The 57,283-nt window shown below is 61.6% G+C and carries 45 protein-coding genes and 6 pseudogenes (1 of these 51 running past the window's edge); 29 read left to right on the top strand and 22 right to left on the bottom strand.

Going from position 1 to position 57,283, the window contains the following annotated elements; translation table 11 throughout:
- Positions 1-571 precede the first annotated feature (571 nt).
- The 5 genes and pseudogenes from CQW49_RS22970 to tnpC all read left to right on the top strand — a co-directional run bounded on the left by CQW49_RS22970 (position 572) and on the right by tnpC (position 4,653).
- A complete protein-coding gene (locus CQW49_RS22970; RefSeq protein ID WP_099832033.1) occupies positions 572-940 on the top strand; it encodes a DUF488 domain-containing protein in 369 nt (122 codons plus the stop codon).
- Positions 941-1,239: 299 nt separating this feature from the next.
- Positions 1,240-2,160 (top strand): annotated as a pseudogene (locus CQW49_RS22960) (IS630 family transposase); the annotation flags it as partial.
- An 89-nt stretch (positions 2,161-2,249) separates the two neighbouring features.
- Positions 2,250-2,681 (top strand): IS66-like element accessory protein TnpA, encoded by a 432-nt coding sequence (gene tnpA / locus CQW49_RS22955; RefSeq protein WP_099832032.1) that lies wholly within the window; start codon positions 2,250-2,252, stop codon positions 2,679-2,681.
- Positions 2,678-3,031, top strand: a complete 354-nt coding sequence (tnpB, locus tag CQW49_RS22950; protein ID WP_099832031.1) for an IS66 family insertion sequence element accessory protein TnpB — start codon at positions 2,678-2,680, stop codon at positions 3,029-3,031. Before tnpA ends, tnpB begins: the two co-directional genes overlap by 4 nt.
- A 50-nt stretch (positions 3,032-3,081) precedes the next feature.
- On the top strand, positions 3,082-4,653 hold the full coding sequence (tnpC, locus tag CQW49_RS22945; RefSeq protein ID WP_099832030.1) for an IS66 family transposase: 1,572 nt from the start codon (positions 3,082-3,084) through the stop codon (positions 4,651-4,653).
- Between the two features lie 88 nt (positions 4,654-4,741).
- Here the strand turns inward: tnpC and CQW49_RS22940 are convergent, their stop codons facing one another.
- The 5 genes from CQW49_RS22940 to CQW49_RS22920 all read right to left on the bottom strand — a co-directional run bounded on the left by CQW49_RS22940 (position 4,742) and on the right by CQW49_RS22920 (position 7,859).
- On the bottom strand, positions 4,742-4,960 hold the full coding sequence (locus CQW49_RS22940) for a hypothetical protein (protein ID WP_099832029.1): 219 nt from the start codon (positions 4,958-4,960) through the stop codon (positions 4,742-4,744).
- 205 nt (positions 4,961-5,165) lie between these two features.
- Positions 5,166-5,453, bottom strand: coding sequence for a DUF6522 family protein (locus CQW49_RS22935; protein WP_099832111.1), 288 nt, complete (start codon positions 5,451-5,453; stop codon positions 5,166-5,168).
- Between the two features lie 183 nt (positions 5,454-5,636).
- Complete coding sequence (locus CQW49_RS22930) at positions 5,637-5,930, bottom strand: hypothetical protein (RefSeq protein ID WP_099832028.1); 294 nt, start codon at positions 5,928-5,930, stop codon at positions 5,637-5,639.
- A gap of 10 nt (positions 5,931-5,940) precedes the next feature.
- The gene (locus CQW49_RS22925) at positions 5,941-7,359 is read right to left on the bottom strand and encodes a chloride channel protein (RefSeq protein ID WP_099832027.1); all 1,419 of its coding nucleotides are present in this window, start codon (positions 7,357-7,359) and stop codon (positions 5,941-5,943) included.
- Positions 7,356-7,859: a MarR family winged helix-turn-helix transcriptional regulator gene (locus CQW49_RS22920; RefSeq protein ID WP_157926122.1), complete on the bottom strand. Its 504-nt coding sequence runs from the start codon at positions 7,857-7,859 to the stop codon at positions 7,356-7,358. The genes CQW49_RS22925 and CQW49_RS22920 overlap by 4 nt, the downstream gene beginning before the upstream one ends.
- A gap of 468 nt (positions 7,860-8,327) precedes the next feature.
- Between CQW49_RS22920 and CQW49_RS22915 the strand changes: the two genes are divergently transcribed.
- Together CQW49_RS22915 and CQW49_RS22910 are read left to right on the top strand one after the other, a co-directional pair.
- Positions 8,328-9,536, top strand: a complete 1,209-nt coding sequence (locus CQW49_RS22915) for an NnrS family protein (RefSeq protein WP_099832025.1) — start codon at positions 8,328-8,330, stop codon at positions 9,534-9,536.
- Positions 9,533-10,850, top strand: a pseudogene (locus CQW49_RS22910) (FAD-dependent oxidoreductase); the annotation flags it as partial. The gene CQW49_RS22915 and the pseudogene CQW49_RS22910, both read left to right, overlap by 4 nt.
- 10 nt (positions 10,851-10,860) lie before the next feature.
- On the opposite strand, the gene CQW49_RS22905 reads toward CQW49_RS22910, so the two are convergent.
- The 7 genes and pseudogenes from CQW49_RS22905 to CQW49_RS22875 form a co-directional block, all read right to left on the bottom strand.
- Positions 10,861-12,054: an HlyD family secretion protein gene (locus CQW49_RS22905; protein ID WP_099832024.1), complete on the bottom strand. Its 1,194-nt coding sequence runs from the start codon at positions 12,052-12,054 to the stop codon at positions 10,861-10,863.
- Positions 12,055-12,113: 59 nt separating this feature from the next.
- A complete protein-coding gene (locus tag CQW49_RS22900; protein ID WP_099832023.1) occupies positions 12,114-13,673 on the bottom strand; it encodes an efflux transporter outer membrane subunit in 1,560 nt (519 codons plus the stop codon).
- The gene (locus tag CQW49_RS22895; protein WP_244593448.1) at positions 13,670-15,220 is read right to left on the bottom strand and encodes an MFS transporter; all 1,551 of its coding nucleotides are present in this window, start codon (positions 15,218-15,220) and stop codon (positions 13,670-13,672) included. Before CQW49_RS22895 ends, CQW49_RS22900 begins: the two co-directional genes overlap by 4 nt.
- Positions 15,221-15,562: 342 nt before the next feature.
- Positions 15,563-16,075, bottom strand: a complete 513-nt coding sequence (locus CQW49_RS22890; protein WP_157926121.1) for a MarR family winged helix-turn-helix transcriptional regulator — start codon at positions 16,073-16,075, stop codon at positions 15,563-15,565.
- Positions 16,076-16,215: 140 nt separating this feature from the next.
- Positions 16,216-16,581, bottom strand: a pseudogene (locus tag CQW49_RS22885) (DDE-type integrase/transposase/recombinase); the annotation flags it as partial.
- Positions 16,582-16,622: 41 nt separating this feature from the next.
- Positions 16,623-16,751 (bottom strand): annotated as a pseudogene (locus CQW49_RS22880) (transposase domain-containing protein); the annotation flags it as partial.
- Positions 16,752-16,765: 14 nt separating this feature from the next.
- Positions 16,766-18,222 (bottom strand): annotated as a pseudogene (locus CQW49_RS22875) (ISKra4 family transposase).
- A 425-nt stretch (positions 18,223-18,647) separates the two neighbouring features.
- Here CQW49_RS22875 and CQW49_RS22865 point away from each other — a divergent pair.
- From CQW49_RS22865 to CQW49_RS22835, 7 genes are all read left to right on the top strand, one after another.
- Entirely contained in the window at positions 18,648-18,896 is a 249-nt protein-coding gene (locus tag CQW49_RS22865) for a type II toxin-antitoxin system Phd/YefM family antitoxin (protein WP_099832019.1), read from the top strand.
- Positions 18,896-19,321, top strand: coding sequence for a type II toxin-antitoxin system VapC family toxin (locus CQW49_RS22860; RefSeq protein WP_099832018.1), 426 nt, complete (start codon positions 18,896-18,898; stop codon positions 19,319-19,321). The genes CQW49_RS22865 and CQW49_RS22860 overlap by 1 nt, the downstream gene beginning before the upstream one ends.
- Positions 19,308-20,441, top strand: a complete 1,134-nt coding sequence (locus tag CQW49_RS22855) for a site-specific integrase (protein WP_099832017.1) — start codon at positions 19,308-19,310, stop codon at positions 20,439-20,441. Before CQW49_RS22860 ends, CQW49_RS22855 begins: the two co-directional genes overlap by 14 nt.
- Positions 20,442-20,530: 89 nt before the next feature.
- Positions 20,531-23,263 (top strand): class I SAM-dependent DNA methyltransferase, encoded by a 2,733-nt coding sequence (locus CQW49_RS22850; protein ID WP_099832016.1) that lies wholly within the window; start codon positions 20,531-20,533, stop codon positions 23,261-23,263.
- Positions 23,260-24,273: a hypothetical protein gene (locus CQW49_RS22845; protein WP_099832015.1), complete on the top strand. Its 1,014-nt coding sequence runs from the start codon at positions 23,260-23,262 to the stop codon at positions 24,271-24,273. Before CQW49_RS22850 ends, CQW49_RS22845 begins: the two co-directional genes overlap by 4 nt.
- A 3-nt stretch (positions 24,274-24,276) precedes the next feature.
- A complete protein-coding gene (locus CQW49_RS22840) occupies positions 24,277-26,322 on the top strand; it encodes a DEAD/DEAH box helicase (RefSeq protein ID WP_099832014.1) in 2,046 nt (681 codons plus the stop codon).
- A complete protein-coding gene (locus CQW49_RS22835; protein WP_099832013.1) occupies positions 26,315-27,523 on the top strand; it encodes a GIY-YIG nuclease family protein in 1,209 nt (402 codons plus the stop codon). The genes CQW49_RS22840 and CQW49_RS22835 overlap by 8 nt, the downstream gene beginning before the upstream one ends.
- Positions 27,524-27,569: 46 nt before the next feature.
- Here CQW49_RS22835 and CQW49_RS22830 read toward each other — a convergent pair whose 3' ends face one another.
- The 3 genes from CQW49_RS22830 to CQW49_RS22815 form a co-directional block, all read right to left on the bottom strand.
- Entirely contained in the window at positions 27,570-29,015 is a 1,446-nt protein-coding gene (locus CQW49_RS22830) for an argonaute/piwi family protein (RefSeq protein ID WP_099832012.1), read from the bottom strand.
- Positions 29,012-30,346 (bottom strand): DUF4365 domain-containing protein, encoded by a 1,335-nt coding sequence (locus CQW49_RS22825; protein WP_099832011.1) that lies wholly within the window; start codon positions 30,344-30,346, stop codon positions 29,012-29,014. Before CQW49_RS22825 ends, CQW49_RS22830 begins: the two co-directional genes overlap by 4 nt.
- Positions 30,347-30,661: 315 nt before the next feature.
- The gene (locus tag CQW49_RS22815) at positions 30,662-33,619 is read right to left on the bottom strand and encodes a TrlF family AAA-like ATPase (protein ID WP_099832009.1); all 2,958 of its coding nucleotides are present in this window, start codon (positions 33,617-33,619) and stop codon (positions 30,662-30,664) included.
- A 370-nt stretch (positions 33,620-33,989) separates the two neighbouring features.
- Here CQW49_RS22815 and CQW49_RS22810 point away from each other — a divergent pair, with 370 nt between their 5' ends.
- The 3 genes and pseudogenes from CQW49_RS22810 to CQW49_RS22800 all read left to right on the top strand — a co-directional run.
- Entirely contained in the window at positions 33,990-35,183 is a 1,194-nt protein-coding gene (locus CQW49_RS22810) for a DUF932 domain-containing protein (RefSeq protein ID WP_099832008.1), read from the top strand.
- 143 nt (positions 35,184-35,326) lie between these two features.
- A complete protein-coding gene (locus tag CQW49_RS22805; protein WP_099832007.1) occupies positions 35,327-37,465 on the top strand; it encodes a ParB/RepB/Spo0J family partition protein in 2,139 nt (712 codons plus the stop codon).
- Positions 37,466-37,655: 190 nt separating this feature from the next.
- A pseudogene (locus CQW49_RS22800) lies at positions 37,656-41,015 on the top strand (strawberry notch-like NTP hydrolase domain-containing protein); the annotation flags it as partial.
- Here CQW49_RS22800 and CQW49_RS22795 read toward each other — a convergent pair.
- The 4 genes from CQW49_RS22795 to CQW49_RS22785 all read right to left on the bottom strand — a co-directional run bounded on the left by CQW49_RS22795 (position 41,008) and on the right by CQW49_RS22785 (position 43,241).
- Positions 41,008-41,874: a CRISPR-associated endonuclease Cas3'' gene (locus CQW49_RS22795; protein WP_099832006.1), complete on the bottom strand. Its 867-nt coding sequence runs from the start codon at positions 41,872-41,874 to the stop codon at positions 41,008-41,010. The pseudogene CQW49_RS22800 and the gene CQW49_RS22795 overlap by 8 nt on opposite strands.
- 83 nt (positions 41,875-41,957) lie before the next feature.
- Positions 41,958-42,287, bottom strand: coding sequence for a hypothetical protein (locus CQW49_RS25865; RefSeq protein WP_244593447.1), 330 nt, complete (start codon positions 42,285-42,287; stop codon positions 41,958-41,960).
- Positions 42,278-42,895 (bottom strand): helix-hairpin-helix domain-containing protein, encoded by a 618-nt coding sequence (locus CQW49_RS25860; protein ID WP_283472122.1) that lies wholly within the window; start codon positions 42,893-42,895, stop codon positions 42,278-42,280. Before CQW49_RS25860 ends, CQW49_RS25865 begins: the two co-directional genes overlap by 10 nt.
- The gene (locus tag CQW49_RS22785) at positions 42,885-43,241 is read right to left on the bottom strand and encodes a WGR domain-containing protein (RefSeq protein ID WP_244593445.1); all 357 of its coding nucleotides are present in this window, start codon (positions 43,239-43,241) and stop codon (positions 42,885-42,887) included. Before CQW49_RS22785 ends, CQW49_RS25860 begins: the two co-directional genes overlap by 11 nt.
- Before the next feature lie 255 nt (positions 43,242-43,496).
- On the opposite strand from CQW49_RS22785, the gene CQW49_RS22780 reads away from it, so the two are divergent.
- The 4 genes from CQW49_RS22780 (at position 43,497) to CQW49_RS22765 (ending at position 48,337) form a co-directional block, all read left to right on the top strand.
- Complete coding sequence (locus tag CQW49_RS22780) at positions 43,497-44,441, top strand: DUF3991 and toprim domain-containing protein (protein WP_198586458.1); 945 nt, start codon at positions 43,497-43,499, stop codon at positions 44,439-44,441.
- Positions 44,438-45,367 (top strand): hypothetical protein, encoded by a 930-nt coding sequence (locus CQW49_RS25855; RefSeq protein WP_244593444.1) that lies wholly within the window; start codon positions 44,438-44,440, stop codon positions 45,365-45,367. The genes CQW49_RS22780 and CQW49_RS25855 overlap by 4 nt, the downstream gene beginning before the upstream one ends.
- A complete protein-coding gene (locus tag CQW49_RS22770; protein ID WP_244593443.1) occupies positions 45,351-47,462 on the top strand; it encodes an ATP-dependent helicase in 2,112 nt (703 codons plus the stop codon). Before CQW49_RS25855 ends, CQW49_RS22770 begins: the two co-directional genes overlap by 17 nt.
- 251 nt (positions 47,463-47,713) lie before the next feature.
- Positions 47,714-48,337 carry a hypothetical protein gene (locus CQW49_RS22765; protein ID WP_099832004.1) on the top strand — a complete coding sequence of 208 codons (624 nt, stop codon included), beginning with the start codon at positions 47,714-47,716 and terminating at the stop codon, positions 48,335-48,337.
- 29 nt (positions 48,338-48,366) lie between these two features.
- On the opposite strand, the gene CQW49_RS26230 is transcribed toward CQW49_RS22765, so the two are convergent.
- Positions 48,367-48,714, bottom strand: a complete 348-nt coding sequence (locus CQW49_RS26230; RefSeq protein WP_338065228.1) for a helix-turn-helix domain-containing protein — start codon at positions 48,712-48,714, stop codon at positions 48,367-48,369.
- Between the two features lie 136 nt (positions 48,715-48,850).
- On the opposite strand from CQW49_RS26230, the gene CQW49_RS22755 reads away from it, so the two are divergent.
- Entirely contained in the window at positions 48,851-49,057 is a 207-nt protein-coding gene (locus tag CQW49_RS22755) for a hypothetical protein (RefSeq protein ID WP_244593442.1), read from the top strand.
- 441 nt (positions 49,058-49,498) lie between these two features.
- Here CQW49_RS22755 and CQW49_RS22745 read toward each other — a convergent pair whose 3' ends face one another.
- Entirely contained in the window at positions 49,499-49,807 is a 309-nt protein-coding gene (locus CQW49_RS22745; RefSeq protein ID WP_099832002.1) for a hypothetical protein, read from the bottom strand.
- Positions 49,808-49,954: 147 nt separating this feature from the next.
- On the opposite strand from CQW49_RS22745, the gene CQW49_RS24870 reads away from it, so the two are divergent.
- Together CQW49_RS24870 and CQW49_RS22735 are read left to right on the top strand one after the other, a co-directional pair.
- Complete coding sequence (locus CQW49_RS24870) at positions 49,955-50,476, top strand: hypothetical protein (RefSeq protein WP_157926120.1); 522 nt, start codon at positions 49,955-49,957, stop codon at positions 50,474-50,476.
- Positions 50,477-51,040: 564 nt separating this feature from the next.
- Positions 51,041-51,898 (top strand): alpha/beta hydrolase, encoded by an 858-nt coding sequence (locus CQW49_RS22735; RefSeq protein WP_099832000.1) that lies wholly within the window; start codon positions 51,041-51,043, stop codon positions 51,896-51,898.
- A 499-nt stretch (positions 51,899-52,397) separates the two neighbouring features.
- Here CQW49_RS22735 and CQW49_RS22730 read toward each other — a convergent pair whose 3' ends face one another.
- The gene (locus CQW49_RS22730; RefSeq protein WP_099831999.1) at positions 52,398-52,883 is read right to left on the bottom strand and encodes a Ros/MucR family transcriptional regulator; all 486 of its coding nucleotides are present in this window, start codon (positions 52,881-52,883) and stop codon (positions 52,398-52,400) included.
- A 352-nt stretch (positions 52,884-53,235) separates the two neighbouring features.
- Between CQW49_RS22730 and CQW49_RS22725 the strand changes: the two genes are divergently transcribed.
- The 5 genes from CQW49_RS22725 to CQW49_RS22705 all read left to right on the top strand — a co-directional run.
- Positions 53,236-54,213, top strand: coding sequence for an ArdC family protein (locus CQW49_RS22725; RefSeq protein ID WP_099831998.1), 978 nt, complete (start codon positions 53,236-53,238; stop codon positions 54,211-54,213).
- Between the two features lie 5 nt (positions 54,214-54,218).
- Positions 54,219-55,271 carry a phosphoadenosine phosphosulfate reductase domain-containing protein gene (locus CQW49_RS22720; protein ID WP_420845634.1) on the top strand — a complete coding sequence of 351 codons (1,053 nt, stop codon included), beginning with the start codon at positions 54,219-54,221 and terminating at the stop codon, positions 55,269-55,271.
- A gap of 64 nt (positions 55,272-55,335) precedes the next feature.
- Positions 55,336-55,770 (top strand): hypothetical protein, encoded by a 435-nt coding sequence (locus CQW49_RS22715; RefSeq protein WP_099831997.1) that lies wholly within the window; start codon positions 55,336-55,338, stop codon positions 55,768-55,770.
- A gap of 219 nt (positions 55,771-55,989) precedes the next feature.
- The gene (locus CQW49_RS22710; RefSeq protein ID WP_024882391.1) at positions 55,990-56,316 is read left to right on the top strand and encodes a hypothetical protein; all 327 of its coding nucleotides are present in this window, start codon (positions 55,990-55,992) and stop codon (positions 56,314-56,316) included.
- Between the two features lie 102 nt (positions 56,317-56,418).
- Positions 56,419-57,283, top strand: partial view of an Eco57I restriction-modification methylase domain-containing protein gene (locus tag CQW49_RS22705; protein WP_099831996.1) — the 5' end (the start) only. Its footprint extends 4,193 nt past the window's final position; only the first 865 of its 5,058 coding nucleotides appear in the window; its start codon is at positions 56,419-56,421; its stop codon lies off the right edge, out of view.

The raw sequence follows: 57,283 nt of genomic DNA, 5'->3' as shown, positions 1-57,283 counted from the left end.
ACAGTATGGAATAACATTTCTCCGGGCGGCGTTTCCCCAATCGCCGCCCATAATGTTATTCACCGCTGGAACGGATATCAATAACGATTCTGGCTCATGCCGGGTTCCGGGTGAGGGGGCGATGATTGCTTCGACGAGCGCGGTCAGAGGCGCTTTTCGAGGTTTTCTAGCGTTGTGCGCGAACAGGGTTCCTTGGCTGGTGCGCGGGGCGTAAGCGCGCACCGTCAGAATTGTATTCAGGACGCCGCCGCGTGCTTCGAACGAACAGACGGTATGAGACGCTTCGCGAATCCTCGCGGAAGCGGTTTTTCGCGCGAGGGACGTTTCAACGTGTCATCATGTCGTCAAACCTGAACCCGTCGAAGTCTATACCGACCTGGCGCAGGCAACTCCTTGGAGAATTTGCCTGAGTCATCGTTTTCGTCGTAATGTTCACGTTCGTAGCGTGACAGGCCGGCTTCATGTGCCGATCGCAAGCTACCTAGCCATCGTGCCCGCGCGATCGGCGGTGATCCCGAATGCTCGCACGGAAAAGAACGCGGGAATGTGACTGCAATATGAGATTCCGACAATGCGCAAGATTGCGACAAAAAATGTTGCGCTCAAGCGCGCCTATGAACGCCCGGTGTCTGACGATGGCGTTCGTATTCTTGTCGACAGGCTTTGGCCGCGTGGGATCAAGAAGACCGATGCGAAGATTCATCGATGGCTCAAGGAGACTGCGCCAAGCACCGAGCTACGGCAGTGGTTTGGACACGATGTCGCGCGTTGGGAGGAGTTTCGGCGTCGATATGAGAAGGAGTTAGAAGGTCACCTTGATGAGATCGAGGAACTTCGAGCTCTGGCCCGAGAGGGACGGATTACGCTGGTCTTTGCAGCCCACGATGAGGCTCATAACGAGGCGATCGTCCTTCGCGACTTTCTGTTGCGTATCCATTGACTGAAAGGACAGGGCCGCTCGCGCTCACTTATCTCTTGACCGTCGGCGGTTCAGGGTACTACCGGATCGGCGCCGCGCAACCCTTCCTCGCTGATGGCCGATTGCGGCGAGTCGTCCAAGCGCCGGAGTTCTCTTATTCGGCTTACGTCGTCTATGCTACAGGACGAGAAGGGGATGTTATTAGAGCATAGTCCGAGCATGCGGATTCAGGAGAGGATTCAATATAATTCCCATGATTCCCATATCTGAAGGAGCGCCCGTCGAGCTGAAGGCGGGGCGAGGCTGCTGGAGGGGGGATCATGGCGCTTTCGATGGATATTCGCGAGAAGGTGATGAAGGCGATCACTGGCGGAATGTCGCGTCGTCAGGCCGCGGCGCGATTCGACATCGGTCCTGCGACCGCGGTCCGTTGGGCGAAGCGCGTTGAAACCTCGGGAAGCGTCGCGCCTTCGAAGATGGGCGGCGACCGCAGATCGCGGCGCATCGAGGCGCACGCCGAATTCATCCTCGCGCAGCTCGAGGAGCAGCCGGACCTGACGATTCTCGAACTGCGCGAGAAGATCAGGGAGCGCCACGGCGTCGGCTTCGGCCATGCGACGGTCTGGCGGTTCCTGGCGCGGCACAAAATCACGCGCAAGAAGAAGACCGGCCATGCATCGGAGCAAGAAAGAGAGGATGTCGCCGAGGCGCGCGAGGCGTGGTTTGAGGGACAGCTCGATCTCGATCCCTCGAAGCTCGTGTTTCTCGACGAGACGGCGGTTTCGACGAATATGGCGCGCCGCTTCGGCTGGGCGCCGCGCGGGGAGCGTTGCCGGATGTCCGTCCCGTTCGGATGGAAGACGAAGACGCTCGTCGCGGCGCTGCGGTGGGATCGCATCGACGCGCCGATGACGATCGACGGCGCGCTCGACGGCGCGTCGTTCCTGGCCTATGTCGAGCAGGTTCTGGCGCCGACGCTTTCCGCGGGCGAAACAGTGCTGATGGACAATGTGCGCACGCACAAAGTCGCCGGCGTTAAGGAAGCCATCGAGGCGAAGGGCGCGCGCCTGGTTTATCTTCCGCCCTATTCGCCCGACTTCGATCCGATCGAGGAGTCGTTCTCCAAGATCAAGTCGATCCTGCGGCGCATCGCGGCGCGGACGGCCGAGGCGCTGGAGGCGGCAGTCGGAGAGGCGTTGCAGAGCTTCACCCCGCAAGAGTGCATGAACTACTTCGCTTCAACCGTAACCGGCGCGACCGACCCACCTCGTAATTTGTCGTGGATGAGCGACACTCCCGCGCGAGATCAAAAACTCAACGGAGTGCTCGGATGGCTAATGCCATGGTTGATGCCATGCATGATGACAGGACTTATCGTCGGGTCGAGGTGATCACCGGACACCGCCGCCGACGGGATTGGACGCCGGAGGAAAAGGACCGGATCGTTGGGGAAAGCCTGCGACCCAAGGCGAATATTTCGGAGGTCGCGCGACGCAATGGCGTGAGTCGCGGCCTGCTAAACATCTGGCGACGACAGGCGCGAGCGTTGGCCGCCTCGCCCTCGACGAAACGCGAGCTGTTCGCCACGGTGCTCGTGGAAAGCGACGCGACGCATCGCGAAAAGAGCGCCGCTTCCGTCTCGAGGCCGGCGACTTCGGGCGCGATCAAAATCGAAATTGGCGGCGCGACGATCCGGGTTCCCAAGGGCGTTGACCGCGCCACGCTTGATGCGGTGATATCGGCGTTGCGTACGGCGCGATGATTTCGTTCGCCTCGGAGACGCGCGTGTTCGTGTCCACGCAGCCAATCGATTTCAGGCGAGGCGTGCATGGCCTCGTCGCCTTGGTCGCGGAGGGTTTGGGCAATCCGTATTGCGGCGATATTTTCGTGTTTCGCTCGAAGCGCCGCGATCGATTGAAGATTTTGATGTTCGACGGCACGGGCATGATTCTGGCGACGAAGTGGCTCGAGGAAGGGCATTTCGCCTGGCCTCCCGTCAAGGATGGCGTCATGCGCGTCAGCGCGACGCAGTTGGCCATGCTTGTCGAGGGGCTTTCGGAATGGTCGCGGGTGGTTCCAAAGGTCGTGAAGCGCCCGACAATTGTTGCGTGAAACGCCTTATTTTACTGGCATTTTAGAGTATTTTGCGCTAGCTTGAGCTTATGGCGCTGCGCCCTGAAAACCTTCCCTCTGACCCCGCCTTACTGGCCGAACTGGCGCTCGGGCTCGACGCGGAAAACGAGTCTTTGCGCGCGATGGTCGCCAATTTGAAAGGGCTTATTTTTGGTGCGCGGTCGGAGCGGTTGTCCGTCATCCTCGCCGAACAACTTCCCCTCGATCTGGAAGATGCTGCCAGCATTGCGCCGCCGCCCGCCAACGACGACGCGGCATCGACGAACGAGCGCGCGCGGCGTCCACGCGCAAAATCAAAACGAAACATCGGAGCCTTGCCCGCGAACCTGCCGCGCCACGAGGTGACGATCGAACCGGACACGACCGTCTGTCCCTGTTGCGCGGGCAAGCTGCATCGCATCGGCGAGGAGGCGAGCGAGGCGCTCGATCGGGTTCCAGCGGTGGTGCGGGTTCTGCGCACGATCCGTCCCAAATACGCCTGCCGGAATTGCGAGGAAAAGGTCGTTCAGGCGAAAGCCCCCGCGCGATTGATCGAGGGCGGCATGGTGACGACAGCGCTCGTCTGCCACATCGCCGTCGCCAAATACGGATGGCAATCGACGCTCTACCGGCAAATGCAAATCCTTGCCGGGCTCGGCGTTGATCTCGATCGCTCGACGCTGGCGCGCTGGATGAAGCAATTGGCGTGGATGCTGAAGGGTCTCTATCTCCTGCAACTCGCCCACATGCACACCTATCCCCGGCTGTTCTGCGACGAGACGCCCATGCCAGTCATCGAACCCGGGCGCAAACAAACGAAAACCTGCCAGTTCTGGGCCCATGCGACGGACGATCGCGCCTGGAAGGGGCCCGCGCCGCCTGCGGTCGTCTATGTGTTCGCGGAAGGACGCGGCAAGAAGGAGATCGCCGAACAGCTCCGCGGCTTCTCGGGCGTGCTGCAAGTCGACGGCTACGCCGCCTACAAGTCGTTGGCCGGCGGCAAGGGAAAGGCGACGAACGGCAAAATCCGCCTGGCGTTTTGTGTCGCGCACGCGCGGCGCAAGTTTGTCGCCATCCACAAATCGACGCAATCGCCGTTCGCGCGGGAGGTGATCGAGCGGCTGGCCGAGGTCTACGCCATCGAGAAGCGCGTTCGGGGAACCAGCGCCGACAATCGCCGCGCCGTGCGACAAGCTGAAACGAAGCCGATCATGGAAGCGTTGCACGCGCGGCTCGTCGCGGTGAAGGACGGCATATCGAGAATCTCTCCGTTACGCGAAACAATCGATTACACGCTTGGCCACTGGGCGGGCCTCACGCTTTTCCTTGAAGACGGGCGATTGGAGCCAGACTCCAACATTGTCGAGCGTTCGATCCGTCCGATTGCAATCGGAAAAAAGAATAGTCTGTTCTGCGGAGACGCGGGCGGCGGCGAGACATGGGCAATCATATCGTCGCTACTTAACACGGCAAAATTAAACGACGTCGATCCCGAGACATGGCTGACGGATGTCGTCGAACGCATTGTCTCCGGCGTCACGAAGAGCAACCAGCTTCATGAACTCTTCGCATGGAACTGGAAAGCCGCGCGCGAAGCCGAGGTTCAAAAAGCCGCCGCATGAGTGGTGCATCTGTCGCACCGGTTACCTTCGCTTCAACCGGCTACGATGCAGCTTGATCGGATAATGCTCTAATCGCGTCCGTGAAGGTTTACGAGTAGTGGCCGCCGGTCATGAAAAGCCGGGTCTTGCGCCCGCCATTGGATCGAGGAAGGTTGTTCGTGATCGACCAGCGCCCCCAGCCGCCGAGGAATGAGCAAGCATCAATTTTTGCTCTTATTTGCGTAAGCGCCGTGATCTTGATCCCGTAAGATTTGTCGAAATCGCTCTCGCACAGGCCTTTCTGAAATTGGACGTGATTGCGCCCCATCGTCGATCCTTCCCCAAAACAATGGGTTTGTTCTCACACAAAACGCGGGCTGTGCAAGCGCCCAATCGGGACACAATTTGGAGCGAGAGCTATTTCGATCCTGGGTCGCGACAATCTGGATGAAAATTTCTCATCCAGATTGTCGCCGCCTAACGTGATGCGAGTCTGGACGCTTGGAGGACGCTCGAGCAGAGCAAAGCGATCATCAGCCGGGCTTGCGCGCCGAGGCTGGAAGCGGCAGCTGACCAAAATCAATAGTCGAGCGTTGGATTATGATCCCGCTCTCGTCGACAGTGAGGCTGAAGCGGCGGTTCTCGGAAAAGAAAGTTAATCGATACCGGCCGCTGTCCGCGTCAATTCCTCGTTCGCACAGACTGGTGATCTTACCTTCGCGCAAGCGCTCCAGAAGGAGCGTTGGCTCGATACCGAGTCCATTTGCGACAATCGTCGCATCGACTTGAATGGCGCCATCTTCGAATTCAAGCGGTTTCATTTTCTGCACCGTGTTGCTGGCGTGTCCAGTGTCCTGCTTCTCACGTGATGATCGAAGCCGGAATGTGCTGTGGCGTTTCGGAGGTAGGACCATTCCGCGAGCGTCGTTGAGTCCAGTTTCCTCAAGAAGGCGTCGCGTGCCGCCGCAAGACGCGGCTTCAGACGGCGCTGCGGCGTCAACAGGTTAGCGTCCGACATGCCGCGCATCCTTGAAAGTGAACGACGAGTGCGGGTCGTCGCAATTCGACAGGCGCAAGAGAACGACTTCTGTTCTCTGGCGAAGCTCCGTCAATGCCGCCGCGACAGTCTCGGCTTTGGCAAAACTGTCGAAGCGCCAATGAAAGTCGACCATGCCGTCATGTTCGGAAACCTCATCAGGCTCGTCCGCCGCAAGTCCGATCAATTCATCGCGTAGCGCGAGGAACGCGCCGGTCTTTCTGACCCAGACAATGACTTCGAATTTCGAACGAGGCGACATCGGGCGAGGCCTATGATCTTGTGTCGTGCGCTAGGTATTCGGACGGCACATGATGCCCTCTACGAACGAGCTTTTCGGTCATGATGGTGTTTTTCATTAGCAGGGCAGACACCATGAAGGCAGTGGCGCAGCCTGCGAGCAAGGGCAATAAGCTATTGAATTGTCGGGTAATCTCCAGCGCGAAAACAATGGAAGCGAACATGGCGCGAGACGCTCCGGCGAAACAGCTGGCCATGCCGACCAGCGCCGCCATGCGCAGGTCGAGCCCAATGTTCGGGGTAAGGATGTTCATTAGCTGCCCCGTCAAAACGCCGATCGCGCCGCCAATGGTGAAAAGTGGCGCCAGCGTGCCGCCGGAGGTGCCGCTGCCCAAAGCAATGGACCATGAAATGAACTTGAGGGCGCAAAAGGCCATCAATGTCGGACCGACAAAATTTCCATTGAGTATCTGCTCGATATTCTCGTAGCCAATGCCCATGGTGCGAGGAGAGAACACGCCGATGGCCCCTACCACCAGTCCCCCCAATGCGGGCCACCACATCCAGTGAATCGGCAAATGCTCAAATAGGTCTTCAACATAGTAGATCGATTTCGAGATGATGACCGCGCACAACCCCAGCACGATTCCTTCCAGAGCATAGGCCAAAAGCGCGCTTTGACTTGCCGGGGGCAGGTCTGGAACATGAAACAGGGGCGCGGGGCCAAACAATATGGGATGCAGGCATATGGCGGTCAACGCGGCAAACGTCACTGGAATAAAGGAGCGGGGACGAAACTCAAACAGGAGCAATTCAATGGCCAGAAGAATGGCGGAAAAAGGCGTGCCGAAAATAGCGGTCATTCCCGCGGCCGCTCCTGCCGCCAGCAGGGATTTGCGTTCATGGGCGGATACATGAATAAGCTGTCCCAACAGCGAACCCAAGGCCCCTCCCGTGCCAATGATAGGACCTTCCGCGCCGAAGGGGCCGCCCGTGCCGATGGCGATGGCGGAGGAAAGGGGCTTCAAAAAAGTCATCCGCAGGGGAATTCGGCTCTCGTTGGTAAGAACCTGTTCCATGGCCTCGGGGATGCCATGACCGCGAATGGCCTTGGAGCCATAGCGGGCCATGACGCCAACGATCCCCGCGCCGATGACGGGAACAAGAATCACCCAATATCCCAGTGCGTTACCCGCGGGAGACGAAAGTTCCCCCGACAACCGCCCGTAAAAGGCCAGATTGGTGATCAACCCGATCAGAAATATCAGTCCCCGGGCAACGATGGTCGTTGCGAGCGCCAGAACGACGCTGAGACCGACGATAAAGAGAGTTCTGCTATCGAGAACATTAGGGTGTCTGATAATATGCGCCTGTTCGAGAGCCGGCCCTAGACCCGAAGAAATGGGCAGGCCCGCCGTGGTCGACGACCGTTCAACGTCATGAGCATTCATTTCGGGGGCTCTCCTGGAGGCGTGGCGTTTCGGTCGTCGTCAAAAAACATGACGGCAGGCTGATCGGAAAGATCAGCCATATGGATCAATTGATCCAACCCTTGCGCCAAGTCAATCACCGTCTCGGGAGGCAAGGAAGCGATGGCGCGCGTGAGGTTTTCCTGCGCGGTCAAATGCCCTGACGCGAGGACGGCTTCGCCCTCGGCGCTTAAATGGATTTCAAGCCGCCGGGCGTCGTCAGGGGATTTGTTTCTAAGAACAAGGCCCTTGTTTTCGAGTCGACAGACCACCTCGGACATGGTGCTTTGGTGAGTAAACGTCAGAGCGGCCAACTCGTTGAGCGACAAACCATTTTTTGATTGAATTTGCTTTAAAACAAAAACTTGCGCGCCGGTCAGCCCCGTAAGTTGCTCACAGCGCGACGTTGATCGCCGCAACTCCTGAACGATGCGGCGCAAAGAATCCATGATCAACTGAGCGTGACGCGAGTTGTCGTCCATCGACTCCATGCCGGTCCAATTATATGGTACCCCATATAATTGGACCGGCATAAAACCTGAGGCGTGATTTGTCCAGAGCTTTACGATGAACGACTATGCTCAAGCTTGCGATAAAAAATGTTGCGCTCAAGCCGGCCTATGAGCGCCCTGCTTCTGACGACGGCGTTCGTATTCTTGTGGACAGGCTTTGGTGGATCAGAAAGGTTCTCAAGACGAGAGAGGTTCCAAGCGCGTGGCCGTGACAGGGTTTTGCTCTGCTGTGAAAGAACAATCTGCGGCGCCCCGTGTCCTTGAGAACCGGCATCATGTGGGTGTTGTGCTTGTTCAAAATTCGCGGGAACGTGCGGAGCTATCGAAATCGACATCGAACTATCTTATGCGCCAGAGTTCAGAAGGCATTCTCGACATTACCGGCAACGGAGCGTAGGAGTGCTGCCCTGTAAAACAGTATTCCAAGCGCGGTGACCCATGGCCCCGATTCCCCGCTATCGCCCACAGAGTGGCCCCGCCGTGCTGTCCGCGGGATTTCGTCCGTTCTTTTTGCTTGCGGCGGTTTGGGCCTGCTTGGTCGTTCCGGCGTCCATCGCCTCTTTTGCGGGCTGGATTCAGCCGCCCACGGCGTTTCCCCTGAATGTCTGGCATGCGCATGAAATGGCGTTCGGCTATGGCGGGGCGGTCGTCGCTGGCTTCCTGCTGACGGCGATACCCAATTGGACGGGGCGAATGCCATTGCAAGGCGTGCCGCTCGCCTTGCTCGTGCTGCTGTGGCTGTGTGGACGGATCGCCGTTCTGTTGTCCGGGAGGATCGGCGTCGGCGTCGCCGCCGCTGTCGATCTCTCGTTTCCCGCTCTGTTCTTGATAGTCATCGCCCGGGAAATCATCGCCGGCCATAACTGGCGCAATCTTCCAATGCTCGGCGCGCTGATGTTGTTGCTGCTCGGCAACGTCCTCACGCATTTCGATGCACTTGGAATCGCTACAACCTTTGACATCGGCAATCGGCTCGGCGTCGCCACCCTGCTGATGCTCGTCAGCCTCATAGGCGGACGCATCGTTCCAAGTTTCACACGCAACTGGCTGGTCAAGCAGGATCCCAAGGCCGCGACGCCCGCGTCCTTCGATCTCGTCGATCGGATCGCGCTCGCGGCGACGGCTGTCGCTTTGTCAGCCTGGGTGATGACGCCCGAGGCGAGGTGGACGCCCTGGCTCGAACTTGCCGCGGGTGTCGCGCTCGCCGCGCGGTTTGCGCGCTGGCGCGGCGAGAAAACCTTGCGCGAGCCGCTTCTATGGGTTTTGCATCTTGGCTATGGATGGCTGTCGCTCGGACTCCTGCTGCTGGGCTTCAACAGCCTCGTATCGATACTGCAGCAGACGACCGCCTTGCATGCGCTTACCGTCGGGGCCATTGGGACGATGACGCTCGCGGTGATGACGCGGGCTTCACTCGGCCATACCGGACGCGCGCTCATCGCCGGTCCCCGCACGACGACGATCTACGCGCTGATCACGCTCGCCGCCGTCTTGCGACTTCTCGCGCCGCTCTTCGGTGCGCATTATCTGATGGCGCTGTCGTTCGCCGGCGCGGCATGGAGCGGAGCTTTCGGTCTTTTCGCGCTGTTCTATTTTGGGCCGTTGACCGGGCCACGCTCCAGCGACGAGGTCTCGCCGCCCATTTGATTCAACGTGGCGCCCATATCTTGTGCAATGTTGGGCGCAAGGACGCGCCTCTCGTCGACGGGCTCGCGGTTGATGGGAGCCTCCGCTGCCCTTGGCATCATGCTGTCTTCGATCTTTCCACCGGCGAAGCCCTGTCCGCGCCCGCCTTCGGCTCCCTAACTTGCTGGGAGGTCGAGCGACACGGCGACGAAATAGTGGTGCGGAAATGCCGGGCGCCGGTTGAGCGTGCTCGTGCCATTGCGCCGTCTGAATCGAGCCCAAAAAATATTGTGATCGTCGGCGGCGGCGCGGCGGGCTTCGCCGCCGCCGACCGGCTGCGACGCGAAGGATACGGCGGGAAGATCGTCATGGCCAGCGACGATCCCGATCCGCCGACGGATCGGCCGAACCTGTCCAAGTATTATCTCGCCGGCAACGCCCCTGAAGAATGGTTGCCGCTGGGCACGAAAATTTCCATGCCGAGCAAGACGTCCAATTGCGGCTCGGCGCTCGCGTGACTAGCCTGGACCCCAAGTCTCGAGAAATCATGCTCGCCGATGGTGCGAAGCTTTCTTACGATCGCTTATTGCTGGCGACGGGCGCGGAGCCAATTCGTCTTCCCATCCCCGGAGCCGATCTGCCGCATGCGCGCACATTGCGGTCGCTGGCCGACTGTCGCGCGATCATTGAACGCCTCCCAACCGCGACACGGGCCGTCGTGCTCGGAGCGAGTTGCATCGGCCTCGAAGTCGCGGCGTCATTGCGAGGGCGTGGAGTCGAAGTCCATGTCGTCGCGCCGGAGAAGCGGCCAATGGAGCGCGTGCTCGGCCCACGGATCGGCGATTTTGTGCGTAACCTGCATGAGGAGCGCGGCGTGTCTTTCATCTCGAGGATGTCGCGACAGCGATTGACGAGCGTCGCGTGACACTCCGAAGCGGCGACGAGTTGGAGGCGGACCTCGTCATCTGCGGCGTAGGCGTACGTCCGCGCCTCGAATTGGCGCAGATCGCGGGGCTCTCCAAGGATCGTGGCGTCATCGTCGACGAGTTTCTGGAGACGAGCGCGCCGGGAATATTCGCGGCGGGCGATATTGCGCGTTGACCCGATCGTCACAGCGGCGCCAGCATTCGGGTTGAACATTGGAACGTCGCCGAACGGCAGGGACAAACAGCGGCGCTCAACATGCTCGGAGATCGAAAACCCTTCGCCGCCGTTCCATTCTTCTGGAGCCAACATTGCGACGTCGTCATTAATTATGTCGGCCATGCCGAGTCGTGGGACGAGATCGAAATCGAGGGCGACGTCGTCGCGAGAGATTGCCTCTTGCGATACAAGGCGCATTCTTTTACTCGCCGATGGGACATGCGGTGATGGCGGCGTTGGGGGCTTCGACGAGATTTTCGCTGACGATTTTTTGGGCGCGCATATTGGCGTCGGCGATTTCATTGGCGAAAATTTCGGTTTTGTCGGCCTTTGGATCCATGCGGGTGATCGAGGCGTTGGGCGATTGATCGACATTATGCGCGTCGATGGAGATGACGGAGGAAAGCCCCGGCCGCAACGGCCGCTTTTCGAGTTCGTCGGGACGTAGCGAGATATACACCGGAACGCGCTGGACGATATGGATGAAGTTGCCGGTCGCATTGTCGGGGGCGAGCAAGGCGAAGACGCTGCCCGAGCCCGGGACGATGCCCTCGACCCGGCCGTGAAAGGGAGCGCTGGCGCCGTAAAGATCGACCGTAATCGTCACCGGCTGTCCCGGCCGCACGCGCTCCATGCTGTTTTCCCATAGATTCGCCTCGATCCAGAGGAAATCGAGCGGAACGATCTGCATGAGCAGATCGCCGGGCCGCGCGCGGTCGCCGATCTGCGCCTTGCGCTTGGCTATATAGCCGGAAACCGGCGCCTTGATGCGCTGGCGCGCGAATTCGATGTAATTCTCGGCGTATCTGGCCTTGGCCGCCTCGATGTCGGGATGGTTGGTCAAGGTGAGCCCGCCGAGCCGCGATTCAAACGCCTGATAGTCCGCCCGGCTTTCGTGCATCTCGGCTTCGAGCGAGGCGAGTTGGTCCACGGCGTTCTGCAGGACCTGTTGCGACACCGAGCCGCTCGGCAACGCCTGGCGATAGCGCATGACGTCGTGGCGCGTCCTATCGCGCAGCGCGATCTGCGAGGCGATCTTCTGGCAGGCTTGGCGCCGCGCGGCGAATTGCCCGCCGACCGCGCGCACGGCGCGCGCCAGGTCGGCCGCGGATTGATCGAGCGCCGCCTTGGCGCGCTGTTCGTCGAGCCGCACGAGCAGATCGCCGGCTTTCACCTTGTTGCTTTCCTCGACCAGAACATCCGCGACGACGCCCGTCGCATCGGCTTGCACCGGAATGATGTTGCCGACGACGAAAGCATTGTCGGTGGTGACCCAAAATCGATCATGGGTCCGCCATCTGATCAGGAAATACAAACCCGCCGCCAGCGCCGCCAGCGCGACGAGCGACAGCAAAATCAGGCGGCGGGAACGGAGCGTCTTGCGATCAAGGGGCATTGGCTGTCCAAAGCGTCTGGGTGTTCTTAAGTCTCGTTGCAATCTTGGTCGGCGCGCGCCTATCCGCCGCCGAGCGCCTCGATCGCGTCGACGAGCGGCGTCAGCCGATCCTGTTCCGGCTCCGGCCGCGGCGCGAACGCTTCTGGACCCTCCAGATAGCCGCCGCCCAGCGCCTGGACCAGATCCACATGCGACGACAGGTAGTCGGCGTCGAGCGCGTCGAGCACGTAAACCTGTTCGAGCACGGCGTTCGCCTGCGCGAGCAGTTCGCGCTTGTCCTTCAGGCCGCTGCTCCAGCGCGAGCGCGCGAGTTCGAGTTCGGCGCGCGCGGCGGCGTTCAAGCGGCGCTGCGCCTCCGTCTCGGAGCGCGTCTCCTTCAGGCTGGCGAGGCTGTCGGCGACCTGCTGCGCCGCCCTGAGCAGCGTTTCATTGTAGTCGTCGACCGCCTCGTCATATTCCGAGCGGCGGCCCTCCAACTGGCCGCGCAAGCTGCCGCCCTGGAACAGCGGCAGATGGATGTTGGGATTGACGGCGTAGCCGATCGCCGAGGTTCGGAACAGGAACTTGCCGAGATCGTCGATCTTCGTCGACGTCCTCGAGGCCTCCAGTCCTCCGACAATCGTCAGATCGACGGACGGCATGAACTCCGCCTTGGCGGCGTGAATCCGCTCCGCCGCCGCCTCGGCGCGATGCATGGCGGCGGCGACGTCCGGCCGGTGGGCGAGAAGCTCCACCGGAAGTTGTCGCGGCACGGCGGGAGCCGCCGGCGGGCTCATCGTCTTCGCGCCGACAATGCCGCGTCCGGCGTCCGGTCCATGGCCCATCAGCCGCGCGAGCAAATTCTGCTGGAAGTCGAGTTGCGCCGTGACGCCGGCTTCGCGTTTGACGGCGACCTCCAGTTCGGCGCTCGCTTCGGTCACGCCGTCGGCGGTGTCGATCCCGGTTCTGAACCGCGTTTGCGCGAGCGCGAGCAGGTCTTGGCGCAGTTTGACCATCTCGCTCGCGGTCGCCGCCTGCCGGGCCAGCGCGCGGATGCGAAAATAGACGCGCGAGATGGCGGTGGTCAGCAGCAGTTGCGCCTCCGCCGTCTCCGCCGCTTGCGCCGCGGCCTCGCCAAGCGCGGCGTTGAGGATCGCCCGGTTCTTGCCCCAGAAGTCGAATTCATAGTGAAGCGACAGCGGGTTGATGTAGGCCATGGTCTTTTCGAGGCCGGCCAGGGCGGGATTATAGGAGGCGACGACGCCATGATTGGGAATGCGCGATTGGCGCATGCCCATGTCCGCGTTGAGGAAGGGCAGCAGCCGCGCCCCTTCGACCTCCGAGAAAGCCTCGGCGTCGCGCAACGCTTCCATGGCTTTTTTCAGGTTTTGATTTTCAGCCAGCGCCGTCTCGACGATGTGGTCGAGTTCGGGACTGCGAAAGCGCCGCCACCATTCGCCGCTGGGCCAGACCGCCTCGGTTGGCGCGGCGATCGGCGCGCCGGATCGCGCCAGCGTGCGGCTCATGGCCGGAGGCTCCAGAAATGGCGCGCGCTCGCCGTTCGGCGATATTTCCGCGCAGCCGCCGAGCAGCAAAACGAGCCCGGCCGCGGGCGCGACGGACAAACGCCGGCGTCTCATATTTGTTCCATCAGCTCTTGGGCCGTCAGTTGCTTCAGCTCTTGCGCCGCGGTCAGGCGCGGCGGATGGGTGGCGCGGGCGAGCCAGACGACGCCGGAAAGCCCGACGAATATCACGCCGCCGAGCAAAAAGACGTCGTTGAGCGACAGCAGCCCCGCCTCCTGCTGCAAGAAGCGCCCGACCTGACTGGTCGCCATGGCGGGCGTGAAGCCCAGCGGTTCGAGCTTGTCGGTGAGTTGCTTCATCAAATCCAGTTCGGCGAAGCGCCTGCCGCCGAACGCGTCGGAAAGATCGAGCGCGTGATAAGGCGTGCGCCGGAACAGCACCACGCCCTGCAGCGCGATGCCGAAGCCGCCGGCGACGATACGCAGCAACGCGAACTCCTCCGCCGCGCGCATCAGCCGCGCGCCTTGCAGGCCATGCATCGCGAGGTTCGCCAAGGGCGCGAAGAACATGGCGAACGAGAAGCCGAAAAAGGTCATCGGCCATGCGAGTTGGTCGAAGGAGGCGGTTTTGTCGAACAGGCCGAGCCAGGTCAGCGTCACCGCGAAACCAAGGAAATTCAGGCAACAGATCAAGCGGATGTCGACGCGCTTGCACAGTTCGTGCACGATGGCGGCGGACGGCATGGACAAAAGCAGCAACGAAAGATAGACGCCGCCAGCCAGAGAGGGACTATAGCCGAGAATTAATTGCAGCTGGCTGGCGAAAACCGCCAAGGATCCCATGATGACGAAAAACCCCGCCATCGAGCAGATCGTGGCGATCGCATAATTGCGCTGGCCGAACAGCCGCATGTCGATCACTGGATGCCGCTCTCCAAGCTCCCAGATAATGAAGCAGGGCAACGCCACCAGGGCGATAATCAGCGCGACGACCAGGATAGGCGAGTGGAACCAGTCGAAGTCGTTGCCCATGTTGAAAATCGTCTGCAATCCATAAAGAATCGCCGCCAGCAGCAAAAAACCAACAAGATCGGCGCGCGGGAAGCGCCGACGCCAGCCGCGGCCATAAAGCAGCGAACCCACGACGCCAGAGATCAACAGCGCGACCGGGATGTTCAAATAGAGCAGATCGCGCCAACCGAGAAATTCCGTGTACCAGCCGCTGATATAGATGCCCGCCATGAATGGCATGGCGTTCAGAACGCCCCAAAGCCCGACGCCGAACGTTCTCAGGCTCTCCGGATATTCGCCGAGCAGCACGGATTGTCCGACCGGGAGAATGACGCCGCCCGCCAGGCCAAGCAGAATGCGCGAAGCCACAAAAGACGGAATCGTCTCGCTTCCCCCGCAAGCGAAGGAGATAGCGGCATAGAAAACATAAGCGGCGGTGAGCACGCGGTAGTCGCCGAATCTCGCCGCCAGCCACCTGGCAAGCGCAAAGCCGAGAGCCAAGCCCATCATGTGGTCCGTCGCGGCCCAGACGCCAAAACTCGGCGTCACGCCTTGCAGATCGCCCGCCGCGGAGGGCACAACGACCGCATAGCCGGGCACATTGGACAGCACCACGACGTTGCCCAGTCCAAGCACAATGTTGAGCAGCAAAAAGCGCCATCCGCGCAAGGGGGCGGCGTCGGCTATAGGCATCGCTGAGCAAAGCCCTGGGAACAGGATGCATTCCGTGTCAGCAAAGAGAGGGCGCTAACCGAGTTCAAACAAACGCCCCCGTCCACATGCTCTTAGAAGTCATCCTCACCCGCAAAGCTCTCTTCGGGGAGGACGCCTGTTGCTTACACGCCATTTCGCAAGTGAGATCGACGATAAACAGCGTTCTGTTATCGAGAGCATTTGGGTGTCTTAAAATGCGCGCTTGTTCGCGAGCCGGTCCTAGACCTGGAGAAATGGGCAAGCCTGCCATGGTCGACGACCGTCCAACGTCATGAGCATTCATTTGGGGCGCTCTCCTGGAGGCGAGCCGCTTCGGTCGTCGTCAAAAAACAGGACCGGACGCTGATCGGAAAGATCCGCCATGCGGATCAACTGATCCAACCCTTCCGCCAAGTGAATTACCGTCTCGTGAGGCAAGGACGCGATGGCGCGTGTGAGGTTTTCCTGCGCGGTCAGATATCCTGAGGCGAGGACGGTCTCGCCCTTGGCGCTTAAATGGATTTCAAGCCGCCGCGCGTCGTCCCGGGATTTACTTCTGAGAACAAGGCCTTTTCTTTCGAGCCGACAGATCACCTCGGACATGGTGCTTTGGTGAGTGAACGTCAGGGCGGCCAACTCGTTGAGCGACAAACCATTTTTTGATTGAATTTGCCTTAAAACGAAGACTTGTGCGCCGGTCAGCCCCGTAATTTGCTCACAGCGCGACGTTGATCGCCGCAGCTCCTGAACGATGCGGCGCAAAGAATCCATGATCAGCTGAGCGTGTCGTGATCTGTCGTTCATCAACTTCATGCCGGTCCAATTATATGGGAGCCCATATAATTGGATCGGCATAGAACCTTCGGCCTGGTTTGTCCAGAGCTTTACGGTCAACGACCGGGCTTGTCGCAAACATTTTGGGATGTCGCGAAAACCCCGGGGACGGTCGATTTTTAGGCATTATTAACCATTTGAAGTCCGAAGCAGAGCGCGAGCAAATCATTCTGGCCGCGAACCGTCCATTCTCCGGCGAAGCCGAAGCCCTTCTTGAGCCACAGCATAGCTTCGAAGCCCGCGATGGTGCGCTTGGCTGTGGCGAAGCTCTGGAAGCCGCCGACCTTCGGGATGTTCTTCTTCACGTGAAAATGATAGCTTTCAATCCCTTGCTGCAAATGTTTGGAGACGCGGTGCAGCGCGCCCGACGGCGCAACGCCCTCCGTGGCCGTGTCGGCGATGGCCTTGGGATAGACGCTCGCGCCATCCGTCCCGATCTTGCCCGGAGCCAGCAGCGGCTGATCCTTCAATGCTTTGCGGAAAAACGTAAGCATGCGCCGTAGGCCGCAGGGGAACTTCATCGCGGTCACGTGGCCAGCGCGGGAGCGTCCTTTTTGTCTTTGCGCCAGTTCCACGGCAGCAGCTCGTCGATCCGATGCGCAGGATGCGCGGCGATGCGCGCGAGGACATCGGCGAGCCAGGCCTGGGGACCGATAAATTCTCTGGGTTTCATGCGGCCTTCAGCAAGGGCGGGGTCGGCTCGAATATCCACGCGAAGCGATATGGTTGCGTTGGCTTTGGGGGCTGCCAAGCCAAACCCTCGCTCAAGTCGCCGTTGAGGACGGCCGCGCGAACTTGCAACATGCGGTGCGCGCCTAGGAGCGACCATTGCATCTGCTGTTTCTTGACCATCCGCCGAGCGACTAGAGAATCGACAGCCGACTCGGCGAGCGAGGAGGCGATCCGTCGGCCCGATCGGTAGCGCGCGCCGTAATCGACGATGGCGTTTCGGTTGGAACGGACGTAGGTGAGCAACGGCTGCGCGAGATCGAGGAGACGCTTGGCCGATGCGTCTGCTTGGCCGCTTTGGATCACCAAATCAGCCACGATCTTTTCAAGGTGATCAACGGCTCGATCGGTTTGCCCATGCCACAGCTTCCATTTCACCGAGCGGATGTCGCAGCCGATCGTGTTGGCCCTGCCATTTCGACTGTCGCTCGTTCGGACGATATGGTCAGCCATTTGCTGCAGAGGCTGAATCTTCATGGCGACGTGAAACCAGTCGATGATGTGCGTCGCGGGTTTTGGCAAAGCTTTTGGCAGCCGTTTCATGATCTCGGCGCCGTCCGAAAGAACCGTTATTTCGCCCCATCCTACGTAGCCCTCACGCTGGAGCGCCTGAAGCGTCCGTGAGCGCAATTCGCCTTCGACGTGTCCGCTGTCGCGAAGTAATGGCCGGGTGGCGAGCCCCGGCGCCCGCGGCCGCAACGGGCGACCGCAATCTCGAAGATCCGCGCCTTATCTGAACTGTTGCATCGCACGTGCGCGGTATCGATGCTCACGACAAACTTCCGCTCCGGATCGTTCGGCAGATCGAGCTCAGCCTGTTTGTGCTCGGACGACGAAGGCGGCTCGAACCATGCGCGCTCTCGCGCCTTTTCATCGAGCCGTTCGCCCAGTTTCATCGTGCGGTGACGCAGGGTCATGAAAGATTCCGTTGACGGGATCGGGAGGAATTCGGCCAGGACATCCGCCGCCTTGCGATAGGGCATGAGGCTGCCCATGCGAGCCGACAATTCCATCAGCTCCGGCGTCACTTGGTCGGGGCAGATGTCGCGCAAAACAGCCGAAGCGTCAAAAGAATAGGGAAGGCAGCGGCGACAGTTCATTATGCGCGGATTGCTGACTTCGACGCGTCCATAGACCGTTCGGATCTTGCGCTTGCCGTAGTCCTTGATACGCCGGAACGTCTCGCAATCGGAGCAAAACCGGCTCGTCAGGACATAGGCCTCGCATTGCTGTTTGACCACAAGCTGCTGCAAACGCGCCATGATCGCCTTGCCGTCCGAGATCGAGAGGCCGATCTCCCCCTTCGACAATCGGCCGAATTCTTTTTCTATCACCATCTCGGCGCCGTCGCGTCCGCCAAATTCGTCCATGCCCTCGATCGTGATCTTCCAACGCATCGCCGTCCTCCGTGAAGTCGGCGATTTCTTGCGTCGGAAATCGTTAATGTTCGTCGCAACCCAGTTAATTTATCGGTCCCCTTTGCGACACGGTTCGACCCAATACGAAATCACGGTAGAAAATCCCAATAGCGTTGGGCGCGGCGTCGCCTTCGCTACCCTCGACGAATCCGTCCTTGCGGACCGGCCATTGCGGCTTAGACTCGTCGATGACGGCGCCACGCATCGGCTGCGGGTTCGGCTCGGGTAATTGGCGCGCGGAGTGCGGTAACGAAAGTCTCGCGTGGTCAAAAACGAGGGCCATGACCATCGATAAGTACCCCTTATCGATACTCAGTGAACCAGCCTATTGACCAAGCGAGAAAGATGTCTGAAACTCTCAAAAGCCGGAATCCCGCCGGCGTTTCGCATCCCTTGAGGCGAGCATGTCCATCACCGTCAAAGTCGCCGAGGCCAAGACCAGGCTCTCCGAGCTCCTCGCCCTCGTCGAGGCGGGCGAGGAGATCGTCATCGCGCGCGGAAACGAGCCCGTGGCGAAGCTGACCGCGCTCGACGAGAAGGCGCGCCGCGCCGCCGTCATCGAGGAAATCTTGAAAGCGCGCGACAGCGGCGAGATCAAGCCGGTCACCCGTGAGGAAATTCTCGCATGGCGGCACGAAGGGCACAAATACTGATGCCGTTCGTCGTCGACGCCTCGCTCGCCGCCGCCTGGTTCCTGCCCGACGAGGACAGCCCGGCGGCGACCTCCCTCGCACGACGGCTCAGTGAGAAGCCCGGCGCCGTGCCGAACCTGTTTTTCCACGAGATGCGTAATCTTCTCGTCCTTGCCTGGCGGCGCAACAGGCTGTCCGAAGAGATGCTGTCCTATCAAATCGACCGTCTCGGCCGAATGCCGCTGCGTGACGCCGGCGGAGGGGAGGCGAAGCACATCGTCCGGCTCGCGCTCGTCCACGGGCTGACGGCTTATGACGCGGCCTATCTCGCGCTGGCGATCGCCGAACGGCTGCCGCTCGCGACTCTCGACAAAAAGCTGGCGACTGCCGCGCAGGCGGAAAAGATCCCCGTGCTCGGGCCGCTGGGGGGGCATGACATCCAGTGACAATTTCGCGATCGACGCGCTCGCCGGCTTTCTGCCGCTCGCGGCGCGGGATCGCCTGGCCGAGACGCTGACCGCCGCCGAGATCGACACGCTGACGCATCTCGCTAAAGCCGGCACGGGGCCGAATTCGTTGCGCGCGCTCGCCTCCGATCTCGGCTATCTCGAAGCCTGGGCGCGCGCTGCGAACGGCGTTCCGCTCGCCTGGCCGGCGGCCGAGGCGACGGTGCTGCGCTTCATCGCGCATCATCTCTGGGACGCGGCGGAGCACGAGAGAAACGCCGAACACGGGATGCCAGAAGCGGTCGCCGCGACTCTCCGCGCCGAGGGACGCCTGAAATCCGACGGGCCGCACGCGCCGGCGACGGTGCGGCGCCGCCTCGCATTGTGGTCCAGCCTGCATCGCTGGCGCGGGCTCGAAGGGCCGTTCGCGAGTCCGTCGGTTCGTAATGCCCTGCGCCTCGCCATCCGCGCCGCTGATCGGCCGCGGACGCGCAAAAGCGCTTCAGCGATCACGCGCGATGTTCTCGACCGGCTGCTCGCGACCTGCGCGCGGAGCAGGGTGATCGACGTCCGGGATCGCGCACTGCTGCTGCTCGCCTTTGGATCGGGCGGGCGCCGCCGCTCGGAAATCGCACGGCTCAAAGTCGAGGATCTCGAAGAGCGCGACGCGGTCGCCGCTGATCCCGACGCGCCGAAGGGCGAAAAGCTTCCCGTCATGGCGATTCGATTGCGTCGGACCAAAACGTCCTCGACTGACGCCGGGGAAAGCGTGCTCGTCGTCGGCCGGCCGGTCGAAGCGTTGCGCGTATGGCTGGCCTTGGCGAAAATCGACGCTGGCGCCGTGTTCCGGCCGATCGACAAATGGGGCAACATCGGCGCCGCCGCGGTCGATCCCCAGAGCGTGAACGTGATGATCAAGAGCCGCTGCGCCGCCGCCGGACTCGATCCGGGAGAATTTTCGGCGCATGGGTTGAGGTCCGGTTATCTCACCGAGGCGGCCCGTGCCGGCGTACCGCTCCCCGAGGCCATGCAGCAATCGCGGCATCGCTCCGTGCAGCAGGCGGCGCGATATTACAATGAGGGAGAAATCGCGCGGGGCAGGGCGGCCAGGTTGGCCTGATCGGCAATTGATCAGGCCTGTGTTACCGGCTGAGATCGCGATCGTCATCCGATAGTCGGAATATCATCGGGCATGTGTGCGGGAAATTCATGAACGCGGTTGAAATTGAAGAAGCGATTTCGGCGCTGGCGGAGCGTCCCTTCGACGCCGAGGAGTTCGCGTATGCGTTTCTAGAAGCCTTCGGGAACAAGGAGACCACGCTCAAACGGCTGCGCAAGGGCGAGTCGAACAGGTCCGATCTGGGCGGCGTGCTGCAGACGAACAACATCCACATTGCCGTTTGCGAGTCCGGCGAAGTTACGCGGACGCTCGCGGCTTTGAAGGCCAGCCCTGCCACCGCTCGGGCGAAGGCGCGCTTTGTGCTGGCCACGGATGGTGATCTGTTCGAGGCCGAAGACCTCACATCCGACGACGCGCCGATCTCCTGCGCCTATGCGGATTTTCCGAACCACTTTGGCTTCTTCCTGCCGTTGGCCGGGATCACCACGGTCAAGCAGGTCCGTGAAAGCTCGTTCGACATCCGGGCGACGAGTCGTCTGAACAGGCTTTATGTCGAACTGCTGAAGGACAACCCCGAATGGGGCAAAGCGCGGCGTCGGCACGACATGAACCATTTCATGGCGCGGCTGATCTTCTGCTTCTTCGCCGAAGATACCGAGATTTTCGACAGCGGCGCTGCATTCACTTCGGCAATCGAGACGATGAGCGCCAAGGACTCGTCGAACACCCATGACGTGATCAGTACGCTGTTCCGCGCCATGAACACCAAGGCGGAAGTGCATGCCGCCGCTGGCGTTCCGCGCTGGGCCAGTCGATTCCCCTATGTGAATGGCGGGTTGTTTTCCGGTAGCACGGATGTGCCGCGGTTCAGCCGCATCGCCCGGTCCTACCTGCTGCATATCGGCAGCCTCGACTGGAAGAAGATCAACCCCGACATTTTCGGGTCGATGATCCAGGCCGTGGCCGACGACGACGAGCGTGGCGCGCTCGGCATGCACTACACGAGCGTGCCGAACATCCTGAAGGTGCTGAACCCGCTCTTTCTTGACGATCTGCGCGAGAAGCTGGAAGAGTCTAGCGACAATGGGCGGATGTTGCTCAACCTGCGCAAGCGCATGTCGAAGATCCGTGTATTCGATCCGGCCTGCGGTTCGGGCAATTTCCTCGTCATTGCCTACAAGGAAATGCGGGCCATCGAGGCGGAGATCAACCGCCGCCGCGACGAAGCCGACCGGCGCACGGAAATCCCTCTGACGAATTTTCGCGGCATCGAGCTGCGCGACTTTCCTGCCGAAATAGCGCGCCTCGCGCTCATTATCGCCGAATATCAATGCGACGTGCTCTATCGCGGCCAGAAGGAGGCGCTGCGCGATTTTCTGCCGCTCGACGCTCAGAACTGGATCACCTGCGGCAACGCCCTGCGGCTCGACTGGCTCAGCATCTGCCCGCCGACTGGAACGGGGATGAAACACCACGCCGACGACCTATTTCACACACCGCTCAATCAAGCTCAGATCGACTTCGAGAATGAAGGCGGCGAGACATATATTTGCGGAAATCCGCCTTACAAAGGCAGCAAGTGGCAAACGTCTGAACAGAAAGAAGAACTAGCGAGCGCATGGGCTAAGTTCCCGCATCTAGCTAAGACGACTGATTATGTTTCCGGTTGGGTGGCGCGCTATCTCGATTATGCTGCAAAAGTTCCGGACGCGGTCGCCGCATTTGTGATGACGAATAGCATATGCCAAGGCCAACAAGCCTCAGACATTTGGCCAGTCGCATTTCGTCGTGACATCGAGATTCGGTTTGCTCACACACCATTCAAATGGAGCAATCTCGCGAGCCATAATGCTGGCGTCACCGTGATTATCGTCGGCCTGGGATCACTCTCTAATCGGCCCAAACGATTGTTCGATGATGAAGGCCGTGTCCGCGAATGCAATGTAATCGGACCGTATCTGGTGCCAAATATGCCGGACGCGGTTGCGAAAGCAAACAAACCCCTCGGTCCTCAGGCCATTATGCTCTTCGGTAACATGCCACGCGACGGAGGACACCTATTCTTAACAATCCAAGAAGCGGCCGAGCTTCGTCGTGATCCTGCAACATCTCGCTATGTTCGCCGTTTTCTGGGCTCTGAGGAACTAATAAACGGAAAGCTTCGATATTGTCTTTGGATCGAAGACCAGGATGTCGAAGCCGCCAAGGGCCAACAGTTGATAGCGGATCGGCTTGCTCTTGTAGCGGACAATAGGCGTGCATCCCCGGCGGAATCTACACGGACGTTTGCAAAGCTAGCGCACCGTTTCGTTCAGATCGCCGGCACCGCCGCGAAAGCAGCCATAGTGGTGCCGCGGGTTTCCTCTGAGAACCGCGAGTATCTACCGGTCGACCTTGTGAGTGCCGACTGCATCATTGGGGATCGCAACTTCGCTCTTTACGATGCGCCGCTGTGGAACTTGGCGTTGATTGCATCCCGCATGCACTGGGTGTGGATCGGCACAGTGTGCGTTCGAATGCGCACGGATTTCTCCTACTCTAACACGTTGGGTTGGAATGCATTCCCAGTACCTACCCTTACCGATCGGAACAGAGAGCATCTTCAGCGTGCTGCTGAAGACATTCTTCTAGTGCGCGAGCGATATTTCCCAAGCACCATTGCCGAACTCTACGATCCGAACATGATGCCAGAGGACTTGCGTGAGGTACATCGTCAAAACGATGAAGTTGTTGAGCGCATCTATTTCGGGCGCAGAATGAAAAATGACACGGACAGACTTGAAAACCTGTTTATGATGTATCGAAAGGCAGTTGGGCGATGACCGGATTCACTCACGAAACATCCATCGCCACGACAACGCTCTCCGAAATCACCAAAGTCCGAGAAGCTCTCTCCGCCGACCGGATTTTCGCATGTTTCGCTTACGCCACCCAGTCCGGATTCAGGGCTTTTGAACTAGGCGTGGGAGAACACTTCTGGAAAGCCACCAAGTCGCGTTGGCTGTTTGGCATCGATTACGGCAGAACGGATCCTCGTGCATTACGCGAGATCGCCAAATGCGCAAATTCCGAGGTACGAATCTACGATGGGCGCTATGTCGTTGAAACAGAAGGCTTCCTACCCCGTCGTGACTTTCATCCGAAGGTGATGCTGGTCGAGAATGCAGCTTCAGGCGCTCAGGGCCTCGTGCTGGGCTCCGGAAACTTCTCGTACAATGGTCTTCTACGGAGTGTTGAAGCTGGTTGGGCAACCGTCGCCACCACGAAGAAAGAGATTGATCGGGACATCTTGCCCGTCAGTTCTTCATTCGAAGCTCTCTGGAAAGCGGCATGTCCTTTGGGGGAAATCATTGATCCGTATGAAACCCGCTTGGCGAACTTGATTAGCTCAAGAGATACGAAACGGGTCGTTAAGTCGAAAGGCCAGATGTCCGCGTTCTGGATTGAGGCTGGTCATGTGACAAAAAACCGAGGGACGGACCGGCCTGGAAATCAGATATTCGCGCCGAACGGTTTCCGGCGTTTTTTCGGACTCAACAAGGCCAAAAGCGGCTCCACTCTGATTGGGACCATAACCTTCGAAACCTCGGTCGGGCCAACGGTTACGAAGAATTATCGTGAAAATGACAACGGGATGGAAAAGCTTACTTTGCCATCCCCTGAACAACACGGTTTCGGTGTTTATGACGGAAAGATCATGATCTTCCAACCGAGCGCCAGTGGATTTTTAACATCTGCAATCGAAATCGACGAATTCGAGGCGGTCTATGGGCATAGACTTGCGAACGTACAGACGATGACTGGCGGCAGGCGTTTTGGGGAGTTAATTTAAGCAATGACAACTATTCCATGCGTATCAGTCTCCTACGCCACCAACGGCAGCTCGACCAAGGCCAACGAGTTCGGCATGCGGCCGATGCAGGAACGCGCTTTCGAGAAACGGGGCGAGCAATATCTGCTGATCAAGTCGCCGCCGGCCTCGGGCAAAAGCCGCGCGTTGATGTTCATCGCGCTCGACAAGCTGGCCAATCAGGGCGTGAAGCAGGCCATCATCGTCGTGCCGGAAAAGTCCATCGGCTCCAGCTTTCATGACGAGTCGCTGAGCAAACATGGCTTCTGGGCAGACTGGCATGTCGAACCGATGTGGAACCTCTGCGACGCGCCCGGCAACGACAATGGCGGCAAGGTCAAGGCGCTCGGCACTTTCCTTGAAAGCGGCGATAAGGTGCTGGTCTGCACCCATGCGACCTTCCGCTTTGCCGTCGACAAGTTCGGGATCGAGGCTTTCGACGACCGGCTAATCGCGGTGGACGAGTTCCATCATGTCTCGGCCAATCCCGACAACAAGCTCGGCCTGCATCTGGGCGAGTTCATCGCGCGCGACCGCGTTCATGTCGTCGCGATGACCGGCTCCTATTTCCGGGGGGATGCTGAGGCGGTTCTGGCGCCGCAGGACGAAGGCAAATTCGAGAGCGTCACCTACACCTATTATGAGCAGCTCAACGGCTATCAGTATCTGAAGCAGCTCGACATCGGCTATTTCTTCTACTCGGACTCCTATGCCGACGACATCCTGAAGGTGCTGAACTCGGCCGAGAAGACGATCATCCACATCCCGAACGTCAATTCGCGCGAAAGCACCAAGGACAAGATCAAGGAAGTCGAGCACATCATCGAGGAGCTGGGTGCCTGGCAGGGAACCGATCCCGTCACCGGCTTTCAGTTGGTGAAGACAGCGGAAGGCAGGATTCTGCGCATCGCCGATCTGGTCGATGATGATCCCGCCAAGCGCGACCGCGTGTCCGCCGCGCTGAAAGATCCCGCGCATAAGAACAACCGCGATCATGTTGACATCATCATCGCCCTCGGCATGGCGAAGGAAGGCTTCGACTGGATCTGGTGCGAGCACGCGCTGACTGTCGGCTATCGCTCCAGCCTAACCGAGATCGTGCAAATCATTGGCCGTGCAACCCGCGACGCGCCGGGCAAGACCCGCGCCCGCTTCTCGAACCTGATTGCCGAGCCGGCAGCCGCTGACGACATTGTCACCGAAGCCGTCAACGATACGCTTAAGGCGATCGCCGCCAGCCTGCTGATGGAGCAGGTGCTGGCGCCCCGTTTCGAGTTTAAGCCGAAAAACCCGCAGAGCGGTCCGACGCCGGGCTTCGATTATGGCGAGGGCGGCTACGATTCGAACAAGTGCAATGTTGGCTTCAACGAGGAATCCGGCAAGTTCCAGATCGAGATCAAGGGGCTGGCCACGCCGAAGAGCGAGGAAGCGACCCGTATCTGCCAAGAGGATCTGAACGAGGTAATCGCGGCCTTCGTACAGGACAAGACGACAATCGAGCGCGGGCTGTTCGACGAAGAGCTGGTTCCCGAGGAGCTGACTCAGGTGCGCATGGGCAAGATCATCAAGGACAAGTTCCCGCACCTCGACGCCGAGGATCAGGAAGCCGTTCGCCAACACGCGGTCGCGGCGCTGAATCTGACCCAGAAAGCGAAAGAGGTCGCGGCGGGCAGTTCGCTCGGCGAGGAGAGCGTAAATACGGCTTTTGTTGACGGCGTTCGAAAGTTCGCGATGGATGTGCGGGAGCTGGACATCGACCTGATCGACCGGGTCAACCCGTTCGGCGAAGCCTACGCCATTCTCGCCAAGACGATGAGCGAGGAAAGCCTAAAACAGGTCGCTGCGGCGATCGCCGCCAAGCGCACCAGCCTGACGCCGGAGGAAGCCAAGGTGATCGCCAAGCGCGCCGTGGAGTTCAAGCGGGAGCGCGGACGTCTCCCGTCAATCAGCTCCTCCGACGCGTGGGAAAAGCACCTGGCCGAGGGCGCCGCCGCGTTCGTCCGCTTCAAGGATGAGGGCCGCTATGAGTGATCTCGACCTTGATGAACTGCGTTCGGAACTCGATGATTTCGCGCAGCCGGAAAGGAAGGGCGGCCGTTCGCCCCGCGAGGAACGCATTATCGCGGGCTTCGAAGAGATTCAGCGCTTTGTGGAGAAAAGCGGTCATGCTCCGCGACATGGCGAGGGCGGCGACATATTCGAACGGCTATACGCTGTCAGGCTTGATCGACTGCGCGAACTGGAAGAATGCCGCTCGCTTCTCACACCGTTCGATCACCAGGGATTGCTGACCGGCGCGCCAGTCGCGTCCTCCGCGCCGGTGGACACGCTCGATGACGATGAACTGCTCGCTGAATTGGAGGGCGCGGCCGGGTCATCCGACATCACAAAGTTGCGCCACGTGCGCACGAGCGCGGAAAAGCGTGAAGCCGAAGAAATCGCGAGCCGGGAAAAGTGCCTCGATTTCGAGACGTTCAAGCCTCTCTTCGAGGAGGTGCAGAGCGACCTGGACGCGGGACGGCGCACCACGAGAAGGTTCGTCAAGGACGCAGGTTTCCTGAAGGCGGATATCCACGCCGGTCAGTTTTTCATCATCGGAGGTCAAACCGCCTACGTCGCCCAGGTCGGCGAGCCTATCAAGGCGCCGAATGGCGAGACTGACGCGCGGCTCAGAGTCATTTATTCCAATGGCACTGAGAGCGATCTGCTGCTGCGGTCGCTCCAGCGCGCACTCTACAAGGATGAGGCTGGTCGGCGGATTACCGAGCCGACCGCTGGGCCTTTGTTCGAGGAACAGACCTCCGATAACGATGAAGCTAGTGGAACCGTCTACGTGCTGCGGAGCAAATCTGAACATCCGCTTGTCACGGCCAATCGCGATATCCTGCATAAGATAGGCGTAACAGGCGGAAACGTCGAACGCCGCATTGCCAATGCCCGCCTCGATCCGACCTTCCTCATGGCCGAGGTTGAGGTCGTTGCTACTTACGAATTATACAACATCAATCGCGCGAAACTCGAATCCGTGATCCATAAGATTTTCGGCGGCGCTCGCATGGACATCGAGATCAAAGATCGCTTCGGGCAGCCGGTCGTGCCCAAAGAATGGTTCCTTGCACCGTTGTTCGTTATCGATGAGGCTGTCAGGCGGATCAAGGACGGCACAATCACGGGATACATATACGACCGAAAGACCGCGCAATTGATTCTGGCCTCGGCAAAAGATCGATGACAATTCTGCATGACGATCAGCATCCGCAAACCAATCCGGATTTCTTCTACGTGTAACGACGGAAATCGGATGAAACCGCCGTCCCAAATTCGACGTGCTTGAGAATGCGTCCGACCTCGCGCGCCGCCTTGATCGGCGCCGGAAGCTTCTGATCGAATTGCGTCGTGTTCCAGTTCACCTTCGTCAGCGCGAGCACGTCTTTCGCTAGCGTGAGGATTTTGCTGTCGGAATTCTCATGGGGCACAAGCAACAAAGGGCGCGGCACGCGCAGGCCGGGGAATGTCCCGTAGAACGGAACGCTGCCGCGCGTGTACAGCAGGCCCTTGCCGCCCAGATCGACGAACGTGCCACGTAGAACAGGATAATTGCCCTCCCGGAAGATGGCGATCGGGGAACTCTCCTGCACCCATACGAGGTCGGACATCTCGATTCCGGACTTTCCAAGAGCGGCGTCAATGCCTTCCGCCTCTTCGGGACGGAAGCGCGAGGTCTTCAGCACCACCAGCCGCGCAGGCACATGGCGGTGATGCGCTTTATACGCCGCGATGGACTGCACCACGAGTTCTTCCGCGTCTTTGGCGGTTAGATATGGATGACGCCCCCTTGTCTCCGTCTGCGCGCGCGCCCCGCGCAGAATGAGACCGCGACCACGCTCGTCGAACATCTGGGCGGTGCTGGTCCAGAGTTGCTGACCGTCGAGGTCACGATAGAACCCGATGCCCAGGAAACTTGTGCGGTATTCTGCCTGTTCGGGCAGCAAACGCCAGGGCACTTTGCCCGCCTTGTAGAAGAGTGCGTTGAGAAGATTCCACGCGCGCGTCGCCTTCACCTGCGTTTGGCGGTTGCTGTCACGTTTGACCTTGCGAGGAATTTTCGCGGCATCGTCCCACGTATCGGGCCAGACGATCTGTGTCGGGACCGGTAGATGAAGCGTCTTCGCCTTGAGCAGATCACGGAAGTTGAGCATGTCGCCGCCATGATCGTCGTCGGCGTCTTCCTCTTCGTTCCTGGCGTTCACGAGCTTTTCGATGAGCGGAATGGGCAGTGCCAGAACAATTACGTCAGGCTTCGCGCTGCCTTCGACCAGAGCCGAAAGCTGCGCCGTGACCAGTTCGACGGCCTGACGGACAGCTTCGTCGTGCCGGCCTATGCTGGTGATTTCATTGACCTGGCGCCGGGAAATAGTAGTAGTAGCCCCATCGGGCACTTCGAACTTGCAGCGGAACGGGTTCTGATTGCCCAGCCCCGGAAAATCCGGGTTGAGGTTGATGAGCTGCTTGTTTCCGCTTTCGATGCCGCGTCCGGTTTCTTCGAGAAATTCCGCGAACCCCGCGACGGTGTCGTCTGTGCCGATGACGCCGACACGGATAATATCTCCCGAACGCGGTTGCAGCGGCCCATGCTCGCGCAAGCCCTGCCGTGGATCACAATGCTGTCCGCCGTCTCCAAATTCGAGCATCGGCTCATCAAAGACATTCGCCTTGAAAATCATCCGATGCCTCCTTCCTCGAAGAGGTCCCGCGCTTCCATCTCCTTGGCCCGCGGATCAGTCCGGTTCCACGAGGACTCCGGCACCGCCTGAGACAACCGGATTCCAGGTAGCCGCTCGAATCGCAACAATGGCGCAGGCTTGTCCGTATCGAACAGACCAACCTCGTGTTTGCCGCTCTCGACCAGTAGGTGCTGCCACATCATCACTTGGCCGCGCACGGCAGCATTGCGTTCCAGACGCTTCTTGCCTGCCAAAAGCGCCTCTGGATAACGGTGCGGCTGAAAACCGTCCGTAGTGAAATAAAAATCTGGATCAACCACTATGAACCATTCATCAGCAAGGCACTCGAAGCGCAGCCGCGCTGCGTGATGTCGAACGTAGCCACGGCCTTCCTTCTTCCTGCTCGCGTAGACGCTAACGACCTTGGCTGAGGTTTCAATGACATTGGACATGTAACGGTAGCTACGTGATTTTCCGACACCGATTGCCTTGAAGTGGAACGTCCTGTCTTTACGGAGAAATGCAAGCTGCGTGACTGTTTGTCTCTCGACGGTACGTCGTAATAAATCCATTATGTCGGTTATGTCGTCGCGTTCGTCACTGAATGCAATGAGCTTGGTATCAACCGCTTCGACCTGATCAAGATCGACTATCGCCCGGGTTCCATAATCCCTTGGGTCGAAAAAAGAGACGAAACGTCGTTTGCGGATTACCCAGTCGAATCTGACGTTTTCGTGTTTGACCAGCTCAGGCACAGCGTCGCGCCCGCTGCCGAATGGCGACGTTGAAATGAAGATTTCATCCGGCAACTTGACGCGCAGCAGGTTGATGATGGCGTCCTCGCCCTGATTGAGTGGGGGAAGGAAAACGCCCGGCGTGCGACGATCAACGGTGAGCGCGCCAAGACGATCAGCACAGCGTGAGTCGAAGACGTCAGCCTCTTTATCGAACCTCAGGCGGCGTTCCTCGCCCCTGACGCAATCGCTAACGTCCTTCCAATACGCTGTTTCATCGGACTTCCGCCAAAGAACGATGATGACGGGGATATTGGAAGTGTGCCAGTAATTCAGATCAGCCGGCTTGAGAAGATATTCGAAGCTCTTGTCGTTCTCGCGGACATATTGGCCGCCGTCAGTGGATTTGACCTGGACACCGAGCAACTTGCCGAGCGGCGTGCCGCTCTTTGAATCTCGCAGTTCGATGATGCCGTCCGTGCCGGCTTCAAGGCGCCCACGCTGTTCGTATAGAAAGCCGATTTCGAGAACGATCTTTTTGGTCGCGGTCTCGCCCAACTCGCCAAGAACCTGGTTATCGGTGATTCTTTTCGACATGCCCTTACCATACGGCGTTTAGAGGACATTCTGAACTTCTGAAATGGACCCGCGTAGCGGGACCGCTTGAGCCAGCTTGCTAGTTGGAAATCCAGACCGCTTCCGATCCCATTATCACGTTGCATCGTCCATACCGTCGCGCCAAAGCGCCATCGGCGTCCGCATCTTCAGCAGCTTCCTGCGGCGACCGCCGCCATCAATCTCCAATACGGCCTGACGGCACATCGCGCGGAGCAAATAAAGACACCGGAGACCGACGATGGCAGGACGACTTGATCTCTGCCTTGCGGTGCGGATTCTCCATCTTCTTCCGCCCTACCGCTGCAAGCGTACGCGCAGACGCCGCGCCCTCTCCTTGAACGCGCGTTCACCACCCTCAAGGATTTCGCAGACGGCGCGGCGGATCTTCGGATCTTCAAGCCCGCCGGAGGTGTAGGTGATCGGAGGCAGCTCGCCGGCCGCGTGCGTGCCAACGCTCGCCACGATGATCTGGTCGGCGTCGGTATTGATCACCAGGTTGGCGTTGTGAGTGACCATGATCACCTGGCGTTTGTTCTTCGCCCTGAGAAACAGCCCGACCAGCTCGTCGAAGATCGACTTCGGGTCGAGATTCTCCTCAGGCTGGTCGATGATGAGCGGCCGGTCGTCCGCATCGTCTAGCGCCAAGTAGAGCAGAAGCAGGACGATACCGCGTGTCCCCGGCGAGAGCTTACGGATATCAACATTATCGTAATCCACGCTGTAGCGGATGGCGACGTGATCGGTGCTGTAGAGCCATTGGGCGAAACGCTTCAGCCAGGCGCGGTACTCGGCCTGGTCGGCCTTGGAGACGCGCGCGTGCTCGATCAGGTCGGACGCGTAACTCTGGCGGAACGCTTTCATCGCCGCCGACACTGCGTCGGGATCACCGGTTTCCCAGGTGTCCTTCAGGTCCTGCGCCGCGATCTGTTGGAGAGTGCCCTTGCCCTTGAAGGGGCCTTGGCGGCGGAGATCCAGCAGCTCCTCCTCGCCGCGCTTCGCCCAGGCCGCAACGTCAGCGGTCCGGGTGACCGAGAAGGCCAGCTTGCCGAGCGTTCCGCCGGCGTCGCCGAGGCGGGATTTGATCGGAAGATAGAGGTCGTTGAGGACTCCCTCTTCCGCGACAATGGCTTCGAAGACGCGACGGTATATCGACTCGCGGTCCGTCTGCAGGGTGTCAGCGCGGGCGCGCGCCCCCTCGGCGTCGGCGAGCTTCTCCTTCAGCCGTTCGAGAAGCGCGGTCTCGTCCGTAATCTTCTTGGACAAGGCGGCAAACTTCAAAGACGTCGCCTTGTCGACGCTGACCAACCGCTCAAGCCGACAGATTTCCGCCTCCAGCACCGACAGCGGCTGGTGGTGCAGTTCCGCGTCTTCGGCCAGATAGGGCGACTCGAGATCGGACTTCGGCGCCGGCGCTCGGCCCTTCAAGGAGGCGCTCGAGCTCTGCGCTTTCTTCAGCCGCTCCGAGAGGACCTCGTCAACCGGGCCGGTGTAGTCCATTCGAAACGGTTCCCAATCGTCCCCACGGATTCCCGCGGCAGCGTGTTTTTCCGCCGTCTCACGCAGGTCCTCCGGTACCCTGTTGGTGCGGACGTCCTTCACCTCGTCTTGAAGGCTCAGCAGCTCCTGCGCCTGGAGGTTGAAATGGCGGACATTGCCGCGGACCTTTTCAGCGGCCTCTGTGAGGGCTTGCAGACGGGTGATGCGGACCTCACTGCCCTTGGAGACGAGCTTCGCCCGGTCGCCCTCGCACTGGACGATGAGGCGGGTCTTGTCGGCGATCTGCGCCTTGTAGGTCTCGACGAGCTTGATCTTTTCCAGCTCCACGCCGATTCGTTCCGACACCGTAGTGAGGGCCGTCTCCTCGCGGGCGCGCGCCTGGCGATGCCGGGTGGCGTGCAAGTCGAGAAGGTCGTCGAAGTTCACCGCGCCGTCTCGATCGGACACGCCGTGGGAGTCAAACACCACGCGCTCGATCTCCTTCAACAGCGCGTCGGTCATTCCGGTCGACGAACAGAGTTCGTCGACGAACTGCTGCGACAGGTATCGGGCGCGCGGTGAGCGATCGAACCATCCGTCATCGTCGATCAGCCGCCGCCGCTCAGGATCGCCCTCGCCCCAGCCGATCGTGACCGAGGTGTCGACGAGGAACTCGCTGGCGCGTTGCAGGAAGGATTGCGTGTTGGGCGTCTCGGGAAGGGCGTCGCATCCCGCAGCGATGATGTCGGCGAGAGCCGTCTTCCCCGACCCTCGCGCCCCGATGATGGCGACGAGCCCCGGATTGAGCGCCAGGCGGGGCGTGGCCGCCCAGGCCGCGCCTTCGATCGCAACATTGGCAATCACCTGCGACGGCAGCGCGGACACCGGAGGAGTCGGACCGACAAACGCGCGACCGGCCGGGTCGATGCAGGCCTGCCGCAGGGCGTCGAACGTCGGGTCCCCCTTGACCCAGCTGAAGCGGTCTCTGTCGGGTGCGCCGCTGCGACTCGGATCGTGACCGTCGCTACCGTGCAGGCAGGGCTTCGGCCCTCCGTACAGGTCCCAGAGCTGGTCGACGCTTGCAGATCGTTCGCCCAGCCAGAACTCCCGCTGCGCGGGGCTCGACGCGAAAACCGCGTGGGCGAAGCGAAGGACCTCCTGCCGCGTTATGGCGTCCGATCCGTCACGCAGGCCGCCGGCGCCATCATCGCCGCCGGCGACGACGATCTTCGTGTTCTCGCGCGCCCACGCCGTCTTGCGGTAGATCTCCCGGAACTGGTCGAATGAGACCTTGAACTGCTCGGAACCAAGCGCCAGGGCGGCTCGATTTCCGAAGGTAGCGCCCGCCGCGTGGCCAAGGCGGATCAACTCCTCCGGAGTGCAGGCGAAAGTGTCTTCATAGGCGTCGAAGGTCAACCGGGCGAGAAAGCGCCTCGCCTCTGCAACGTGGTCGCTCCGCTCTGGGCTCACCAGCAGATGCACGTTGACCCAATTGCCTTTGACGGTGCCGTAGGCAAGGCGCATCTCGATATTGGGGAAGATGAGGCCGCACTTCGGAAGGCGGCCCTGCACCTTTGATTCCACGAGGCGTTCGTATGTGTCGAGGTTGTAATAGTCGGTTACCCCGATCGCCTCGATGGTCGGGGTGCGGGATTCCAGGAGGGCGAGGTTGGCTTCCCAAGCATCGTGCCCCGTGTACTGGTCGTTGAGCACCGTCCCTGGGAAGTGAACGTGCGGATCCCAGCGCCGCCAAACTGATCCTGCATTCAACGACATTGCCGCTCCACAATCCGTTCGCAATCATAGACGCAGCGGGGGCAAGTTTGGAAGTGGCCCCGGGGTGCCTCGTTGCTGGCGCGGCCGCCCGTCGGGCGCGACCGCCAGCTCTTGCCTCCGCTGGGCGTTCCTTGGCCCTTGGCGGTGCCAGACCCGGCTAGGCTCCTGTGGTGATCGCGGCTCCGACGAACCCGGGGCCGTGAGCAATAGGCTGCTCGCTGGGGTGAGCGGGCGAAATTTCGGCGTATACGAATGAACGATGTTGGGCGGGGGGCAGGTGCAAGAGAGTTAGAGTGAGGACCGGATTTTCTGCGACGAGTTGAGCGCCGAGAGAGAGTCTTTCGGCCACCTTGTCACGGAGATTGGTTCCATGAACATCCAAGTTCTCGACGCCCGCCGTGAATTCACCAACGGCTACAAAGTCGACGTATCGCGCGGCGAGCGTATTGGCTGCGTTTCTTCCGAGTGGTTTTCTCGTCCCGCTGACGAGCGATTTCTCTCGTTGAGCGAGCTGGCGCGCGCCGTGCGCGGCCGCGCAGATCGAAGCCGCACCCGTGTCGTCGAAACCGCGCAAATTCATGTCGAAGCGGATCGCGCGAATGCCGAGCGCCTGTCTCTGATCCTTCCGGGCGCCGAGGCGCCCGTGGCTCCGACGCATTGGAGTTTCGGGCAGCTCGCGAGCCATGTCGGCGCGCCGGCTTCCTATCTGCGCCAGCTCCCGGCAGCGATCGCCGGCATCAATCTCCAATATGGACTGACGTCGCACCGCGCCGAGCAGATCAAGACGCTGGAGACGGACGACGGTCGCGTCGAGCTGCGAGCCGTGACCGGCCCCGATTATGGGCGAATATTCGATCACGAGCTCGTCGAAGCCGTGCAACGCATCGCCGGCAATGGCACGGGCGACACGCGCTGGAAGGTTCCGGGCGTCCTCGATTGGTCGACAGGCGTTTACAATCCGCGCGTGGACATCACGAAAGACACGACGACGCTCTATGCCTCCGATCGCGATGTCTTCCTCTTCCTCGTCGACGATTTGAATCCCATCGAGGCGGGCCGCCTCCCGGACGGCTCGCCAGATCTCTATTTCCGCGGGTTCTATTGCTGGAACTCGGAGGTCGGAGCGAAGACGCTCGGAATCGCGAGCTTCTATCTTCGAGCCGTGTGTCAGAATCGCAATCTCTGGGGCGTCGAAAATTTCGAGGAGATCACCATCCGCCACAGCAAATACGCCGCGTCTCGCTTCGCGCATGAGGCGGCTCCCGCGCTGTTGAATTTCGCGAACTCGTCGCCGACGCCCTTCGTCAACGGCATTAAGGCTGCGCGCGAACGTATCGTGGCAAAGACCGACGAAGATCGCAACGAGTTTTTGCGCCGGCGCGGATTCTCGAAGGCGGAGACGAGCAAAATCATCGACGCTGTGTTGGCGGAGGAGGGGCGTCCGCCGGAGAGCATTTTCGATTTCGTGCAGGGCATCACTGCCGTCGCGCGTGACAAGCCGCATCAGGACGTTCGCCTCGATATGGAGGCGAAGGCGAAAAAGCTGCTTGAGCGCGCGGCCTGAGTCCGAAGAACCGCGACGCGGTTGTCCCGTCGTCTGCGATCATGGCGCCGCCCGCTCCTTAAAGGGAGAGGGCGGCGATTCGCTCATTGACGAGCAAAAGGTCGAGAGAGAGGCTCTCGGCGGCTTGTCGCGGAGCAACGACCATGGCCAAGGCCACTCAGAAAATCACCCTCTCCTCCTCACGCGATATTCCGTTCGACAAGCTCGTCTTGTCCCAGGCGAATGTTCGCCGCGTGCAGGCCGGCGTGTCGATCGAAGAACTCGCCGTGTCTATCGCCCGGCGCGGACTGATCCAGAGCCTCCACGTTCGCCCGATCCTCGACGCTGACGGCGCCGAAACGGGGAAATTCGAGGTTCCCGCGGGCGGTCGCCGATATCGCGCCCTCGAATTGTTGGTCAAGCAGAAGCGCCTCGCGAAAAATGCTCTCGTCCCCTGTGTCGTCGGAGACGCCGCGAGCGACATTTTGATCGACGAAGTGTCGCTCGCGGAAAACATCGAGCGTGCGCCTCTTCATCCGCTCGACCAATTTCGTGGTTTCAAAGCTATGATCGACAAAGGCATGACCGAAGAAGCGGTCGCGGCCGCCTTCTTGGTCGACGTCCACGTCGTAAAGCAGCGCCTTCGCCTTGTGTCGGTCTCGCCTACGTTGCTTGACGTCTACGCCGCGGAAGAGATGACGCTCGAGCAGCTTATGGCGTTCACGGTTGCGGACGATCACGCGCGTCAGGAACAGGTGTGGAATGCTCTCCGCAACGGCTATCAGAAAGAGCCTTACAATATCCGCCGCGCGCTCACCCAAACCACCGTGAGCGCCACTGACAAACGCGCCTTCTTCGTCGGCGTGGCGGCCTATGAGGCCGCAGGTGGCGTTATTCTCCGAGACCTCTTCGAGGATGATCGAGGCGGATGGTTCCAGGATGTCGCCCTCCTCGATCGTCTCGTTGCGGAAAAGCTCAGGAACGTCGCTGACGACATCGCGGGGGAGGGCTGGAAATGGGTCCAAGCCGCCGTCCATCTTCCCTACGGGTTGACGAACGGCTTGCGCAGGCTGCCCGGAACTGCTGCCTTGACCGAAGACGAACGCGCGACGCGTGAGGAGCTTCGGGAAGAGAGCGACAGGCTCGTCGAGCAATATGAGCAGGCTGACGACATCCCCGACGAAGTCAACAACCGCCTCGAGGAAATCGACGCGGCGCTTGAGGCTTTCGAGGACCGCCCCGTTCGGTATGAGCCTGATGACATTGCTCGCGCTGGCGTCTTCGTGAGCCTCGGCGGCAACGGCTTGCCGAAAGTCGACCGCGGCTATGTTCGTCCCGAAGATGAGCCTTCGACCGAAGCCGAGGTCGGCAGCATCACGGAGACTGCGGAATCGCAGACCTCAGAACCGAAGGCGCCCCTCGTCCAGCGCGCCCTCATCACAATCGGGGGCCAAGCGGCGCAGCCCGAGGAGGAGCCGGAGGAAGACGGCATCAAGCCGTTGCCCGATCGCCTGGTCGCGGAGCTGACCGCCCACCGCACGCTCGCTCTGCGAGATGCGGTCGCGAATAATCCTCACGTCGCGATGACCGCTCTCCTCCATAAGCTGGTCTCGGATGCGTTCGAACACCGATCCGCAACCGGGGCTCTGGAGGCGCATGTTCGCCAGGTCATGTTCCCTGCGCAGTCCGAGGATCTGAACGATTGCCAATCCGCGAAGTCCGTCGCCGATCGGCATGAGCGTTGGGGCGACCATATCCCCGCCGACGACGAAGCTCTGTGGAACTGGCTCACCGAGCTCGAAGATGACAGACGTATGGAGCTTCTCGCCCATTGTGTCAGCTATGGCGTCAATGCGCTCCATGAGCGCCCGAATCCATACCGTGGCTCGGGCGTCAGCGATCACGCGCTGAAGGTTCGCCTTTCTCAGGCCGATCGACTGGCTCGAGCGACCGGCCTGGACATGGCGCAGGCGGGCTGGCGTCCGACCGTCGGCAACTATTTCGGGCGCGTCACCAAGGCGCGTATCGTCGAAGCCGTGCGCGAGGGGGCCGGCGAGCGTGCCGCGGAACTCATCGGCCATATGAAGAAAGGCGAAATGGCCAAAGAGGCTGAACGCCTTCTCGAGGACATCAATTGGCTGCCCGAGCCGCTGCGCCTCGCCGACGGCGAGGACGTTTTCGAAGCCGCGGATCGGGAGGGCGGAGAAGAGGCTCTGCCCGCCTTCCTCGCCGGCGACGACGACGATGAAGACGGCGCGGCCGACACCGAAGAAGACCAAGAACGGCCGATGGCCGCCGAATAGGCGATTCCGAAGAGGGCGGCGCAAGTCGCCCTTCACATCTCGATCGAAGGCGCCCTGCCGTGAGGCCGGGCGCTTTTTTTTGTGTCCCGTGGAGAGAGGGAGAGGGCCGTCTGCGCGAATGAGTTCGGCGGTTTCGAGAGAGAGCGTCCGCCGGGCTTACCGATTGTCCGCTCTCTATGAGGCCGATTCAATGAATTTTCTCGCGCCCGTCCTTTCGACCCAGCAACACTCCTTCGATCCTGCACCCAGTGACGGCGCCGCCGCCATCCTCTCCGCTGCGCATCTTCTCGTTCCCAGTCTCGAACGCGGCGAAAAGATCGACGCCGGCGTCCTGCGCGACGTTATGGAAAACGCGTTTGGCGCATCGGATGGTTCCGGCGCATGGAGCTGGAAAGCCGCCTATGAGGCCTGTGAGGTCGCGACCGTCCTGTTCCTGGGCAAATATGGCAAGGCGCTGTTCCGCAAAGCACCAACTGCGGCCGCCCGCCTTTCCGCGCTGACGAAAATATCCCTGTTGCTGCCGACCCATACGCGCCGCTCCGAGGAGAGCCAAGCGCTTCAGCAATTCTCGACGCCCGTTCCGCTCGGCCTGGCGGCCTTCACGGCCGCCGCGATCGCACCGTCCGACCGCGTGCTGGAGCCGTCCGCCGGAACAGGGCTCCTCGCGATCCTAGCGGGGACGGCGACCAGCTCCCTCATATTCAACGAGCTCGCCGAGACACGCGCGAAATTGCTCGCCGCGCTCTTTCCGGCGATTTCCGTCACGCGTTTCGACGCCGCGCAGATCGACGATCACCTCGGCGCCGAGACGATACCGTCCGTGGTCCTCATGAATCCACCGTTCTCGGCGATGGCCCATGTGGCGGGCCGCGTCCAGGACGCCGGCTTTCGCCACATCGCCTCGGCGCTCCACCGCCTGGCGCCGGGCGGTCGCCTCGTCGCGATCACCGGCGCCAATGTCGGCCCGGACATTCCCGATTGGCGTGATTCATTCGTTCGATTGCAGGAGCGCGGGCGCGTCGTGTTCACCGCCTCTATCGCAGGCGCGGTTTATGCCAAGCACGGCACGACCTTTCCGACCCGGCTCACAGTCATCGAAAAGAACCCGGCCGACGATCCGACGCTGTTCCCCGCGTCGCCCGGCCTCGCGCCGAACGTCGCAACGCTCCTCGAGTGGATCGAGGGCAGCGTTCCGCCGCGCTTCCCCCTCGCCTTGCCCAATACCTCCGCGCCGATCGCCGCCGTGGCGCCGACGCGGGTGCGGAATCCTATCGCTCGCACGAGCCCGGCTCGTTCAGCGCCTGCGCCGATCGCGGACCCGACCGGCGTTCCGCTCGCCTATGAGACAATCGACTCGACCCCGCCGGAAAGCACACGTCTGACCGAGGCGATCTACGAAGAATATGGATTACAGTCGATCCGCATTCCCGGCGCGCAGCCGCACCCGACCAAGCTCGTCCAGTCCGCGGCGATGGCGAGCGTCGCGCCGCCGAAGCCGTTCTATCGACCTATGCTGCCGGCGAATAGCCTTCAACGCCTTTCCGACGCGCAGCTCGAAACCGTCATCTACGCCGGCGAGGCGCACAGTGATTATCTCGCCGGATCATGGACGGTCGACACGACCTTCGACGTCGTCCAGGCGGTAGCCGAGGGCGTCGAAAACGCCGTTCGCTTCCGGCGCGGCTTTATGCTCGGCGACGGCACGGGCGCCGGCAAGGGCCGCCAATCGGCCGGGATCATCCTCGATAATTGGATGCAGGGCCGGCGCAAGGCGCTTTGGATCAGCAAATCCGACAAGCTGATCGAAGACGCGCAACGCGATTGGTCCGCGCTCGGCATGGAGCGATTGCTCGTGACGCCGCTTTCGCGATTTGCGCAGGGCAAGACCATCACGCTGCGCGAAGGCGTGCTCTTTGCAACCTACGCCACGCTGCGCACGGATGACAAGGGCCAGAAGATGTCCCGCGTCCGCCAGATCGTCGAATGGCTCGGCGTGGATTTCGATGGCGTCATCATTTTCGACGAAAGTCACGCCATGCAGAACGCCGGCGGCGGGAAAAGCGAGCGCGGCGACGTCGCTCCCTCGCAGCAGGGCCGCGCAGGCCTTCGTCTGCAACATGCTCTCCCCAACGCCCGCGTCGTCTACGTCTCCGCCACAGGCGCGACGACCGTCCACAATCTCGCCTACGCCCAGCGGCTCGGCCTTTGGGGGGGCGACGATTTTCCTTTCTCCACCCGCGCCGAGTTCGTCGAGGCCATCGAGGACGGGGGCGTCGCAGCGATGGAAGTGCTCGCTCGCGATCTGCGTTCCCTCGGGCTCTACACTGCCCGATCGCTCTCCTACGACGGCGTAGAATACGAGCTCGTCGAGCACCGCCTCACCGAGGAGCAGCGCAGCATCTACGACGCCTACGCCGGCGCGTTCTCGATCATCCACCGCAATCTCGACGCTGCGATGGAGGCCGCCAATATCACCGGCTCCAGCGGAACGCTGAACCGCCAGGCGAAGGCCGCCGCGCGTTCCGCGTTCGAGAGCGCCAAGCAGCGGTTCTTCGGTCATTTGCTCACGAGCATGAAAACGCCGACGTTGATCCGCTCGATCGAGCGCGATCTCGGGGACGGCCACGCTGCCGTTGTGCAGATCGTTTCCACCGGCGAAGCGCTCATGGAGCGCCGTCTCGCGGAAATCCCCACCGACGAGTGGAAGGACGTTCGCGTCGATATCACGCCACGCGAATATGTACTTGATTATTTGGCTCATTCCTTCCCGGTTCAGCTCTATGAGCCCTTCACCGACGCCGAAGGAAACCTATCATCGCGCCCAGTCTATTGCGACGGACAGCCGGTCGAAAGCCGCGAAGCCCTCGCGCGCCGCAACGATTTGATCGAACGGCTCGCGTCGCTCCCGCCGGTTCCCGGCGCTCTGGACCAGATCGTTCAGCGCTTCGGCTCCGAAATGGTCGCAGAGGTAACGGGCCGTTCACGGCGCATTGTGCGAAAGGGCGATCGTCTCGCCGTCGAGAACCGCGCCCCTTCGGCCAATCTTGCCGAAACCGCCGCCTTCATGGACGATCAAAAGCGCATTCTCGTCTTCTCCGACGCCGGCGGAACCGGGCGCAGCTATCATGCCGAACTCTCGGCGAAGAACCAGCGCCTGCGCGTTCACTATTTGCTCGAACCCGGCTGGAAGGCCGACGCCGCCATTCAGGGGCTCGGGCGCACCAATCGCACGAACCAGGCGCAGCCGCCGCTCTTTCGGCCCATCGCCACAGATGTAAAGGCAGAAAAGCGCTTCCTTTCCACAATCGCCCGCCGGCTCGACACGCTCGGCGCGATCACTCGCGGACAGCGCCAGACCGGGGGGCAGGGCCTTTTCCGTCCCGAGGATAATCTCGAAAGCGTCTATGCGCGCGATGCGCTGCGCCAGCTCTATCTTCTCATCGTGCGCGGAAAAATCGACGGCTGCTCTTTGCAATGCTTCGAGGACGCCACCGGACTGGCGCTGACCGATGACAATGGGATCAAGGACGACTTGCCGCCGATCACAACGACGCCGTCTGGTCGATGATCGATGTGAAGGGAATGGCGTAGACGATCCGCTCGAAACCGTGGCGCTTGGCGTGCTCGAGCGCGAAAGCGAGCGACGCCAGCGTCTTGCCGCCGCCGGTCGGCACGGTCAGCGTGAACAGCCCGCGTTCCGCCGCCGCTCGTTCCCGCGCATGGACGAGAATGTCCTCCCGAATAGCGTTCACGCTCGTGAGCTTCGCGCCGGCGCGCAATTTCGTCATATGCGCGTCGAAGCGCGCGAGCAATTCATCGACGATCGAAGGAAGCGCTTTCCACTCTCGTGATGTCTGGTCGCCCTTGTAGAAGGATTCGGTGTCACGAAAATCCGCGTCGACGAGGCAGGAGAAAATCATGCGCCCGAAAAAAGCGTGCTGATAGGCCCTCCGGTCGAGACGAGAAGGCCTCGCCAGATATTCGGGCATGAGGCCCTCGGCGACGGGATCGATTTCCTCCCGCCAGACGGGGTCGAGCGCCGGCGACTTACCCTTTCTTCGTTCATCCAGCGAGGCGGCTCCGAAGCTGTCCGGCAGGCCCGCATGATGCCCTGCGATGGCGTGCGCGAGGATTTCCGCGATCAGCCTGTCGTGCGCGCTCCGAGCGAGGCGAAAGACTTCCCTCGCTCCCGCCGACGCATGATCGACGCTCCGTCCGCCCTCGAGCCGTCTTTGAAACTCGACGGTATATTTTCCGAGATCATGCAGCACGCCGGCGAGCGCAGCGGCGTTTTCCGCGCCGAATTTTCCCGCGCGCTTCGCGGAAAGCTCGGCGACCGACCGCAAATGCACTGACAGTGGCTGCCAGCGAGATTTATCCGTGTCTTCGAGCGAATGCGCGTACCACATTGTCATGTAGGGAAAAGAGGACGATAGCGCCGACTTGTAGCACGCCCGCGCAAGCGGGCACGATAAATGTACATGGCAACTCCCTATAACGAGTCGATCCGCGGCCAGGGCGGCGCGCCCGCGGCCAAGGCTCGCAGTCGCTCGGCGACGCGCGCTCCGGCGTGTGAAGCCCGCGCAGGAAGATGCAGGGCACGCCGCCCGATCGTGTCGCCGATGACTTCCTCGCCTTTGAGCTCGTGATCGAGCGCCGTCCGCACGATTGCCTTGTCGACGTCGAGCAGCTTGACCACCGTTCTGAGCAGGCTCTCGACTGGAAGCCCGCAGTGACCGTCGTCGGTCGCCTCCTGCAGAGCGAAGGACACGCGGGCGCGCACGCGTTTGGGCGCTTTGCCGACGCCAACCTTCATCGCCATGGCGTCGGCCGCGCGAAAGCCGATCCCGCGAATGTCGCGGGCGAGCCGATAGGGGGGCTTTGGTCATGATCTGGATGGCGTCGAACCCATAGGTCTTGAAGATACGCACCGCTCGCGAAGGTCCGACGCCATGCGCGTGCAGAAAAATGTCGCGCACGGCCTTCTGCTCGGCTCCCATTGGCGCGGAACTCCCCGATCCCGGAGACCACCTTCAGCTTTTCCGGGGTCGCTTCGATGGTTTCGAAGGTTGCCACGCCGAATGCGGCGACAATTCTCGCGGCGAGCTTGGGACCAATGCCCTGGACCATGCCGGAGCCGAGATATTTTTCGATGCCCGCCGCGGTCGGCGTTGGCGTTGTCGTCAGAAAATCCGCTTTGAATTGAGGCCCATGGGCGCGGTCGTTGATCCAGACGCCGACGGCGTGAATATATTCGCCCGCGGAAATCGACGCGGCGTGGCCGACGACCGGCACGAGATCGCGCTTGCCGCGGGCTTTGACCTTCAGGACCGCGAACCCATTCTCCTCATTGTGGAACGTCACGCGCTCCACCGAGCCGACGAGCGTTTCCCGCGAGGCGCCGCTTTGCGACGGCTGCTCACTCTTCATGGCGTGGCTCTGGCGCTTCCGAGGGCTTATGGCCTCTCGATAATCTGACCGTCGCCAAGAGAGGCTGCGCCGCGGGCGAGGCGTCGACGACGCGATATTCGACCCCGCAGCGCCGAACCGCGCCCTTCCGGCGACGCAGCCCGTCGCGCACATAGGCGCGCGCCTCGTCCTCCGATCCGAATTCGCGCGCGAATGTTCGGCCCCGGCACCCGATCCGGCCGAAGGAGACGCTCACGATCCAGGCTCCGAACAGATCGCGCCCGGCCTCGACGCGCCAGGAACGATGGCGGTTCGCCTCCGGATTTCGGCCCTGCAACGCAATCGCGATCTCGTCCATCGCCGCCATGCCGGCCCTCCGCGCCGCCGCTTCGCATTCGCGTACGAGTGAATCACGAATGGGAATCCGGAGCAAAGGAAGAGGGCAGACATGGCTACCGCTAGCGCCGTCCGCGCCGACAAGGGTGCGTCGCCGAGGCTCCCGCGCGTTCCGCGCGCCCTTGCAGCGCGGCCGTCTCGCGGTCGGCCGATGGTGTTTTGGGAAAGGAGCAAGGGGAAATCACGCCTGTCCGCTCCGCCCGACCCGAGAAAGGGACGGAACGCCATGAGCCATGACCTGGAAATCGAACAGCTGCGGGCGAAGACCCATTGCGCGGCGTTTCTCGAGCGCTCGACGCCGCCCTGGCGGCTCGACCGCCGAGAGAGCACGAAGAATTGCCTCAAATACCGACGCGGACAGGGAGAAATCCTCATCGTCAATCACGAGGGCAAGGGCTGGTGGGACCCTCAGAGCGATGCGAAGGGCGATATATTCGGTCTGGTCCAGCGCCTCGAGCCGTCGCTCAATTTCGGCGAGGTGCGCAAGACGCTGCGTTGCTTCGTCGGCGTCACACCGCGCTTTCCTGCCTTCGAGCGCTCCCAGGTCGGAGCGGCGTCAGCGCTCGGGCTCTCGAAGCGCTGGGAACGACGCCGCCGGCTGCAGCCGGGCTCGACCGTCTGGCGTTATCTCGCCGGCGAGCGCGCGCTGCCGCGACGCGTTCTCGAACGTGCGTGCGCCGCCGATGCGGTGAGAGAAGGCCCCTACGGCAGTGCCTGGTTCCCGCATCGCGACGACCACGGCGCCGTGACCCATATCGAAATCCGCGGCCCCGATTTCAAAGGATCGGTCAAAGGCGGCGACAAGGTTCTGTTCCGCCTTCCCGGCGGTTCCGCGCCGCCGATGCGCCTCGTGCTCGCGGAGGCGCCGATCGATGCGCTGAGCGCCGCCGCATTCGACAATGTCCGCGACGATACGCTCTACGCCGCGACCGGCGGCGGCATGGGGCCGAAGACGATCGAAGCGATCGAGACGATCGCCGCCCTCCTCGCGAGAACCCCAGGAGCCGTCTTCTGCAGCGCCGCCGACGCCGATCGCGCCGGCGATCGCTACGCCGCGCGCCATCGGGAGATCGCCGCCGCCGCCGGCGTCGTTTTCGAACGGCTGAGACCGCCGGTCGAAGACGACGACTGGAACGACATGCTCCGACAAAGAGAGGAAGCCGCAAAATGAGACCACAACGTGCCTGGATGCTGCTCAAATCGGGCGGTCGGCTCGACCTGCTCGATCCGAAGCCGGACGCCTGGACCGACGAGGATCTGGCGATCGGCCTGTCGCGCACCTATCGCTGGGGCGGATATTCCGCCTGGGACCTGCCGCTCAGCGTCGCCCAGCATAGCCTCGCCGTTCTGGCCTTGCGCGAGCGCGAAGGAAAGCTCACGCCGCGGGAATCGCTGCGAGAGCTTCTTCACGACGCTACAGAGGGGTTGGCCGGCGGCATAGATCCCATCTTGCCGTTGAAACCGCATCTCGGCGAGGGTTTTGCGCGGCTCGACCGGCGTCTGCAGGGCGCCGTCGATCGACGCTATGGCCTGCCGCCTTGGACCGACGAGAGCTACGCTCTCCATAAACGCGCCGATCGTCAGGCCGCTGCGAACGAAGCCTATCATGTCGTCGGCTGGAGCCGCGGAGATATCAGATCGAGCCTGCAGATCACGCTCGATCCGCTCGACCACGATCCCCTGGCGCCGCCGGCCGGCATGAGGCCTTGGGAGCCTTGGCCGCCGAACCTTGCGAAAAGCCTTTTTCTCGAGCGGCTCGGTGAGCTCGGCGACGCGTTCGATGTCACCGAGACCCTCGCCGAAATCGCCATCGACCACACGCTCGCGCAGCTTGCCGAGGCCTTCTCCCAATTGCCCGAGGCGACGCGACGCCCCTGCCGACACATCCCGAGCGGCGAACGGGACCTCGACACGCTCGTCCGGGTCGAAGCCGACGACGGCTCGCAATGCGTCGAGGGCGTCGTCGTCGACGGCGAGCGCGACGAGAGTGGCGCCTTCTACTTCGATGACCACTTCGTCGTCTTCTCCACTGACGACACAGAACGTGGAGAACTCATCCGCTGCAATGGAGCGAACTGCCATGTCGAGATACTCTGACGTCGACCCGCTCGCCGGCATGGAAGAGTGGGACCGCTTCGAGCCCTGCTTCGACGAGCCGTCGGAGCCGCAACCGCTTGCGGACGCTTTCGAGACAGTGGCTCGCACACTGACCTCCGAGCAGGCGCGCGCGGCGGCTCACACGGGGCCGATCCTCGTCCTCGCCGGAGCCGGCACCGGAAAGACCTCAACGCTAACGGCGGCGGTCGTGCACCGCATCGCCGTCGACCGCATTCCGGCGTCGCGCATTCTCGCCGTCACCTTCACCAACAAGGCCGCGGCCGAGATGGCCTCTCGCATCCGAGCGGCGCTCGACGGCCACGCGGCTCCGTCCTGCCTCGGCACCTATCACGGGCTCGCCGCGCGCCAGCTCCGCGACGCGCCGGAGATTGCGGAACTCCGGCCAGATTTCGATATTGTCGACACCGACGACAGCCGCCGCTTTGTCAAGCGCGTCATGAAAGCGCAAGGCCTCGGCGAGGAGGGCGGCGACGCCAATGCACGCGACCCGTTGAAGATTATGTGCAACCGCATTTCCAAATTCAAAGACAATCTGATCACGCCGGAGGGCGCCGCCGCCTGGGTGGAAGCCAAAATCGCGAAAGGCGATCACTCCCGCGCGCCCCTCGATGTCCATGGCCTGCGTGCCGCGGTTCGCGTCTACGCTGATTATCAGCGCGCCCTGCGTGAGGCCAACGCCGCCGATTTCGGAGACCTGCTGCTCTGGCCGACGCTCGCCATGCGCAACAACGAGGGCTATCGCTCCCGCTGGTCCGCGCGTTTCGACTGGCTGGCCGCCGACGAATATCAGGACGTCAATTTCGCCCAATACAGCTGGCTGAAGTCTTTTGCGGTCCTACACGGACGCGTCTTCTGCGTCGGCGACGACGATCAGGCGATCTACGGCTGGCGCGGCTCGGACACAGCCTATATTCGCCGCTTCCACCAAGATTTCCCGAGCGCCGTCCAAATTCGTCTCGAAGAAAATTTTCGTTCGACCGGACACATACTCGCCGCCGCCAATGCGGTCATCGCGCGCGACATGAAGCGTCTCGGCAAGACGCTCTACACGAAAAAGGAGCTGGGCGAGAGGATCGAGATCCTCGCCTATCGCGACGCTCAGGCCGAGGCCGCCGGCGTCACCGTGGAGATACTCGCCCGCAACGCCGAGGGAGCCGGCTGGCAGGACATCGCCATCCTCTATCGCAGCTCCTTCCTCTCGCGCGGCTTCGAAGAGGCGCTGATGCGCGCCCGCATTCCGCATGTGATCGTCGGTGACGTCGGCTTCTATCAGCGCGCCGAGATCAAGGACGCGCTCGCGTTTCTGCGCCTCGCCGCGACGCCGGACGACCGCCAATCGGATGAGGCGTTCCGCCGGGTGATCAATGAGCCGCGCCGCGGCTTCGGCGCCAAGGCCATGGAGGCGGTGGAGTCCGAGGCGTCGTGCCGAGGCGTCTCGCTGCTGCGCGCGCTCGACACCGCCGCGTTGCCGGCGAGATGCCGTGCCGCCGGACTTTTGTTCGCGGAGCAGGTCCGCCGCATCGGCGAAGATCGCTCGCATACGCTCGCCGACCAGATCTCGCTGCTGCTCGACGCGAGCGGCTATCGCGCCATGCTGCGAGACAGCAAGGCGGAAACCTCGGAGGATCGGCTCGAAAACCTGCAGGAGCTCATCGCGCTCGCCGGCGAGTTCCACACGGCGCGCGAGCTTCTCGACCATGCCGCGCTGGCCACGAGTCGCCCCGGCGAGGATGAAACCGACCGCGTGCGTCTGATGACGCTTCACAAGGCGAAGGGTCTCGAGTTCCCGCATGTCTTCCTGCCCGCCTGGGAGTCCGGAGTGTTCCCCTCCGACTACGGCGACGCCGATGAAGAGCGCCGGCTCGCCTATGTCGCGCTGACGCGCGGAATGCGGCGCGTCAGCATTTCCTATTGCGGCTTCCGACGCGGCTTCGGGACGCCGTCTCTCTTCATCGACGACATTCCCGACGCGCATTGCGTCAGAGGACGCCTCCGCGGAACCGAGCATCGGCGCGACGCCGCACGCGCGCCGGTCGATGGGCGATGGCTCCCGAATCATTTGCGCAGGCGCTGAGAGGAGGCCGCAAGAAGCGACAAGAAAGCGAACTTGGTCGACAACGCCGGCGCCGTCTGCGCGCCCGGCGCGGCAGCGCGACCGCTCTGCAGCGCAACGCTCTGGACGCCTGCGTTTCCAATATGCGTTGCTACAATGTTCTAGCCGGCTTACCTCTTCCCGGCTGCAATTTCACGAGCAGCGGCCGAACGGGATGGTGAGAACATCCCGCCCGGCCTGACCACAACCCACGCTTCGTAGGAGCCTGGATCATGGCTGATTCTGAAGATAGCACGACTCCGACCGCCGTTAGCTGGCGCGCCATTTTGCGAGGAACCGGAACCCTGCCGTCCGGGAAGAGGACAGAAGGGACGCCATCCGACCCCGCGCTGCAGCTCTGGCGGAACTGGCAAGCCAATCACACTCTGGTCGTCGCGCTGACGCGACAGTGGCAGCGCATCGAGAAGAAGCTCATTCACTCGGTCGGCATCCCCGAGGTCACGATCCGCATTTCCGGCGAGGAGGAGCCGAAAATCGCTCAATCTGTCGACGAGATCGAGGAACTGGTCGCCAATGAGCCGGGCATCGAGAAAGAAGCGCTGATCGCGGCGTTCGACGAGCAGCAAAAGCGATGGGACGAGGCGGCGGCGACGCTCGGCTTTGGCGCCGTCGACGCCGAACTTCGAGCTGCTCTCGGCAAGGAGCGCGATTTTGTGGCGTCGGTCCCGAAGACGAAAGCCGCCAGCCTGCCGGGCGTCGCAGCCAAGCTCGCCATCGTCATTCAGCTCGGCGAGCCGAGTCCGACAGATGCGGAGTTTCCCTGGCCGCAACTGCGCTCGGCGCTCGCAGACATCGCCCGGCTGGCGTCGCCGGAAGCGACTATCTCGCCAATGTGATGCTCGTGCTCGGGTCCATGGTCACTCGGCTATGGACTCGGCTTCTTTCGAATGTGCCGTGTTTGCGCCGGCCCCACACTTTTGCGAGCCGGCTTTGCGCCTTTCATGGGCTGCCCCTTCGTGCCGGCGACTTCAGCCGATGCCGCGGATGACGATTTCGCCTCCGCAGTTTCGCTCGCGGGCCTCAGAAGCTCGAGCGCCGGAATTCCGAGAGCGTCGGCGAGGCGGCCGACGACATCGACCGTCGCCGAATAGACGCAGCGTTCGATCGAGCTGATATAGGTGCGGTCGAGCTCGGCTCGATGGCCGAGCTCCTCCTGCGACAGGCGTTGCGCCCGTCGATATTTCCTCAGATTGCGCGCCAGCGTCTCTCGCATTTCCATGACGAGAACCAGCCAGCTTGAAGAGTATTTATCTACGGAGTATACTCTGCAAATGGTAGCGTCCGGTTCGAGGAAGGGAAGCGCCGGCGCGACGGAGGGGGAGAGTCCGTAAACGACCGAGAGTCCGAATATGCGTGAGAAGCATCTGGGTCACGCCGTCTCTTTGGCGATGATTTTGTCGAGCACGCGCGAGCAGTTCGCTCGCGCGCTGCGTGATGCTGCGCTGGCGAGCATCAGAGCGAGATCGAGAGGCGCGGGTTTCGACCAGCCGATCATCTCCCGCGATTTCCTGGAATCGCATGTCGACGATGCTCTCTATCTGATCGACAGAGATTGACTCGACTCGCTCGAGAGCAATGTCCGCTTTGCGGTCGACGAAATGATACGAGAGGCGTTGGAGAACGTGAGAATGCGGCGCACCGATAATTAGTCGATCGCGTTCTCGGTGCGCCGGCTACGCCGTGCGCGTTGCGCCTGCCCTCCGTTAAGAGCCGAGGATTCCTGACCAGCAGCGCGGTTGACGTTGATCACATTTCAAGGATTCTACCTGGGAGCATTGTCGTGGAAAGACGAATAACTCTCACTGACATAGACCGCCCTGGAGAGGCGCTCGAAGTCGACATCATCGCCGCCGACGAGACGTCGTTGACGCTGGCGGTGCCGAACACATCCGTGCAATTTCGATTATTCCGCCACAGCCGCCAATCTCCCTATCACGGATCGTTGGGCGGCCGGAGCTACTGCTTTGTTCCCCTTGCTGTCGAGGCCAGGAAGACCGTCACGAAAGGGAGCAAATAGAGCGTCGAGCGAAATTCACTTCGCGCGACAGATCCGGCAACCCCACACCTGCATGCGCGCGGCTGAACGTGGCCGCTTCATGGAAGAAGAAGCGTGGGAAATACCGAGCGCGCGCGATCGGCGATGTCACCGCGCCGAAGAATCCCGGCGAAACTATGCGCGCGCGTTTTGCCGCGATCGACGGCGTGGAGTTGGAGCTTCCCTCGGGCCCGATGCGCGAACCGCCATCGTTCTCCGGAGCGACGCGGTTATCCTGCTCGACACCTTCGGCCCACGCGTTCGGCCGCATCGATTACCTGCAGGGTCGCCGGCGCGCCCGCTCTGCCCGAGATCCGGGCCTCATCAAGAAAGACGGCTGCCTGACCTGCCGTCACTGCGGTTGGTCGAAATGTTCTGGCTGAGGTCTCATCACCGGCCTCGTATGAGGAGGCGTTTTATGAACGACTTGACCCTACGGCCGTCCTCGATCCTCGCCGACCGCGACGGCCAAATCATGCCTGCGCCTCGCAACTCACACCGGTCGCGTCACGATCGCCCCGAACTAATAGAAATTCTTCCAGCCGTCCCCGATCGAGCGCTCAACGCCCATCTTCGGGTTCGACATCCACACGATTGGTACGTCGAGGAGAGCTGGGTCGATCATCGCTTCTTCGAAGAGGAGGGCTTCCAAGGTTCGATCTACGATCCCGCCTGCGGGCTCGGACGCATCGTCGAAGCTGCGCGAGCCGCAGGCTACAATGACGTCTGGGGCGAGGATCTGGTTTCTCGATCCATGTTCTGTGATCGTGCCGTCGACTTCCTATCCGAGGAAGCCGGAAGGCCGGCGCCGGACAACATCTGTTGCAATCCACCATTTCGAAAGTCGCGGGAGTTCGTCACTCGCGCGCGCGAGATCGCGCGACGCAAGGTCGCTATGATCCTGCCCGTCTCCTGGATGTCCGGCGACCGCCGCTCCTGATGGCTGCAGAGAACATTTCCGCGGCGCGTGCTGATCATCACGCCGCGCCCTTCCATGCCCCCGGGACCAGTCATTCTCGCGGGCCTGAAAGCGCGCGGAGGACGAACGGATTTCGCGTGGTATATTTGGGAGAGGGACTATGTCGGTGAACCATCCTTCGGATGGCTGAGGCGAAGGCCATGATCGACCCCGGTGGAAGGAAATGACACTCTCTCACCGCACACGCTGCGACGATCCGCGTCGTCCAGCAGCTCCTGCGAACGGCCGGTCCGAGAAAGTGCGGCGGAGTTCGTCAATCGGAGTTCGATGCACTTCTCATAGAGCTGGACGAGCTACATGATCTCGTGACCTGGCTAGAGTTACATCGAAGTGAATTCGTCGAGTGGCGCGCGGGACGAAAGCGCCGCGACGATGAATAGACGGCGGCGTCCTGTAGGAGCGCCGCGACAAGGGTCGCTGAGCTTTTCCTATTTTCACTTTCCTGTATCAAAGACACATTGGCGCTGAGATACCGGTTGGATTCTCGGCGCCCGTTCATGCATTCGATAAAAGGGCAACAGACAGATGAGATTTTTGCGCCCACTCCTTTACGCCGCTCTTGGCGCGCTCGCGCTTTTTCCGATCGCGCTCGTCGGTCTCGTGCATGCGCTGACGGCCCCCGCGCCGGCGACCGTAAAGGCGCCGGACGATCTGCCGGTGACGCGCTTCACGCTCACCCTGAGCGGCGGCGTGAATGTCCAGGGCTGGTTCATGCCGGGCGCGCCCGAAAGCGGCGGCGTGTTGCTCTTGCATGGCGTGCGCGCCAACCGGCTCGCGATGATCGCCCGAATGCGCTTTTTGAACGAGGCTGGCTATTCCGTCGCCGCGATCGACTTTCGCGCGCATGGCGAGAGCAACGGCGACAAAATCACTTTCGGTCAAGACGAGAGCGCCGACGCAGCCGCGGCGCTCTCCTACATGCGAGAAAAGCTGCCGGGTCGAAAGATCGCCGTGATCGGGCAGTCGCTCGGCGGCGCAGCGGCGCTCCTGGGACAGGGGCCGATCACGGCCGACGCCTTCGTGCTCGAATCCGTCTATCCCGACATCGACCGCGCCATCGACGACCGTTTGACGGCGCCTTTCGGTCCGCTCGGCCATCTCGTGACGCCGGCGCTGCTCGTCGTCGGGCGGACAATGACGGGGCTCGACCCGGCGTTTCTGCGTCCGATCGATCGGATCGACAAGATCCGCGCGCCGGTGTTCGTCATTTCGGGCGTTTGCGACCCCAATACCCATATCAACGAAGCGCGGGAACTTTTCGCCCGCGCTCCAGAGCCGAAGGCCTTCTGGGCCGTGGAAGGGGTTGGCCACGAGGACATTTATTTCCGCACCAACGCCGAATACCGCGAGAGGATCCTGAGCTTTTTCGGCGAGCATCTCTGAATTGCGTTTGTCGGAGCTGCGGCGAGACCGATCTTATCGTCGATGAGGGCGTCAGAGACGCCGCGGGGAGGATCATTGTTTTTTGCGCGGCTCGTCGGGCGAGGCTCTAGGTTCCATAATCGAGATTATCCGAATCGCAGGTTCACAATTCTAATCAATTGGTTGTGCGTCATTCGGCGATCGGTCGCGGGGCATTAGGTCGGCGACCTCTCCCCTACCCTATTACTGTAATTGCAACAGGGTTGTGGAAGTCGAAGTGCAGCAAGAAATGTTCCATATTCTATACCTTTTAGAAAATTGAAGGCGGGCATGGGGAGCTCCAAAATCAAGACGGTCGCAAAGGTCTATCAGTTGACGAGCGGTCACCAGCAACATCCCGACGAACGCGATGCCCACCATGAAAATGGCAACGCCTCACCAGTCATAGCGCTGGCTGTTGCGCCGTGCGCCACTCGATCCACGTCGAATGGCGCACATTGCGGACGAGGCCCGTCGTCGCTTACACTTTTTTCTTGGTCGCCCGTCCACGCTTGGCGGGCCCGCTGGCGGCCGTCTTCGGGTCCGACGCTGCGTTTTTGCGATGCTGGCCGAGCCCGAGAGACTTGGCCATTTCCGATCGCTGCGCCGCGTAATTGGGCGCCACCATCGGATAGTCCGCCGGAAGGTTCCACTTCGCCCGATACTCCTCCGGACTCATGCCGAGAGCCCTCAAATGGCGTCGCAGCGATCTGAAGCTCTTTCCGTCTTCGAGACATATGATGAAATCGGGCGTGATCGACTTGCGGACCGAAACTGCCGGCTCCCGTTTCGCCACCGGCGGCGTCGTATCGATTGGCGTTTTGCCGAGATTTTCCAGCGCTCCGCGCACAGCGTGGATCAGCGTAGGCAGGTCTCCGATCGGCAGGGAATTATTGGCGACGAAGGCCGTGACGACCTCGGCTGCGAGCGTGGTCGAACGAGAAGGTTCTGCCTCGGAGGCCGTCATTCGAATTTTCCTCGAAGTTCATGACGATCAAGATTCCGCAACTATTGGCCGCTCTTTCGACATGGCGCAAGCGCTTTCGGCGACTTTTTCTCAGGACAGATCGAATGGACTGTTCCTCCGACGCCGAGTGTTTTCGGCCGCGCGCCGGTCGGCGCATGCAGAAAATGCCGAAAGCTGAAGCGAAAAAGAGAATGAACAGCGGAAAGCGCCGTTCCCGCATGCGCGTTCGCCGCCGCAAGGGTAAAGGCGCGCGCGCCCGGTCTCGCCGCGAGCGGCGAGCCCGCCCTTGCCCCGGCGGCCGTGATGCGGGGCGTGGGATTTCGTTCCGAGACCTGAAACGGAGACGAATCCCATGAACGGCAAATTGAAGAGCAATGGACGCGCGCCCGCGCGTCGCGATCACTACCGAGACGTGACCGATCGCATCGTCGCTGCGCTTGAACAGGGCGTCGCCCCCTGGCGCAGACCCTGGAACCCCGACACGGCCGCCGGGCCGCTCTCGCCGATCAACGCAACGACCGGACGCCGGTATCACGGGATCAACGTCCTCTTGCTCGGCATGTCGCAATTCTCCTTCGCGAATGGCGATCCTCGCTTTTGCAGCTACAAGCAGGCGAAGGACAGGGGCTGGCAGGTGCGCGCCGGCGAGAAGGGAACCACAATATACTTCTACAAGCAGCTTCAGGTCGAAGATCGCGACGCGCCTTCGGATGGAGAAGAGCACACGCGCAACATCCCGCTGCTTCGCTCTTTCACTGTTTTCAACGGCTCGCAGATAGACGGTATTCCGGCGTTTACGCCGCCCACGATCGAAGAGGCGCCATGGCGTCGATTCGACGCGCCGGACATCATCATGCGGAACAGCCGCGCCATTGTCCATATTGGCGGGGATCAGGCCTTCTACCGCCCGTCTACCGATAGCATTCATTTGCCGCCGAAAAACGCGTTCCGTTCGCCTGAAGCGCTCGCCTCGGTCGAGATTCATGAACTTTGCCACTGGACAGCGGCGCCGAGCCGTCTGAACCGCGATCTGACGGGAGTATTCGGCTCCGCGAAATACGCGTTCGAAGAGTTAGTGGCCGATTTAGCAAGTTGTTTCGTCAACACAGAACTCGGTCTGCCGACTGAAATCGAGAACCACGCGAGTTATGTAGCATTTTGGCTAGAGCGCCTCAAGAGCGACAAGCGCGAAATCTTTCGCGCAGCCGCCGCCGCGCAGAAGGCAGCGGATTTCTGCCTCGCCTTTCATCCAGACTTCGCTGAAAGCCACAGCGACTCGGATGAACAGGACGCTGCCGATAGCGACGCGCCCCTCGTCGAGGCCGCGTGATCGCCATGACACGCGCCATATCGACGAACCTCGCAGGCGACGAGAATCTGCACGCTCGCTCTCGCCCCGAATCCTCCATCGCTCCTGATCTCAGGAGCTACGACTACATATTGATTGCCTCATCTGGAGGCAAAGATTCAGTTGGAACACTCCTTCATCTCATCGATGAAGGCGTCGATCCCACTCGGATCGAGCTGCATCATCACGACGTCGACGGTCGCGGGCCGCCCACGTTCGATTGGCCGATCACGGCAGGCTATTGCCGAGCGCTCGCCGAGTCCTTCGGCGTTCCGCTCTACTTCTCATGGCGCGACGGCGGACTGCGCCGTGAGATGTTGCGTGATAGCGAGCCCACCGCGTCGGTGATGTTCGAGACGCCGGAAGGAGGCGTCACGACGGTCGGCGGTCACGGCGTTCCCGGCACGCGTCTGCGGTTTCCGCAGGTGACGGGAGATTTGCGGCTTCGTTGGTGTAGCCCCGTCGCGAAAATCGACGTGATGCGAAGCATGATCTGCAATTCGCCGCGCTTCCTCGGCAAGCGCACGCTCGTCGTCACCGGCGAACGCGCCGAGGAGAGCCCAGCGAGGGCTCTCTATCTGACGTTCGAGGCGCATCGCACCGACACACGCGGCGGTCCGCGCCGGCGTCGCCATGTCGACCATTGGCGTCCGATCCACGGCTTGGAGGAACGACAAGTCTGGGATCTGCTCCGGCATCACGGCGTTATTCCGCACGTCGCCTATCAGCTCGGCTTCGGCCGCGTCTCCTGCATGCACTGCATCTTCGCGTCGCCCGATCAGTTGGCGACGATCAGATGGATGGCGCCGGAACGCTTCGAGACGATTGCCGAATACGAACGCCGCTTCGGCTGCACCGTCAAACGCGACGCTTCGATCCATGCCGTCGCCGATCGCGGCAGACCCTATCCGGCCGCGCTCGCTCGGTCAGACCTGGTCCAGCTCGCCATGTCCGAGCATTGGTCGCCACCGATACGCACATCCACCGAATCCTGGCGTCTGCCCGCCGGCGCCTTCGGCGACGCCGCCGGTCCCGGCTGACACCCGCAGTTCTCGGCTTCCCTTTTTCACAATCCGTTTCTCGCCTCCCAGAGGAGACATCGCCATGTCCCGCTCCTACACGCATTTTTCCTGCGTTCTTCCACTCGGTCGCGCCGAGTTTCTGCCATCGGCTCTCACTCTCTATGAGCGATATGCCGAGGAGCTCGACGCCAGATATGAGCGCATCTGCTTCACCGTGAAGGCCTGCGACCTCGATCGAGGAAGTCTTCGTATCGTCTCCGGCGAAGATGGCGATCCCGAGCAAGTGATCGCGTTCGTTCAGCGCTGTGCGAGGACGTTCGGACTGACGGGCTTATGGGGCTTCCAATGGAGTCAGGGCTGCGCGTTCCCCTCGTTCGACGCATTCGGTGGCGCAGCCTGTCTGCTCGATCTCGGCGCGCAGCGCGTCGTCGACAGGATCGATTGTCGGCGCTGGCTCTCGGAACGTATTGCGCGTGACAAGACGCCGGCGGCGCGACTCGTTCGGCCCCATTCGTGACGCCGCGCAATTCGTAGGTCCGAAAAGAAGGAAATAGAAAAAGAGGAACGAGAAAAGGAAGGCGTTACCGCGAACGAATGGCCGCCGCAAAGGGTGGGTCGCTCCGGCCGCTTCGCTGGGCCGGATCGATCCCGGCGCACGAGGCGCCGCCTTTGCCCCAGCCATTCGTCCTCGGTTCGGGATCGGGGTCTTCGAGAAGAAGATCGAGAGGAGACTCCGATGCAACAGTTCAGCACGACTGGATCCGAAATTCGCGACGCCGCCACTGCGGCGGCGTTCAGTCTCGACGCGTTCGATCACGAGGCCGCACGCCGCGACGGCTGGGTGATATCCGATTGCGGCAATTATCGCGACGACGCGCCGCACATCGAGCTGCAGAAGTTCGACAACCCGGAGCAAGGTCCGCCGAAATTTCACGACGACAGAGAGGCCTGGGCGCATGTCGTCGCGCGGGCGCGAGCAGGCTCCGCGCTGCATATCCGCGCCCTGGACCTCGTCGATCGACGCGAGCGCTTTGCCATCGAAGCCGCCTTCGGACCCTGGTGAGTCCGTCCCGAAGCTTCCCCTTCGCACATTCGTCCTTCTGCCCACGCCCGGCCGCCCATCGCGCGCCGGGCTTTTTCGTGCTCGCCGAAAGGTTTTCTCGCCATGGCAAAAGACAGCAATCAGTTGACGCTTTCTCTGTTCGATTCCACCAGCCTCTCCGGGGGATTGACGCTCGACGGCGGAAGTTTTCGCCCCTCGACCGATATCCCCGTAGAGAACGAAGCGCCGGCCGTCGCGGAGGCGCCTGCCATTCCCGCGCAGGACTTCGTGCTTCGCGGCGACCGCCAGCTCGCCCACGGCTGGAAGGCCCGCGCCGCCGACAACCTCGCCGCCATCCGGCTGGCGCTCGACATCGAGGCTGAAAAGCGGAATGCGACTTCGGAGGAGCAGGACGTCCTGAGCCGCTTCGTCGGCTTCGGCGCGCGCGACCTCGCCGACATGATGTTCCGCCGCGCCGGCGAGACCTTCGCTGAAGGCTGGGAGGATTTGGGCGAGGAGCTGGAGCGGCTCGTCCCGCGCGAAGAGCTGGCGAGCCTCGCCCGCGCCACGCAATATGCCCATTACACGCCGGAGTTCATCATCCGCGCCATCTGGCGCGCCGTCCAGCGCATGGGCTTTTGCGGCGGCTCGATCCTGGAGCCGGGATGCGGGACAGGGCTCTTCTTCTCCCTCATGCCGGAAGCGCTCGCCGGCAAATCGAGCCTCACCGGCGTCGAGATGGACGCCACCACCGCGCGCATCGCGGCTCAGCTGTTTCCGAACGCCTGGATCCGGCGCGAGGATTTTACGAAGGCGCGCCTCTCCGAGAGCTTCGACCTTGTCATCGGCAATCCGCCGTTCAGTGACCGCCGCGCGCGTCTCGACGGGGCAGAGCGCCTCGACCTTTCGCTGCATGATTATTTCATCGCGCGGTCGGTCGAGCGCCTGAAGCCGGGCGGCCTCGCCGCCTTCGTCACCAGCCGCTGGA

Origin of the sequence: Methylosinus trichosporium OB3b (assembly GCF_002752655.1) — a bacterium.
GTDB lineage: Bacteria > Pseudomonadota > Alphaproteobacteria > Rhizobiales > Beijerinckiaceae > Methylosinus > Methylosinus trichosporium.
This window is presented reverse-complemented; position numbering and strand designations above follow the sequence as displayed.

What these genes read in the sequence shown, in the direction of transcription:
- CQW49_RS22970 (WP_099832033.1), top strand. Translation starts at nt 572, where the DNA reads ATGCGCAAGATTGCGACAAAAAATGTTGCGCTCAAGCGCGCCTATGAA.
- tnpA (WP_099832032.1), top strand. Translation starts at nt 2,250, where the DNA reads ATGGCTAATGCCATGGTTGATGCCATGCATGATGACAGGACTTATCGT.
- tnpB (WP_099832031.1), top strand. Translation starts at nt 2,678, where the DNA reads ATGATTTCGTTCGCCTCGGAGACGCGCGTGTTCGTGTCCACGCAGCCA.
- tnpC (WP_099832030.1), top strand. Translation starts at nt 3,082, where the DNA reads ATGGCGCTGCGCCCTGAAAACCTTCCCTCTGACCCCGCCTTACTGGCC.
- CQW49_RS22940 (WP_099832029.1), bottom strand. Translation starts at nt 4,960, where the DNA reads ATGGGGCGCAATCACGTCCAATTTCAGAAAGGCCTGTGCGAGAGCGAT.
- CQW49_RS22935 (WP_099832111.1), bottom strand. Translation starts at nt 5,453, where the DNA reads ATGAAACCGCTTGAATTCGAAGATGGCGCCATTCAAGTCGATGCGACG.
- CQW49_RS22930 (WP_099832028.1), bottom strand. Translation starts at nt 5,930, where the DNA reads ATGTCGCCTCGTTCGAAATTCGAAGTCATTGTCTGGGTCAGAAAGACC.
- CQW49_RS22925 (WP_099832027.1), bottom strand. Translation starts at nt 7,359, where the DNA reads ATGAATGCTCATGACGTTGAACGGTCGTCGACCACGGCGGGCCTGCCC.
- CQW49_RS22920 (WP_157926122.1), bottom strand. Translation starts at nt 7,859, where the DNA reads ATGGACGACAACTCGCGTCACGCTCAGTTGATCATGGATTCTTTGCGC.
- CQW49_RS22915 (WP_099832025.1), top strand. Translation starts at nt 8,328, where the DNA reads ATGGCCCCGATTCCCCGCTATCGCCCACAGAGTGGCCCCGCCGTGCTG.
- CQW49_RS22905 (WP_099832024.1), bottom strand. Translation starts at nt 12,054, where the DNA reads ATGCCCCTTGATCGCAAGACGCTCCGTTCCCGCCGCCTGATTTTGCTG.
- CQW49_RS22900 (WP_099832023.1), bottom strand. Translation starts at nt 13,673, where the DNA reads ATGAGACGCCGGCGTTTGTCCGTCGCGCCCGCGGCCGGGCTCGTTTTG.
- CQW49_RS22890 (WP_157926121.1), bottom strand. Translation starts at nt 16,075, where the DNA reads ATGAAGTTGATGAACGACAGATCACGACACGCTCAGCTGATCATGGAT.
- CQW49_RS22865 (WP_099832019.1), top strand. Translation starts at nt 18,648, where the DNA reads ATGTCCATCACCGTCAAAGTCGCCGAGGCCAAGACCAGGCTCTCCGAG.
- CQW49_RS22860 (WP_099832018.1), top strand. Translation starts at nt 18,896, where the DNA reads ATGCCGTTCGTCGTCGACGCCTCGCTCGCCGCCGCCTGGTTCCTGCCC.
- CQW49_RS22855 (WP_099832017.1), top strand. Translation starts at nt 19,308, where the DNA reads ATGACATCCAGTGACAATTTCGCGATCGACGCGCTCGCCGGCTTTCTG.
- CQW49_RS22850 (WP_099832016.1), top strand. Translation starts at nt 20,531, where the DNA reads ATGAACGCGGTTGAAATTGAAGAAGCGATTTCGGCGCTGGCGGAGCGT.
- CQW49_RS22845 (WP_099832015.1), top strand. Translation starts at nt 23,260, where the DNA reads ATGACCGGATTCACTCACGAAACATCCATCGCCACGACAACGCTCTCC.
- CQW49_RS22840 (WP_099832014.1), top strand. Translation starts at nt 24,277, where the DNA reads ATGACAACTATTCCATGCGTATCAGTCTCCTACGCCACCAACGGCAGC.
- CQW49_RS22835 (WP_099832013.1), top strand. Translation starts at nt 26,315, where the DNA reads ATGAGTGATCTCGACCTTGATGAACTGCGTTCGGAACTCGATGATTTC.
- CQW49_RS22830 (WP_099832012.1), bottom strand. Translation starts at nt 29,015, where the DNA reads ATGATTTTCAAGGCGAATGTCTTTGATGAGCCGATGCTCGAATTTGGA.
- CQW49_RS22825 (WP_099832011.1), bottom strand. Translation starts at nt 30,346, where the DNA reads ATGTCGAAAAGAATCACCGATAACCAGGTTCTTGGCGAGTTGGGCGAG.
- CQW49_RS22815 (WP_099832009.1), bottom strand. Translation starts at nt 33,619, where the DNA reads ATGTCGTTGAATGCAGGATCAGTTTGGCGGCGCTGGGATCCGCACGTT.
- CQW49_RS22810 (WP_099832008.1), top strand. Translation starts at nt 33,990, where the DNA reads ATGAACATCCAAGTTCTCGACGCCCGCCGTGAATTCACCAACGGCTAC.
- CQW49_RS22805 (WP_099832007.1), top strand. Translation starts at nt 35,327, where the DNA reads ATGGCCAAGGCCACTCAGAAAATCACCCTCTCCTCCTCACGCGATATT.
- CQW49_RS22795 (WP_099832006.1), bottom strand. Translation starts at nt 41,874, where the DNA reads ATGTGGTACGCGCATTCGCTCGAAGACACGGATAAATCTCGCTGGCAG.
- CQW49_RS25865 (WP_244593447.1), bottom strand. Translation starts at nt 42,287, where the DNA reads ATGGCGATGAAGGTTGGCGTCGGCAAAGCGCCCAAACGCGTGCGCGCC.
- CQW49_RS25860 (WP_283472122.1), bottom strand. Translation starts at nt 42,895, where the DNA reads ATGAAGAGTGAGCAGCCGTCGCAAAGCGGCGCCTCGCGGGAAACGCTC.
- CQW49_RS22785 (WP_244593445.1), bottom strand. Translation starts at nt 43,241, where the DNA reads ATGGCGGCGATGGACGAGATCGCGATTGCGTTGCAGGGCCGAAATCCG.
- CQW49_RS22780 (WP_198586458.1), top strand. Translation starts at nt 43,497, where the DNA reads ATGAGCCATGACCTGGAAATCGAACAGCTGCGGGCGAAGACCCATTGC.
- CQW49_RS25855 (WP_244593444.1), top strand. Translation starts at nt 44,438, where the DNA reads ATGAGACCACAACGTGCCTGGATGCTGCTCAAATCGGGCGGTCGGCTC.
- CQW49_RS22770 (WP_244593443.1), top strand. Translation starts at nt 45,351, where the DNA reads ATGTCGAGATACTCTGACGTCGACCCGCTCGCCGGCATGGAAGAGTGG.
- CQW49_RS22765 (WP_099832004.1), top strand. Translation starts at nt 47,714, where the DNA reads ATGGCTGATTCTGAAGATAGCACGACTCCGACCGCCGTTAGCTGGCGC.
- CQW49_RS26230 (WP_338065228.1), bottom strand. Translation starts at nt 48,714, where the DNA reads ATGCGAGAGACGCTGGCGCGCAATCTGAGGAAATATCGACGGGCGCAA.
- CQW49_RS22755 (WP_244593442.1), top strand. Translation starts at nt 48,851, where the DNA reads ATGCGTGAGAAGCATCTGGGTCACGCCGTCTCTTTGGCGATGATTTTG.
- CQW49_RS22745 (WP_099832002.1), bottom strand. Translation starts at nt 49,807, where the DNA reads ATGCGGCCGAACGCGTGGGCCGAAGGTGTCGAGCAGGATAACCGCGTC.
- CQW49_RS24870 (WP_157926120.1), top strand. Translation starts at nt 49,955, where the DNA reads ATGAACGACTTGACCCTACGGCCGTCCTCGATCCTCGCCGACCGCGAC.
- CQW49_RS22735 (WP_099832000.1), top strand. Translation starts at nt 51,041, where the DNA reads ATGAGATTTTTGCGCCCACTCCTTTACGCCGCTCTTGGCGCGCTCGCG.
- CQW49_RS22730 (WP_099831999.1), bottom strand. Translation starts at nt 52,883, where the DNA reads ATGACGGCCTCCGAGGCAGAACCTTCTCGTTCGACCACGCTCGCAGCC.
- CQW49_RS22725 (WP_099831998.1), top strand. Translation starts at nt 53,236, where the DNA reads ATGAACGGCAAATTGAAGAGCAATGGACGCGCGCCCGCGCGTCGCGAT.
- CQW49_RS22720 (WP_420845634.1), top strand. Translation starts at nt 54,219, where the DNA reads ATGACACGCGCCATATCGACGAACCTCGCAGGCGACGAGAATCTGCAC.
- CQW49_RS22715 (WP_099831997.1), top strand. Translation starts at nt 55,336, where the DNA reads ATGTCCCGCTCCTACACGCATTTTTCCTGCGTTCTTCCACTCGGTCGC.
- CQW49_RS22710 (WP_024882391.1), top strand. Translation starts at nt 55,990, where the DNA reads ATGCAACAGTTCAGCACGACTGGATCCGAAATTCGCGACGCCGCCACT.